Annotated in this window: 57 protein-coding genes (1 of these 57 cut by a window edge); 26 read left to right on the forward strand and 31 right to left on the reverse strand. The window is 63.5% G+C overall.

Annotation, left to right across the window (positions count from 1 at the left end):
* Positions 1 to 104 precede the first annotated feature (104 nt).
* The 6 genes from gcvH (at position 105) to APH30_RS02235 (ending at position 7,185) form a co-directional block, all read left to right on the forward strand.
* On the forward strand, positions 105 to 488 hold the full coding sequence (gene gcvH, locus APH30_RS02210) for a glycine cleavage system protein GcvH (RefSeq protein WP_009687031.1): 384 nt from the start codon (positions 105 to 107) through the stop codon (positions 486 to 488).
* 10 nt (positions 489 to 498) lie between these two features.
* Positions 499 to 3,354, forward strand: a complete 2,856-nt coding sequence (gcvP, locus tag APH30_RS02215; protein ID WP_054911602.1) for an aminomethyl-transferring glycine dehydrogenase — start codon at positions 499 to 501, stop codon at positions 3,352 to 3,354.
* A gap of 156 nt (positions 3,355 to 3,510) precedes the next feature.
* A complete protein-coding gene (locus tag APH30_RS02220; protein WP_054911603.1) occupies positions 3,511 to 4,887 on the forward strand; it encodes an L-serine ammonia-lyase in 1,377 nt (458 codons plus the stop codon).
* 27 nt (positions 4,888 to 4,914) lie between these two features.
* Positions 4,915 to 6,036, forward strand: a complete 1,122-nt coding sequence (gene gcvT, locus APH30_RS02225) for a glycine cleavage system aminomethyltransferase GcvT (RefSeq protein ID WP_054890558.1) — start codon at positions 4,915 to 4,917, stop codon at positions 6,034 to 6,036.
* Positions 6,037 to 6,395: 359 nt separating this feature from the next.
* Entirely contained in the window at positions 6,396 to 6,608 is a 213-nt protein-coding gene (locus APH30_RS02230; RefSeq protein ID WP_003257941.1) for a cold-shock protein, read from the forward strand.
* Between the two features lie 88 nt (positions 6,609 to 6,696).
* Positions 6,697 to 7,185, forward strand: a complete 489-nt coding sequence (locus tag APH30_RS02235) for an RDD family protein (protein WP_054911604.1) — start codon at positions 6,697 to 6,699, stop codon at positions 7,183 to 7,185.
* Positions 7,186 to 7,392: 207 nt separating this feature from the next.
* Here the strand turns inward: APH30_RS02235 and lptG are convergent, their stop codons facing one another.
* Together lptG and lptF are read right to left on the reverse strand one after the other, a co-directional pair.
* The gene (lptG, locus tag APH30_RS02240) at positions 7,393 to 8,454 is read right to left on the reverse strand and encodes an LPS export ABC transporter permease LptG (protein WP_029886777.1); all 1,062 of its coding nucleotides are present in this window, start codon (positions 8,452 to 8,454) and stop codon (positions 7,393 to 7,395) included.
* Entirely contained in the window at positions 8,447 to 9,562 is a 1,116-nt protein-coding gene (gene lptF, locus APH30_RS02245) for an LPS export ABC transporter permease LptF (RefSeq protein WP_029886778.1), read from the reverse strand. The genes lptG and lptF overlap by 8 nt, the downstream gene beginning before the upstream one ends.
* A 301-nt stretch (positions 9,563 to 9,863) precedes the next feature.
* On the opposite strand from lptF, the gene APH30_RS02250 reads away from it, so the two are divergent.
* The 5 genes from APH30_RS02250 (at position 9,864) to rlmF (ending at position 16,326) form a co-directional block, all read left to right on the forward strand.
* Positions 9,864 to 11,357 carry a leucyl aminopeptidase gene (locus APH30_RS02250; RefSeq protein ID WP_054911605.1) on the forward strand — a complete coding sequence of 498 codons (1,494 nt, stop codon included), beginning with the start codon at positions 9,864 to 9,866 and terminating at the stop codon, positions 11,355 to 11,357.
* A 50-nt stretch (positions 11,358 to 11,407) separates the two neighbouring features.
* Positions 11,408 to 11,836, forward strand: coding sequence for a DNA polymerase III subunit chi (locus tag APH30_RS02255; RefSeq protein ID WP_054911606.1), 429 nt, complete (start codon positions 11,408 to 11,410; stop codon positions 11,834 to 11,836).
* Between the two features lie 5 nt (positions 11,837 to 11,841).
* Positions 11,842 to 12,183 (forward strand): hypothetical protein, encoded by a 342-nt coding sequence (locus tag APH30_RS02260; RefSeq protein WP_009687043.1) that lies wholly within the window; start codon positions 11,842 to 11,844, stop codon positions 12,181 to 12,183.
* A 183-nt stretch (positions 12,184 to 12,366) separates the two neighbouring features.
* Positions 12,367 to 15,213: a valine--tRNA ligase gene (locus APH30_RS02265; protein WP_054911607.1), complete on the forward strand. Its 2,847-nt coding sequence runs from the start codon at positions 12,367 to 12,369 to the stop codon at positions 15,211 to 15,213.
* 162 nt (positions 15,214 to 15,375) lie between these two features.
* A complete protein-coding gene (rlmF, locus tag APH30_RS02270; protein ID WP_054911608.1) occupies positions 15,376 to 16,326 on the forward strand; it encodes a 23S rRNA (adenine(1618)-N(6))-methyltransferase RlmF in 951 nt (316 codons plus the stop codon).
* Between the two features lie 50 nt (positions 16,327 to 16,376).
* On the opposite strand, the gene APH30_RS02275 is transcribed toward rlmF, so the two are convergent.
* On the reverse strand, positions 16,377 to 16,658 hold the full coding sequence (locus APH30_RS02275) for an HU family DNA-binding protein (RefSeq protein ID WP_003255106.1): 282 nt from the start codon (positions 16,656 to 16,658) through the stop codon (positions 16,377 to 16,379).
* 370 nt (positions 16,659 to 17,028) lie between these two features.
* On the opposite strand from APH30_RS02275, the gene yejK reads away from it, so the two are divergent.
* Positions 17,029 to 18,036, forward strand: a complete 1,008-nt coding sequence (gene yejK, locus APH30_RS02280; protein WP_009687046.1) for a nucleoid-associated protein YejK — start codon at positions 17,029 to 17,031, stop codon at positions 18,034 to 18,036.
* Positions 18,037 to 18,132: 96 nt separating this feature from the next.
* Here yejK and APH30_RS02285 read toward each other — a convergent pair whose 3' ends face one another.
* The 14 genes from APH30_RS02285 to APH30_RS02350 form a co-directional block, all read right to left on the reverse strand.
* The gene (locus APH30_RS02285) at positions 18,133 to 18,423 is read right to left on the reverse strand and encodes a GIY-YIG nuclease family protein (protein WP_029886781.1); all 291 of its coding nucleotides are present in this window, start codon (positions 18,421 to 18,423) and stop codon (positions 18,133 to 18,135) included.
* On the reverse strand, positions 18,416 to 18,892 hold the full coding sequence (locus APH30_RS02290) for a nuclear transport factor 2 family protein (protein WP_054911609.1): 477 nt from the start codon (positions 18,890 to 18,892) through the stop codon (positions 18,416 to 18,418). The genes APH30_RS02285 and APH30_RS02290 overlap by 8 nt, the downstream gene beginning before the upstream one ends.
* Positions 18,893 to 19,072: 180 nt before the next feature.
* Complete coding sequence (locus APH30_RS02295) at positions 19,073 to 20,353, reverse strand: MFS transporter (protein WP_054911610.1); 1,281 nt, start codon at positions 20,351 to 20,353, stop codon at positions 19,073 to 19,075.
* Positions 20,354 to 20,366: 13 nt separating this feature from the next.
* Complete coding sequence (locus APH30_RS02300) at positions 20,367 to 21,014, reverse strand: FadR/GntR family transcriptional regulator (protein ID WP_054890008.1); 648 nt, start codon at positions 21,012 to 21,014, stop codon at positions 20,367 to 20,369.
* A gap of 143 nt (positions 21,015 to 21,157) precedes the next feature.
* The gene (hisC, locus tag APH30_RS02305; RefSeq protein WP_009683023.1) at positions 21,158 to 22,204 is read right to left on the reverse strand and encodes a histidinol-phosphate transaminase; all 1,047 of its coding nucleotides are present in this window, start codon (positions 22,202 to 22,204) and stop codon (positions 21,158 to 21,160) included.
* A 2-nt stretch (positions 22,205 to 22,206) separates the two neighbouring features.
* Positions 22,207 to 23,532 (reverse strand): histidinol dehydrogenase, encoded by a 1,326-nt coding sequence (gene hisD, locus APH30_RS02310; RefSeq protein ID WP_054911611.1) that lies wholly within the window; start codon positions 23,530 to 23,532, stop codon positions 22,207 to 22,209.
* A gap of 134 nt (positions 23,533 to 23,666) precedes the next feature.
* Entirely contained in the window at positions 23,667 to 24,302 is a 636-nt protein-coding gene (hisG, locus tag APH30_RS02315; protein ID WP_009683026.1) for an ATP phosphoribosyltransferase, read from the reverse strand.
* Between the two features lie 91 nt (positions 24,303 to 24,393).
* Positions 24,394 to 25,659, reverse strand: coding sequence for a UDP-N-acetylglucosamine 1-carboxyvinyltransferase (murA, locus tag APH30_RS02320; protein ID WP_009683027.1), 1,266 nt, complete (start codon positions 25,657 to 25,659; stop codon positions 24,394 to 24,396).
* A gap of 23 nt (positions 25,660 to 25,682) precedes the next feature.
* Positions 25,683 to 25,922, reverse strand: coding sequence for a BolA family protein (locus tag APH30_RS02325; protein ID WP_003255121.1), 240 nt, complete (start codon positions 25,920 to 25,922; stop codon positions 25,683 to 25,685).
* Between the two features lie 117 nt (positions 25,923 to 26,039).
* The gene (locus APH30_RS02330) at positions 26,040 to 26,342 is read right to left on the reverse strand and encodes a lipid asymmetry maintenance protein MlaB (RefSeq protein WP_054911612.1); all 303 of its coding nucleotides are present in this window, start codon (positions 26,340 to 26,342) and stop codon (positions 26,040 to 26,042) included.
* Positions 26,339 to 26,986 (reverse strand): phospholipid-binding protein MlaC, encoded by a 648-nt coding sequence (locus APH30_RS02335; protein ID WP_054911613.1) that lies wholly within the window; start codon positions 26,984 to 26,986, stop codon positions 26,339 to 26,341. Before APH30_RS02335 ends, APH30_RS02330 begins: the two co-directional genes overlap by 4 nt.
* A 9-nt stretch (positions 26,987 to 26,995) precedes the next feature.
* Complete coding sequence (gene mlaD, locus APH30_RS02340; RefSeq protein ID WP_009683030.1) at positions 26,996 to 27,481, reverse strand: outer membrane lipid asymmetry maintenance protein MlaD; 486 nt, start codon at positions 27,479 to 27,481, stop codon at positions 26,996 to 26,998.
* Positions 27,481 to 28,278, reverse strand: coding sequence for a lipid asymmetry maintenance ABC transporter permease subunit MlaE (gene mlaE, locus APH30_RS02345; RefSeq protein ID WP_009683031.1), 798 nt, complete (start codon positions 28,276 to 28,278; stop codon positions 27,481 to 27,483). Before mlaE ends, mlaD begins: the two co-directional genes overlap by 1 nt.
* Positions 28,278 to 29,087 (reverse strand): ATP-binding cassette domain-containing protein, encoded by an 810-nt coding sequence (locus tag APH30_RS02350; protein WP_009683032.1) that lies wholly within the window; start codon positions 29,085 to 29,087, stop codon positions 28,278 to 28,280. Before APH30_RS02350 ends, mlaE begins: the two co-directional genes overlap by 1 nt.
* Positions 29,088 to 29,334: 247 nt before the next feature.
* On the opposite strand from APH30_RS02350, the gene APH30_RS02355 reads away from it, so the two are divergent.
* From APH30_RS02355 to APH30_RS02400, 10 genes are all read left to right on the forward strand, one after another.
* Positions 29,335 to 30,309 (forward strand): KpsF/GutQ family sugar-phosphate isomerase, encoded by a 975-nt coding sequence (locus tag APH30_RS02355; protein WP_054911614.1) that lies wholly within the window; start codon positions 29,335 to 29,337, stop codon positions 30,307 to 30,309.
* On the forward strand, positions 30,309 to 30,833 hold the full coding sequence (locus tag APH30_RS02360) for an HAD family hydrolase (protein WP_009683034.1): 525 nt from the start codon (positions 30,309 to 30,311) through the stop codon (positions 30,831 to 30,833). Before APH30_RS02355 ends, APH30_RS02360 begins: the two co-directional genes overlap by 1 nt.
* Before the next feature lie 8 nt (positions 30,834 to 30,841).
* A complete protein-coding gene (gene lptC, locus APH30_RS02365; protein ID WP_054911615.1) occupies positions 30,842 to 31,414 on the forward strand; it encodes an LPS export ABC transporter periplasmic protein LptC in 573 nt (190 codons plus the stop codon).
* Complete coding sequence (gene lptA / locus APH30_RS02370; RefSeq protein ID WP_029887549.1) at positions 31,401 to 31,925, forward strand: lipopolysaccharide transport periplasmic protein LptA; 525 nt, start codon at positions 31,401 to 31,403, stop codon at positions 31,923 to 31,925. The genes lptC and lptA overlap by 14 nt, the downstream gene beginning before the upstream one ends.
* On the forward strand, positions 31,926 to 32,651 hold the full coding sequence (lptB, locus tag APH30_RS02375; RefSeq protein WP_010952146.1) for an LPS export ABC transporter ATP-binding protein: 726 nt from the start codon (positions 31,926 to 31,928) through the stop codon (positions 32,649 to 32,651).
* Between the two features lie 173 nt (positions 32,652 to 32,824).
* Positions 32,825 to 34,318, forward strand: a complete 1,494-nt coding sequence (locus tag APH30_RS02380; RefSeq protein WP_054911616.1) for an RNA polymerase factor sigma-54 — start codon at positions 32,825 to 32,827, stop codon at positions 34,316 to 34,318.
* Positions 34,319 to 34,397: 79 nt separating this feature from the next.
* Positions 34,398 to 34,706 (forward strand): ribosome hibernation-promoting factor, HPF/YfiA family, encoded by a 309-nt coding sequence (hpf, locus tag APH30_RS02385; RefSeq protein WP_003255135.1) that lies wholly within the window; start codon positions 34,398 to 34,400, stop codon positions 34,704 to 34,706.
* A gap of 12 nt (positions 34,707 to 34,718) precedes the next feature.
* On the forward strand, positions 34,719 to 35,183 hold the full coding sequence (gene ptsN / locus APH30_RS02390) for a PTS IIA-like nitrogen regulatory protein PtsN (RefSeq protein WP_009683041.1): 465 nt from the start codon (positions 34,719 to 34,721) through the stop codon (positions 35,181 to 35,183).
* A 2-nt stretch (positions 35,184 to 35,185) separates the two neighbouring features.
* Positions 35,186 to 36,040 (forward strand): RNase adapter RapZ, encoded by an 855-nt coding sequence (gene rapZ, locus APH30_RS02395; RefSeq protein WP_009683042.1) that lies wholly within the window; start codon positions 35,186 to 35,188, stop codon positions 36,038 to 36,040.
* A gap of 19 nt (positions 36,041 to 36,059) precedes the next feature.
* Positions 36,060 to 36,332, forward strand: a complete 273-nt coding sequence (locus tag APH30_RS02400; protein ID WP_009683043.1) for an HPr family phosphocarrier protein — start codon at positions 36,060 to 36,062, stop codon at positions 36,330 to 36,332.
* 55 nt (positions 36,333 to 36,387) lie between these two features.
* Here the strand turns inward: APH30_RS02400 and APH30_RS02405 are convergent, their stop codons facing one another.
* From APH30_RS02405 to pmbA, 6 genes are all read right to left on the reverse strand, one after another.
* A complete protein-coding gene (locus tag APH30_RS02405) occupies positions 36,388 to 37,281 on the reverse strand; it encodes a ZIP family metal transporter (protein ID WP_054911617.1) in 894 nt (297 codons plus the stop codon).
* 11 nt (positions 37,282 to 37,292) lie between these two features.
* Positions 37,293 to 37,904, reverse strand: coding sequence for a superoxide dismutase (locus tag APH30_RS02410; RefSeq protein ID WP_054911618.1), 612 nt, complete (start codon positions 37,902 to 37,904; stop codon positions 37,293 to 37,295).
* A gap of 1 nt (position 37,905) precedes the next feature.
* Positions 37,906 to 38,367: a hypothetical protein gene (locus tag APH30_RS02415; RefSeq protein ID WP_029887552.1), complete on the reverse strand. Its 462-nt coding sequence runs from the start codon at positions 38,365 to 38,367 to the stop codon at positions 37,906 to 37,908.
* Between the two features lie 27 nt (positions 38,368 to 38,394).
* Complete coding sequence (locus APH30_RS02420; protein ID WP_054911619.1) at positions 38,395 to 39,771, reverse strand: lyase family protein; 1,377 nt, start codon at positions 39,769 to 39,771, stop codon at positions 38,395 to 38,397.
* Positions 39,764 to 40,165, reverse strand: coding sequence for a hypothetical protein (locus APH30_RS02425; RefSeq protein ID WP_054911620.1), 402 nt, complete (start codon positions 40,163 to 40,165; stop codon positions 39,764 to 39,766). Before APH30_RS02425 ends, APH30_RS02420 begins: the two co-directional genes overlap by 8 nt.
* 229 nt (positions 40,166 to 40,394) lie before the next feature.
* On the reverse strand, positions 40,395 to 41,741 hold the full coding sequence (pmbA, locus tag APH30_RS02430; RefSeq protein ID WP_054911621.1) for a metalloprotease PmbA: 1,347 nt from the start codon (positions 41,739 to 41,741) through the stop codon (positions 40,395 to 40,397).
* A gap of 108 nt (positions 41,742 to 41,849) precedes the next feature.
* Between pmbA and yjgA the strand changes: the two genes are divergently transcribed.
* Positions 41,850 to 42,371, forward strand: coding sequence for a ribosome biogenesis factor YjgA (gene yjgA / locus APH30_RS02435; protein ID WP_054911622.1), 522 nt, complete (start codon positions 41,850 to 41,852; stop codon positions 42,369 to 42,371).
* Between the two features lie 114 nt (positions 42,372 to 42,485).
* On the opposite strand, the gene tldD is transcribed toward yjgA, so the two are convergent.
* The 8 genes from tldD to mreB form a co-directional block, all read right to left on the reverse strand.
* Positions 42,486 to 43,925 carry a metalloprotease TldD gene (gene tldD, locus APH30_RS02440; RefSeq protein WP_054911623.1) on the reverse strand — a complete coding sequence of 480 codons (1,440 nt, stop codon included), beginning with the start codon at positions 43,923 to 43,925 and terminating at the stop codon, positions 42,486 to 42,488.
* A 2-nt stretch (positions 43,926 to 43,927) separates the two neighbouring features.
* Complete coding sequence (locus tag APH30_RS02445; RefSeq protein ID WP_054911624.1) at positions 43,928 to 44,779, reverse strand: carbon-nitrogen hydrolase family protein; 852 nt, start codon at positions 44,777 to 44,779, stop codon at positions 43,928 to 43,930.
* 14 nt (positions 44,780 to 44,793) lie between these two features.
* Positions 44,794 to 48,615: a YhdP family protein gene (locus APH30_RS02450; protein WP_054911625.1), complete on the reverse strand. Its 3,822-nt coding sequence runs from the start codon at positions 48,613 to 48,615 to the stop codon at positions 44,794 to 44,796.
* A gap of 88 nt (positions 48,616 to 48,703) precedes the next feature.
* A complete protein-coding gene (gene rng, locus APH30_RS02455) occupies positions 48,704 to 50,161 on the reverse strand; it encodes a ribonuclease G (RefSeq protein ID WP_009683058.1) in 1,458 nt (485 codons plus the stop codon).
* 54 nt (positions 50,162 to 50,215) lie between these two features.
* Positions 50,216 to 50,854 carry a nucleoside triphosphate pyrophosphatase gene (locus tag APH30_RS02460; RefSeq protein WP_054911626.1) on the reverse strand — a complete coding sequence of 213 codons (639 nt, stop codon included), beginning with the start codon at positions 50,852 to 50,854 and terminating at the stop codon, positions 50,216 to 50,218.
* A gap of 32 nt (positions 50,855 to 50,886) precedes the next feature.
* Entirely contained in the window at positions 50,887 to 51,375 is a 489-nt protein-coding gene (gene mreD, locus APH30_RS02465; protein WP_029885529.1) for a rod shape-determining protein MreD, read from the reverse strand.
* On the reverse strand, positions 51,375 to 52,400 hold the full coding sequence (gene mreC, locus APH30_RS02470; protein ID WP_371262765.1) for a rod shape-determining protein MreC: 1,026 nt from the start codon (positions 52,398 to 52,400) through the stop codon (positions 51,375 to 51,377). The genes mreD and mreC overlap by 1 nt, the downstream gene beginning before the upstream one ends.
* A gap of 195 nt (positions 52,401 to 52,595) precedes the next feature.
* Complete coding sequence (mreB, locus tag APH30_RS02475; protein WP_003255163.1) at positions 52,596 to 53,633, reverse strand: rod shape-determining protein MreB; 1,038 nt, start codon at positions 53,631 to 53,633, stop codon at positions 52,596 to 52,598.
* 205 nt (positions 53,634 to 53,838) lie between these two features.
* Between mreB and gatC the strand changes: the two genes are divergently transcribed.
* The 3 genes in view from gatC to gatB are tightly spaced (at most 15 nt apart) and all read left to right on the forward strand, a layout consistent with a single transcriptional unit that may run on beyond the window.
* A complete protein-coding gene (gene gatC, locus APH30_RS02480; protein ID WP_003255165.1) occupies positions 53,839 to 54,126 on the forward strand; it encodes an Asp-tRNA(Asn)/Glu-tRNA(Gln) amidotransferase subunit GatC in 288 nt (95 codons plus the stop codon).
* 15 nt (positions 54,127 to 54,141) lie between these two features.
* Positions 54,142 to 55,593, forward strand: a complete 1,452-nt coding sequence (gene gatA / locus APH30_RS02485) for an Asp-tRNA(Asn)/Glu-tRNA(Gln) amidotransferase subunit GatA (protein ID WP_054890020.1) — start codon at positions 54,142 to 54,144, stop codon at positions 55,591 to 55,593.
* An 11-nt stretch (positions 55,594 to 55,604) separates the two neighbouring features.
* Positions 55,605 to 55,618, forward strand: partial view of an Asp-tRNA(Asn)/Glu-tRNA(Gln) amidotransferase subunit GatB gene (gatB, locus tag APH30_RS02490; protein WP_054911627.1) — the start only. The gene runs 1,432 nt beyond the window's last position; the window shows 14 of its 1,446 coding nt (coding positions 1–14); it begins with the start codon at positions 55,605 to 55,607; its stop codon lies off the right edge, out of view.

A 55,618-nucleotide genomic window follows, 5' to 3' on the forward strand; every position in this document is an offset into this window, starting at 1 on the left:
TAACTTATTGTTTTATAAGCCTTTTTTGAAATTGGCCGCATTATTGCTATGGGAATCCCGACCCAAGAGCGCGGGCACACCGCGCCCAACGCTGAGGATTCCGCATGAGCGAGTTGCGTTTCACCGAAGATCACGAATGGCTGCGCGTCGAAGCCGATGGCAGTGTCACCGTGGGCATCACCGCCTTCGCCCAGAACGCCCTTGGCGATGTGGTGTTCGTGCAACTGCCCGAGTTGCAGCAGTACGAGAAAGGCAGCGAAGCATCCACCGTCGAGTCGGTGAAAGCTGCCAGCGGCGTGTACATGCCCCTGACCGGCGAGGTGGTCGCAGTCAACGCGCAGCTCGACTCAAGCCCGGAACTGGTCAACGAAGACCCCATGGGCGAAGGCTGGTTCTTCCGCTTCACCCCGGCCAACATCAGCGAAGTCAGCGCCCTGCTCGACCAGGACGCCTATGACCGCCTGATCAAAGCCAACGCTGAAGCCTGAGGACTGCGCCATGACCATCAACCTCAGCACCGCCAACGAATTCATCGCCCGACACATCGGCCCGCGCACCGCCGACGAGCAGGCCATGCTCGCCGCACTCGGTTTCGAATCGCTGGACGCCATGACCGCAGCGGTCATCCCCGACAGCATCAAGGGCACCAGCGTGCTCAGCGCGCACGACGGCCAGAGTGAAGCCGACGCGCTGGCATCACTCAAGGCCATCGCCGGCAAGAACCAGCTGTTCAAGAGCTTCATCGGCCAGGGCTACTACAACACCCACACCCCGGCCCCCATCCTGCGCAACCTGCTGGAAAACCCGGCCTGGTACACCGCCTACACGCCCTACCAGCCGGAAATCTCCCAGGGCCGCCTGGAAGCGTTGCTGAACTTCCAGACCCTGATCAGCGACCTTACCGGCCTGCCGATCGCCAACGCTTCGCTTCTCGACGAAGCGACCGCCGCAGCCGAGGCCATGACCTTCTGCAAGCGCCTGTCGAAGAACAAGACCAGCCACAGCTTCTTCGCGTCGGTGCACTGCCACCCGCAAACCCTGGACGTGCTGCGCACCCGCGCCGAGCCGTTGGGCATCGACGTGGTGGTCGGCGACGAACGCGAGCTGGGCGATGCCAGTGCCTTCTTCGGCGCGCTGCTGCAATACCCGGCCAGCAATGGCGAGGTGTTCGACTACCGTGAAGTGGTGCAGCGCTTCCATGCCGCCAACGCGCTGGTCGCCGTGGCAGCCGACCTGCTGGCCCTGACCCTGCTCACCCCACCGGGTGAGTTCGATGCCGACGTGGCCATCGGCAGCGCCCAGCGCTTTGGCGTGCCCCTGGGCTTCGGCGGCCCACACGCGGCCTACTTCGCCACCCGTGACGCCTTCAAGCGCGACATGCCAGGCCGGCTGGTCGGCGTGTCGATCGATCGCTTCGGCAAGACCGCCCTGCGCCTGGCCATGCAAACCCGCGAGCAGCACATCCGCCGCGAGAAGGCCACCAGCAACATTTGCACCGCCCAGGTGCTGCTGGCCAATATCGCCAGCATGTACGCCGTGTACCACGGCCCGGCCGGCCTCAAGCGCATCGCCGAGCGCACCCACGCGCTGACCGCGGTTCTGGCAGCCGGCCTGAACCGCCTGGGTTTGCAAGTGGTCGGTGCAACAGCCTTCGACACCTTGACCCTGGCCACCGGCACCGCCACTGCCAGCCTGCATGAGCAGGCCCGCGCCCAAGGTATCAACCTGCGCCAGGTCGACGCCGCCCACCTGGGCCTGTCGCTGGACGAAACCAGCACCCAGTCTGACGTGCAGGCCCTGTGGCAACTGTTCGCTGGCAACCAGCCCCTGCCTGACTTCGCCGCGCTGGCCGCCAGCACCGGTTCGCTGCTGCCCGCGGCCCTGCTGCGCCAGTCGGCCATCCTCGAACACCCGGTATTCAACCGATACCACAGCGAAACCGAGCTGATGCGCTACCTGCGCCGCCTGGCCGACAAGGACCTGGCGCTGGACCGCAGCATGATCCCGCTGGGCTCCTGCACCATGAAGCTGAACGCAGCCAGCGAAATGATCCCGGTGACCTGGGCCGAGTTCGGCAACCTGCACCCCTTTGCGCCGGCCGAGCAAAGCCAGGGCTACCTGCAGATGACCACCGAGCTGGAAGCAATGTTGTGCGCTGCTACCGGCTATGATGCCGTGTCGCTGCAGCCCAACGCCGGCTCGCAGGGCGAGTACGCCGGGTTGCTGGCCATACGTGCCTACCACCGCAGCCGTGGCGAAAGCCACCGCGACATCTGCCTGATCCCCTCGTCGGCCCACGGCACCAACCCCGCTACCGCCAACATGGCCGGCATGCGTGTGGTGGTTACCGCCTGTGACGCCCGCGGCAACGTCGATGTCGAGGACCTGCGCGCCAAAGCCATCGAACACCGCGAGCGCCTGGCCGCGATCATGATCACCTACCCATCGACCCACGGCGTGTTCGAAGAAGCGATCGGCGAAATCTGCGCGATCATTCACGACAACGGTGGCCAGGTGTACATCGACGGCGCCAACATGAACGCCATGGTCGGCCTGTGCGCGCCGGGCAAGTTCGGCGGCGACGTGTCGCACCTGAACCTGCACAAGACCTTCTGCATTCCGCACGGTGGCGGCGGCCCGGGGGTGGGCCCGATTGGCGTCAAGTCGCACCTGGCGCCGTTCCTGCCCGGCCATGCGCAGTTGCAAAACACCCAGGGTGCGGTGTGCGCCGCGCCGTTCGGCAGCGCCAGCATTCTGCCGATCACCTGGATGTACATCCGTATGATGGGCGGTGCCGGCCTCAAGCGTGCGTCGCAGATGGCGATCCTCAACGCCAACTACATCGCCCGCCGCCTGGAAGAGCACTATCCTGTCCTGTATAGCGGCGGCAATGGCCTGGTAGCACACGAATGCATCCTCGACCTGCGCCCACTGAAGGACACCAGCGGCATCAGCGTCGACGACGTGGCCAAGCGCCTGATCGACTTCGGCTTCCACGCCCCGACCATGTCCTTCCCGGTGGCCGGCACGCTGATGATCGAACCGACCGAAAGCGAGTCCAAGGAAGAACTGGACCGCTTCTGCAACGCCATGATCCAGATCCGCGCAGAAATCCGCGCGGTCGAGGACGGTAGCCTGGACAAAGACGACAACCCGCTGAAAAACGCCCCGCATACCGCGGCCGAGCTGGTTGGCGAATGGGCCCACGGTTACAGCCGCGAGCAGGCGGTGTACCCGCTGCCTGGCCTGGTGGAAGGCAAGTACTGGCCACCGGTCGGCCGCGTCGACAACGTATTCGGCGACCGCAACCTGGTGTGCGCCTGCCCGTCGATCGAGAGCTATCAGGACGCCTGATCCGGCTCGCCGGCTCCCACAAGGGCTCCACTGCCTGCAAGGGTTGTGCTGCACCTGTAAGAAGCCTGCTCTCACGGGAACGTCGTACCTGTGGGCGCTGGCTTGCCGGCGATCGAGTGCGCAGCACTCGCCTTTTCTTTCTGGAGGGAACGAGCAATGGCTCTGAGCGTCTTCGACCTGTTCAAGATCGGCATCGGCCCCTCCAGTTCCCACACCGTCGGCCCGATGCGCGCCGCTGCGCGGTTTGCCGAAGGGCTGCGCCGTGATGGCCTGCTGGCCAAAACGGCCAGCGTCAAGGCCGAGCTGTATGGCTCACTGGGGGCCACCGGCAAAGGCCACGGCAGTGACAAGGCCGTGTTGCTCGGCCTTGAAGGCGAACAGCCGGACACCCTCGATACCGACAGCATCCCCGCCCGCCTGCAGGCCATCCGCAGCAGTGGCAAGCTCAAGCTGCTGGGCGAGCACACCATTGCCTTCAATGAAAAGCAGCACCTGGCAATGATCCGCAAGCCACTGGACTACCACCCCAACGGCATGATCTTCCGCGCATTCGACAACGCCGGCCTTCAAATCCGCAGCCGCGAGTACTACTCGGTGGGCGGCGGCTTCGTGGTTGACGAAGCCGCCGCCGGCCACGACCGCATTGTCGAGGACAGCACCGCCCTGGCCTACCCGTTCACCACCGCCAAACAGCTGCTCGGCCACTGCACCACGCACAACCTGGCGGTCAGCCAGGTAATGCTGGCCAACGAGCAGGCCTGGCGCCCAGAGGCAGAAACCCGCGCCGGGCTGCTGCGCATCTGGCAAGTGATGCAGGACTGCGTCGAAGCCGGCTGCCAGCATGAGGGCATTCTGCCGGGTGGGCTCAAGGTCAGGCGCCGGGCACCGGCACTGTACCGCCAGCTCAGCCGGCACCCGGAGGCCAGCCTGCGCGATGCCCTGTCGGTACTGGACTGGGTGAACCTGTATGCGCTGGCTGTGAACGAGGAAAACGCCTATGGCGGGCGGGTGGTCACCGCGCCCACCAATGGCGCCGCCGGTATCGTCCCCGCGGTGCTGCACTACTACATGCGCTTCGTGCCCGGTGCCAGCGAAGACGGGGTGGTGCGTTTTCTGCTCACGGCTGCGGCCATCGGCATCCTGTACAAGGAAAACGCCTCCATCTCCGGTGCCGAGGTGGGCTGCCAGGGCGAAGTCGGGGTGGCCTGCTCGATGGCTGCCGGGGCGCTGTGCGAGGTGATGGGCGGCAGTGTGCAGCAAGTGGAGAACGCCGCCGAAATCGGCATGGAACACAACCTGGGGCTGACCTGCGACCCCATTGGCGGGCTGGTCCAGGTGCCCTGCATCGAGCGCAACGCCATGGGCTCGGTAAAGGCGATCAATGCGGTGCGCATGGCCTTGCGCGGCGACGGGCAGCACCACGTATCGCTCGACAAGGTCATCCGTACCATGCGCCAGACCGGCGCCGACATGAAAAGCAAATACAAAGAGACCGCCCGTGGCGGCCTGGCCGTCAACATCATCGAGTGTTGACCCACTAACGAAAGCAAGGAGTCACCGATGTCCGAAACACTGCTCAAGACCCCACTGCATGCCTTGCACCTGGAGCTGGGGGCGCGCATGGTGCCGTTCGCGGGCTATGACATGCCGGTGCAGTACCCGCTGGGCGTCCTCAAGGAGCACCTGCATACCCGTGAACAGGCCGGCCTGTTCGATGTGTCGCACATGGGCCAGATCATCCTGCACGGTGCCAACGCTGCCAAAGCCCTTGAAAGCCTGGTGCCGGTAGACATCATCGACCTGCCAGTGGGCATGCAGCGCTATGCCATGTTCACCGATGCGCAAGGCGGCATTCTTGACGATCTGATGGTCGCCAACCTGGGCGACGACAAGCTGTTCCTGGTGGTCAACGCGGCCTGCAAGGCGCAGGACCTGGCTCACCTGCAAGCGCAGATCGGCAACGCCTGCGACGTGCAGCCGCTGTTCGAGGCGCGTGCGCTGCTGGCCCTGCAGGGCCCGGCGGCAGCGCGTGTACTCGCGCGCCTGGCGCCGGAAGTGGCCAACATGACCTTCATGCAGTTGCGGGGGGTAAAACTGCTGGGCGAAGACTGCTTCGTCAGCCGCTCGGGCTACACCGGCGAAGATGGCTACGAGATCTCGGTGCCGGCCGGCGCCGCCGAAGCCTTGGCCCGCCGCCTGCTGGCCGAACCGGAAGTACAGCCGATCGGGCTGGGTGCCCGTGATTCGCTGCGCCTGGAAGCCGGCCTGTGCCTGTATGGCCACGACATGAACGGCGAAACCACCCCGGTCGAGGCCAGCTTGCTGTGGGCGATTTCCAAGGTGCGCCGCGCCGACGGCCAGCGCGCGGGTGGGTTCCCGGGCGCCGAGGCCATCTTCACCCAGCAGCGCGACGGTGTGGCACGCAAACGCGTCGGCCTGTTGCCGCAAGAGCGCACGCCTGTACGCGAAGGCGCGGACATTGTCGATGCCAACGATAAACTGGTCGGCAAAGTGTGCAGCGGCGGTTTTGGCCCGACACTTGGGGCGCCCGTTGCAATGGGTTATATCGATAGTGAACATGCGGCAATCGACACCGCGCTATTTGCCGTGGTCCGTGGCAAGAAGGTGGCCTTGAAAGTCAGCAAAATGCCTTTCGTGGCGCAACGTTACTACCGAGGGTGAATCGGCTTTGTAAAGGTTGCGGGCAGGCGTGGCATATTCGTTTCCGAACCCTGCCCGGTAACTTTTGAACATGGCGCCAGGCCAGCCACCATGCCGTTTGCACGACGGTGATCGGTGCGTGAAAAAAGGCCCGTTTTTCTGCATGGCCGAGGGCTTGTTTTTCGCTCGGGAGTTGGCGTAGAGTCATTCCACTGTGTTTGCATGGGTCGCAATAGTTCGTGACCTGGGCCAGTAGCCAAGCGTTGCTACAACCCGTTCGACGTCTCTTACTTTCCTGCAACCCAGCCCAGTAATCTTTCGCTTACACAACGTGCGAAAGTAACTGTCATCAAAATTCGAGCTCCATAGGAAATAAGACAATGGCTGAACGTCAGAACGGTACCGTCAAGTGGTTCAATGACGAAAAAGGTTACGGTTTCATCACCCCAGAAAGCGGTCCGGATCTGTTCGTGCACTTCCGCGCAATCGAAGGCAACGGCTTCAAGAGCCTGAAAGAAGGCCAAAAGGTCACTTTCGAGGCCGTGCAGGGCCAGAAAGGCATGCAAGCGGACAAAGTCCAGGTTGCAGGCTAAGCCGAACCCGACTGCAAAAGCCCCTGCCAAGTGCAGGGGCTTTTTTTTGCCCGTAGAATAGCGGCTTCATCTTCTGGAGCCGTTTTGCATGTCCAAACCTTTGCTCATACCCCAGGGTGATTTTCCGCCGGTCGGCCTGGGCCGACGCCTGGCGGCGATGTTCTACGACTTCCTGTTGTGCACCGCGCTGCTGATCGTGACGGCTGGGGCCTACAAGATGATCCAGATGGCGATCATTGGCGAAGCCCGCATGCGCGAGCTGACCGAGGCAGGCGCACTGGACGGCGACCCGTTGCTGTCCACGGTGCTGCTGTTCGCCTTGTTCGGCTTTTTCGCCAAGTTCTGGACCCACGGCGGGCAGACGCTGGGCATGCAGGTGTGGGGCGTGCGGGTACAGAACGCAGATGGTTCGGCGATCAGCCTGTGGCAGGCACTGCTGCGCTTTGTGGTGTCGATCGCGTCGTGGTTGTGCCTGGGGCTAGGTTTCTTCTGGGCGCTGATCGACAAACGCAAGCGGGGCTGGCATGACATCTATTCCGAAAGCCAGCTGGTGCGTGTGCCGAAACAGAAGAAATAGAAAGGCCAGGCCCCGATGAAAAAGCCGACCTAGGGTTAATGCCTGTCAGTTAAGTAATTTGGGGCCGCTTTGCGACCCTTCGCGGGCACGCCCGCTCCCACAGGGGATCGCGCAGCGCCAAGCGTGTAGGAGCGGGCGTGCCCGCGAAGGGCTGCAAAGCAGCCCCAGTAACGCTTAACAGACAAGCATTATCTCCAGCTCAGGCCATTACCCCGCCCGGCGCAGCAACCACACACCAGCCAGGGCACAAATGCCCGCCGGGATGACCACCGCCAGCAAGGGCGGGAAACCGAACACCTGGCTCGAAGGCCCGAGCAGGTCCTGGCCGATGCGGAATACGAAGCCCACCAGCACGCCGGTGAACACCCGCTGGCCCAAGGTCACCGAGCGCAGCGGGCCGAAGATGAACGAAATGGCCATCAACACCAGTGCCGCAGTCACCATCGGCTGCAGGACCTTGGTCCAGAACGCCAGCCAGTAACGGGCGTTGTTCAGGCCCTGGTCGGACAGGTAGTGGATGTAGTCCCACAGGCCGGTGATCGACAGCGACTCCGGCGCCAGGATCACGGTGTTCAGCAATTGCGGGGTCAGCGACACGTCCCAGCGCTCGGTGGGGGCCTTCACCACCTCGGTGTGGTCCCCGCGGAAGAAGGTCGTGCTGACGTCGCTGAGCAACCAGTGATCGTCGGTGTATTGGGCACGCCGGGCAAAGCTCGACGTCTGGATCTTGCGCTCGCTGTCGAAGCGGTAGCGGGTCACGCCGAGCAACAAGCCGTTGGGCTGTACGGCGTTGATGTGCACGAACTCCTCGCCCTGGCGATGCCACATGCCACGCTTGGAGCTCTGCGCCTCGCCCCCACCCTGGGCCAGCGAGCGGTCAGCCTGGGCCTTGTTCTCGGTGACCGGCGCCACGTATTCGCCAATCAGCAGGCCGACCAGCATCAGCACCAGCATGGGCTTCATCACCGCCCAGACGATACGCCCGATGGACACACCGGCCGCACGCATGATGGTCAGTTCGCTGCTGCTGGCCAGGCTACCCAGGCCAATCAGGCAGCCGATCAGCGCAGCCATGGGCAGCATTTCGTACAGCCGCCGTGGCGCGGTGAGCAAGACGTAGTAACCGGCTTGCATCACCGTGTAGGTGTCGCTCAGGTCGCCCATCTCATCGATGAACGCGAACAACGAGGCCAGGCCGAGGATGATCCCCAGCACTGCCAGGATGGCCAGCAGCACGCTCTGGCCGATGTAGCGGTCGAGCTTAGCCATGGGCCACCTCCGCACGGCGGGCGGCACGCTTGAGGCGCAATGGCTCCCAGTACATCAGGCCAAGGCCGATGAGCAGGAACAGCCCGTGGACCCACCACATGCCCAGGGCAATCGGCAACTTGCCCTTCTCCAGGGCGCCACGTACGGAAATCAGCATTGTCAGGTAGGCCATGTACAGAAGAATTGCCGGCAGCAACTTGAGGAAGCGGCCCTGGCGCGGGTTGACCCGCGACAGCGGCACCGCCAGCAGGGTCACCACGAAGACCAGGATCGGCAATGACAGCCGCCATTGCAGTTCGGCGCGTTCGCGCAGGTCGGTCTTGCCGAACAGGTCGAGGGTCGGAATGGCCTCGCGCTCGGTCACTTCCTCGGCCACTTCCGGCTTGGGCAGCAACACGCCATAGGTGTCGTACTTGATGGCCCGGTAGTCGGCCTGGCCGGGGTTACCGTCGTAGCGGTAGCCGTTTTCCAGCACCAGGTAACGGTTGCCATCGGCCTGGATCTCCTGGTGGCCCTTTTCCGCCACCAGCACCGACGGCGCACGGTCCTTGGTCTTGTCCTGATTGAAGCGTTTCTCGGAGATGAACACGCCACCGAGCTTGACGCGGTCGTCCGACAGTTGCTCGGTGTAGGTGACCCGCGAGCCGTCACGCAGCATCTGGAAACGGCCTGGCACCAAGGTGTCGAACTCGGTCAGGGTGTCCTGCTGGGCGATGATCTGCTGCACCTGGGCCACGCCCAGTGGCGCCAGGCTCAGGCTCAGCCAGGCCACCAGCAGCGCCACCAGTGCGGCCGGCGCCATGGTCATGCCCAGCAGGCGCTGCTGGCTCATGCCAGTGGCCGAGAGCACGGTCATTTCGCTTTCCAGGTACAGGCGGCCGTACGCCAGCAGAATGCCGAGGAACAGCCCCAAGGGCAGGATCAGCTGCAGGAAACCCGGCAGGCGGAAACCCATGATCAGGAACAATACGCCCGGGTCGAGCACGCCCTGGGCGGCCTGGGCCAGGTACTTGATGAAGCGCCCACTCATGATGATCACCAGCAGCACGGCGCTGACGGCGCTCAAGGTCACCAGGACCTCGCGGGACAGATAACGAAAGACGATCAAACCAGACACTCCTGGGTTGTCAGGGCGGACTGCCATGCAATGGCGCCAAACAATGACTTAGTACATCCAAGACCAATGCCGGTTCGCCAAAGGCGAACCTCCATGTAAAGTGCGCGCATTATCCTGTGATTGGCTGCGCCTGTCACTTGGCGGCGCGTGAAGGCGCACAACGGGGTTGTCAGCACGCGGGCCGCAGGCTCAAACTGGCAGCTTTTCCGCTGGCGCGCGACGACGCGGCCAGGCCCGTCCAGAGCGCTGCAATGTACAGCGCCATTTGTATCGATCATTCGGGGACCCTGACATGGAACTGGTTGTAAAAAGCGTAGCTGCTGCATCGGTAAAAACCGCCACCCTGGTCATTGCAGTCGGTGAAAATCGCAAACTTGGCGCGGTGGCCAAGGCCGTCGACCAGGCCACCGAGGGTGCCATCAGCGCGGTACTCAAGCGCGGTGACCTGGCCGGCAAACCGGGCCAGACCTTGCTGCTGCACAACCTCCCGGGCCTCAAGGCCGAACGCGTCCTGCTGGTCGGCAGTGGCAAGGACGAAGCCCTGGGTGACCGCGCCTGGCGCAAGCTGGTCGCCAGCGTCGCCGGTGTGCTCAAGGGGCTCAACGGCGCCGATGCCGTGCTGGCCCTGGACGATATCGCCGTCAGCAACCGCGATGCCCATTACGGCAAGTACCGACTGCTGGCCGAAACCCTGCAGGACGGCGAATACGTGTTCGACCGTTTCAAGAGCCAGAAGGTCGAGCCGCGCGCACTGAAAAAAGTCACCCTGCTGGCAGACAAGGCCGGCCAGGCCGACGTCGAGCGCGCGGTGAAGCACGCCAGCGCCATCGCCACCGGCATGGCGTTCACCCGCGACCTGGGCAACCTGCCACCGAACCTGTGCCACCCGAGCTTCCTTGCCGAGCAGGCCAAGGACCTGGGCAAGGCGCACAAGGCACTGAAGGTCGAAGTGCTCGACGAGAAGAAGATCAAGGACCTGGGCATGGGCGCCTTCTACGCCGTGGGCCAGGGCAGCGACCAGCCGCCACGCCTGATCGTGCTCAACTACCAGGGCGGCAAGAAGGCCGACAAGCCCTTCGTGCTGGTAGGTAAAGGCATCACCTTCGACACCGGCGGCATCAGCCTGAAACCCGGCGCCGGCATGGACGAAATGAAGTACGACATGTGCGGTGCCGCCAGCGTCATGGGCACCCTGCGTGCGGTGCTGGAACTGCAACTGCCCATCAACCTGGTCTGCCTGCTGGCCTGCGCCGAGAACATGCCAAGTGGCGGCGCCACCCGCCCAGGTGACATCGTCACCACCATGAGCGGCCAGACCGTGGAAATCCTCAACACCGACGCCGAAGGCCGCCTAGTGCTGTGCGATACCCTGACCTACGCCGAGCGTTTCAAGCCACAGGCGGTGATCGACGTCGCTACCCTGACAGGCGCCTGCATCGTTGCCCTGGGCAGCCACACCTCCGGCCTGATGGGCAACGACGACGACCTGGTCGGGCAATTGCTCGACGCCGGCAAGCGCGCAGACGACCGCGCCTGGCAACTGCCGCTGTTCGACGAGTACCAGGAACAACTGGACAGCCCGTTCGCCGACATGGGCAACATCGGCGGGCCGAAGGCCGGCACCATCACCGCAGGTTGCTTCCTGTCGCGTTTCGCCAAGGCCTACAACTGGGCGCACATGGACATCGCTGGTACGGCGTGGGTCAGCGGCGGCAAGGACAAGGGCGCCACGGGTCGCCCGGTGCCGCTGCTGACCCAGTACCTGCTGGACCGCGCTGGCGCCTGAGGCCATGACGCCGGTGGTGCCTGGCGCGCCACCGGCCGGCCATACCGACCATGAGCAAAGTCGACTTCTATATCCTGCCTACCGACTCGCTGTCGGCGCGGCTCGATTTCGCCTGCAAACTGTGTGAAAAGGCCTGGCGCCTTGGCCACCGGGTCTACCTGCATTGCCAGGATGCCGAGCAACGCGACGAACTGGACCTGCGCCTGTGGCGCTTCAAAGGCGAAGCCTTCGTGCCCCACGACCTGGCCGAGGTGCATGCCGATGCCGGCGTGGCCCTGGGCCTGGCGGAACACGCCGGTGACCATAACGACCTGCTGATCAACCTGGGCGCCAGCGTGCCGGGCTTTGTCGGCCAGTTCGAGCGGGTGGCGGAAATCGTCGTCGAGGCGCCCGACATTCGCCAATCGGCGCGAGAGCGATTCCGTTTCTACCGTGAACAGGGCTATGCTCTGCAAGACCACCGCTTACAGCGACTTTGACGACGATGGACAAGCACTCCCCCCTGCCCGACTCGGCTCATCTACTCGACGACCTTGAGTCGATCCGCCAGTTGCTCGGCGATGCCGACCTGCAACCTCCCCTGCTGACCGAAACGGTCGAGCAACTTCCGTTGTTGCCGGACGCGCCGGTTACCGAAGCGGCTGCGCCCGAAGAAGATCCGCAGACGCGCCGCCAGGACACCCTGCTGCACCTGGAGAGTGAGCTGCGCGCCGCGGCGCAGATGATCATGCAGGACGTGATCAACGACTTTACCCCGCATATCGAGAACGAAATCAAGCGCCGGCTGGATGCGCGCATCGAGCGGTTGATCAAGCGTTCCGAGTAAAACCGCACATCGGTGTGCCTGCTTCGCGGGCATGCCCGCTCCTACAGGGACCTCAACGCCTGTGGTGGGCTTGTTGCAGCAGGCAACACAGTTCCGACAGTTGTCAGCAGCTTGTCGCCTGCGGCCCCCAGCTTGGTTATACTTCCCGGCTTTCCCGAATAAATGCACAGGGTCCCGCCGCGCATGGATAAGACCTACCAGCCGCACGCCATCGAAACTTCCTGGTACAACACCTGGGAGTCCGAGAACTATTTCGCTCCACAAGGTGCAGGCGAGTCCTACACCATCATGATCCCGCCGCCGAACGTCACCGGCAGCCTGCACATGGGCCACGGCTTCAACAACGCGATCATGGATGCCCTGATCCGTTTCCGCCGCATGCAAGGCCGCGACACCCTGTGGCAGCCAGGCACCGACCACGCCGGTATCGCCACCCAGATGCTGGTCGAGCGCCAACTCGAGGCCAAGGGCCAGAACCGGCATGATCTGGGCCGCGAGAAGTTCCTGGAGAAGGTCTGGGAATGGAAGGATCAGTCCGGCGGCAATATCAGCCGGCAAATCCGCCGCCTGGGCTCGTCGGTGGACTGGAGCCGCGAGCGCTTCACCATGGACGACGGCCTGTCCGAAGCGGTCAAGGAAGCCTTCGTGCGCCTGCACGAAGATGGCCTGATCTACCGCGGCAAGCGCCTGGTCAACTGGGACACCAAGCTGCACACGGCCATCTCCGACCTCGAAGTGGAAAACCACGACGAAAAAGGCCACCTGTGGAACCTACGCTACCCGCTGGCCGATGGCGCCAAGACCGCCGAAGGCCAGGATTACCTGGTGGTTGCCACTACCCGCCCGGAAACCCTGCTGGGCGACGCCGCCGTGGCGGTCAACCCGAATGACGAACGCTACCAGGCACTGATCGGCAAGTACGTCGAGCTGCCGCTGGTGGGCCGCCGCATTCCGATCATCGCCGACGACTACTGCGACCCGGCGTTCGGCACCGGCTGCGTGAAGATCACCCCAGCCCACGACTTCAACGACTATGAAGTCGGCAAGCGGCACAACCTGCCGCTGCTGAACATCTTCGACAAGAATGCCGTCGTGCTGGCCAACGCCCAGGCCTTCAACCTCGACGGCAGCGTCAACGAGCAGGTCGACACCCAGTTGCCGGCGCAGTACGCCAACCTCGACCGCTTCGTGGCGCGCAAACAGATCGTGGCCGACCTGGACGCCCAGGGCCTGCTGGTCAGCATCGACGACCACGCCCTGAAAGTGCCGAAAGGCGACCGTTCCGGTACCGTGATCGAGCCCTGGCTGACCGACCAGTGGTACGTGTCCACCAAGCCGCTGGCAGAGCCTGCCATTGCTGCCGTGGAAGACGGTCGCATCCAGTTCGTGCCCAAGCAGTACGAGAACATGTACTTCTCGTGGATGCGCGACATCCAGGACTGGTGCATCAGCCGCCAGCTGTGGTGGGGCCATCGCATTCCGGCGTGGTACGACGAGGCCGGCCAGGTCTACGTTGGCCGCAACGAGCAGGAAGTGCGCGCCAAGCACCAACTGGGCGCCGATGTGGTGTTGCGCCAGGACGACGACGTGCTCGACACCTGGTTCAGCTCGGGCCTGTGGACCTTCTCTACCCTGGGCTGGCCGGAGCAGACCGAATTCCTCAAGAAGTTCCACTCCACCGACGTGCTGGTGACGGGCTTCGACATCATCTTCTTCTGGGTTGCGCGCATGATCATGCTGACCATGCACCTGATCAAGAACGAGGATGGCACCCCGCAGGTTCCGTTCAAGACCGTGTACGTGCACGGCCTGGTGCGTGATGGCCAGGGCCAGAAGATGTCCAAGTCCAAGGGCAACGTGCTGGACCCGCTGGACATCGTCGACGGCATCACCCTCGACGCCCTGCTGGAAAAACGTACCAGCGGCATGATGCAGCCCAAGCTGGCCGAGAAAATCGCCAAGCAGACCAAGGCCGAATTCCCCGAAGGCATCGCCAGCTACGGCACCGACGCCTTGCGCTTCACCTTCTGCTCGCTGGCTTCCACAGGCCGCGACATCAAGTTCGACATGGGCCGCGTCGAAGGCTATCGCAACTTCTGCAACAAGATCTGGAACGCTGCCCGCTACGTGCTGGACAAGGGTGAGGATTGTGGCCAGAACGGCGAGGCCTATGAGCTGTCCCTGGCTGACCGCTGGATCATCTCGCAGCTGCAGCGCACCGAAGCCGAAGTGACCCGCCAGCTGGAGCAGTTCCGCTTCGACCTGGCCAGCCAGGCGCTGTACGAGTTCATCTGGAACCAGTACTGCGACTGGTACCTGGAGCTGTCCAAGCCTGTGCTGTGGGACGAAAATGCCCCGGTCGAGCGCGCCCGCGGCACCCGCCGCACCCTGGTGCGCGTGCTGGAAGTGGCGCTGCGCCTGGCACACCCGTTCATGCCCTTCATCACCGAGGAAATCTGGCAGCGCATCGCACCGCTGGCCGGTATCGAAGGCAAGACCATCATGCTGCAGCCATGGCCGGTGGCCAATGAAAGCCGCATCGATGCTGCCGCCGAAGGTGATATCGAATGGCTGAAAGAGCTGATGGTCGGCCTGCGCAACATCCGCGCCGAAATGAACATTGGCCCGGGCAAGCCGCTGCCGCTGTTCCTGAAGAACGCCAACGCCGACGACCAGCGCCGCCTGCATGAGAACGAAGCCTTGCTGAAGAAGCTGGCCAAGGTCGAATCGTTCACCGTGCTGAGCGATGCCGAAGAAGCACCGCTTTCGGCTACTGCGCTGGTGGGTGACCTGCAAGTGCTGGTACCGATGGCCGGGCTGATCGACAAGGATGCCGAGCTGGCGCGCCTGAACAAGGAAATTCAGCGCCTGCAGGGCGAAGTGGCACGCGTGGGTGGCAAGCTGTCCAACGCTGCCTTCGTCGACAAGGCCCCGCCTGCGGTGATCGAGAAGGAGCGCGCCAAGCTGGCCGAGTCCGAACAGGCCCTGGCCAACTTCACCGAGCAGCACGCGCGCATTGCAGCGCTGTGACAACCTGATAGACCGCTGGGGCCGCTGTGCGGCCCTTTCGCGACACAAGGCCGCCCCTACAGGACGGTGCCGGTTTCACAGGCGCCGCTATCCTTTAGGGGCGGCCTTGTGTCGCGATAGGGCTGCAGAGCAGCCCCAAGGCCTGCAACACCGGACCCCGCCATGACCGACAAACCTACCCTGCACCCGCGCAACCTGCACCAGGGGCGCTACGACTTCCCCAGCCTGATCAAGGCCCACCCTGACCTGGCCCGCTTTACCATTACCAACCCCCACGGCAAACCCAGCATCGACTTCGCCAACCCCGAAGCCGTAAGGGTATTCAACCGTGCCCTGCTCAAGGCCCAATACGGCATCCAGCACTGGGATATCCCCGCCGACTACCTGTGCCCGCCCATTCCCGGCCGCGCCGACTACATCCACGTAGCCGCGGATCTGCTGGCCACGGACAACGCGGGGGAAATTCCCAAGGGCGCCCAGGTACGCGCGCTGGACATCGGCGTGGGTGCCAACTGCATTTACCCGCTGCTGGGTCACAGCGACTACCGCTGGCGCTTTCTCGGCTCGGATATCGACCCGGTAGCCCTGGCCTCGGCCAAGGCCATCGTCCAGGCCAACGGCCTGGGCAAGGCCATTGCCCTGCGCCAGCAGGCGAACCGGGGCCATATCCTCAGCGGTCTGTTGCAGCCAGAGGAGCGTTTCGACCTGACCCTGTGCAACCCACCCTTCCACGCCTCCCGCGACGAAGCCACCCGCGGTAGCCAACGCAAGTGGAAGAACCTGGGCAAGCAGGACCCCAAACGCAAGCTGCCGCTGTTGAACTTTGGTGGCCAGAACAATGAATTGTGGTGCGAGGGTGGCGAAATCCGCTTTGTCACCCAACTGGTGAGCGAAAGCGTGCAGTACGCCGGCAGCGTGTTGTGGTTCACCAGCCTGGTGTCAAAGGCCAGCAACCTGCCGGGCATAGAGGCTGCACTGAAGAAGGCCGGTGCCAAGGCCGTACGTGTCGTCGAAATGGGCCAGGGCCAGAAGCAGAGCCGCATGGTTGCCTGGAGCTTCCACGACGAAGCGGCACGCCAGGGCTGGTACGCCCAGGGCCGATCACAGGCATGAAAAAACCGCGCCCGGGCAAGCCGGGCGCGGTTTCGTCAAAGCAGCAACAATTACTTGTTGATAGCGTCGGTCAGCACTTTGGCTGGCACGAACTTGACGACTTTCTTGGCAGCGATTTCGATGGCAGCGCCAGTCGAAGGGTTGCGGCCAGTGCGGGCAGGACGCTCCGAGACTTTCAGCTTGCCGATACCTGGCAGGGTGATTTCAGCGCCGTTTTCCAGCTGGTCAGCAACGATCTGGCCCAGTTGCTCCAGTGCGTTCTTGGCGGTGGCTTTCGGCGCGGCGATCGACTCGGCGATGTCGGCAATCAGTTGGTCTTTGGTCAATGCCATGGTGGTGTTCCTTCCCTATCAAATTCGATGGTTATGCAGCGAACGACGACGTTATCGGGCCAGCCCCTTGTAGTGGAGGGCCGCGCCAATTGGGTATGTAGATACTCAAATCGGCGTTTGGTTCGACACGACGGCAGCGCGCTGCCAGCAATGCGCCACGCGTGGGGCGCAAGACCGCGCAAAGCTACCACAGGAGTGGATAAATATCCGCAGCGTACTTCGATTAAATGCAGGTTTTTCAGGGGTTTTGGCTTAAAACGTACAAAAATGAACAAAAAACGAACAACCGGCATTTCGGCCAACATCCGGCCACTGCACCACTGGGTGTCTGGGTTAAACTTGGCGACTTTTGCAGCTCGCCGAGAATTTCATGCCTATCCGTCATTGCATCGTTCACCTGATCGACAAGAAGCCTGATGGCAGCCCCGCCGTGCTGCACGCCCGCGATAGCGAACTGGCGGCTTCCGACGCCATCGAAAACCTGCTGGCAGACCTCAACGACAGCTACAACGCCAAGCAAGGCAAGGCCTGGGGCTTCTTCCACGGCGAGTCGGGGGCCTACCCGCTCAGCGGCTGGCTGAAGCAGTACCTGGAAGGCGACACAGACTTTACCGCCTTCAGCCGCCAGGCCGTGGAACACCTGCAGAAGCTGATGGAGGAGTCCAACCTGTCCACCGGCGGTCACGTGCTGTTTGCCCATTACCAACAGGGCATGACCGAATACCTGGCCATCGCCCTGCTGCACCACAGTGAAGGCGTGGCGGTGAATGCCGAACTCGACGTCACCCCATCCCGTCACCTTGACCTGGGCCAGTTGCACCTGGCGGCGCGCATCAACCTGTCCGAGTGGAAGAACAACCAGAACTCCAAGCAGTACATCTCGTTCATCAAGGGCAAGAACGGCAAGAAAGTCTCGGACTATTTCCGCGACTTCATTGGCTGCCAGGAAGGTGTCGACGGCCCGGGTGAAACCCGCACCCTGCTCAAGGCTTTCAGCGACTTCGTCGAGAGCGAAGACTTGCCGGAAGCATCCGCCCGCGAAAAGACCCAGACGCTGGTCGAGTACGCCACTACCCAGACCAAACTGGGTGAACCGGTGACGCTGGAAGAGCTGTCCAGCCTGATAGACGAAGACCGGCCCAAGGCGTTCTACGACCATATCCGCAACAAGGACTACGGCTTGTCGCCGGAGATTCCGGCGGATAAACGCACCCTCAACCAGTTCCGTCGCTTTACCGGGCGTGCCGAGGGGCTGTCGATCAGCTTCGAGGCGCACCTGCTGGGCGACAAGGTGGAGTATGACGAGGCCGCCGGCACCCTGATCATCAAGGGACTGCCGACCACCCTGGTGGACCAGCTGAAGCGACGCAAGGACTGACGGCCCATGGGCCGCGCGACCCGCTCCTGCACGCATCGCGACCTCTTGTAGGAGCGGCCTTGCGTCGCGATGGGCCGCAAAGCGGCCCCAGCACCCTCAAGCCGAACCCATCAGATAAGCCGCCACCAAAGCCTCTTTCGCCGACTTGCGCAGCCGTTTCACCAACCGCTCCTGGCGCAATGCCTCGCCCTTGTCCGGCCATTGCTCGACATACACCAGCGCCTGTGCCGGGCTGGTCTTGAAGTACCGTGCCCCCCGCCCTTTCTGATGGGCCAGAAAACGCCGCTGCGGGTCATCGCTGACCCCGCAATACAACGAGCCGTTGGCCGCCCTGACCAGGTAAACATACCAAGGCTTGCCAACGCCTGCGGGGGCGGCTTCACACACCCTGGGCCTGCTGGAATGCGCGCAAACCCTTGAAGGCCTGTGCGCGAACCTTGTTCTGCAGCAGCGGCGACCACCCCAGCAATACCCCTGGCATGCCCAACGCCTGCCGCGACCAGCGCCACAGGTCGAACGTATCGTCGTGCTGGCAGATCAAGCCATCGCGGATGATGAAGCGTGCCTGGATATCATTGACCACCACCCGCCCCGTCTGGCTGAACAGGTAGGTCGCCACCCAGTGTGCGGCACCGCTGCGCTCGTCGGCGCGTACGCTGTCGAAGGTCAGGGTGAAGTCTTTGGCGCGCGTGGTCAGCATGCGCCACATGTCGCCCGCGTCCTTGCCACGCAGCGTACCGAAAACCGGGTCGCTGAAAACGATATCGTCGCTGTAGCAGGCGATCATTGCCTCGGCGTCCAGGCGCTGGAAGGCCTGGTAGAAGCGCGTAATCAAATCGCGGTGGGCGTCACTCATGGGGGCTGGTCCATCCTGGGGTCGAAAGCAGCACGATAATCTGACCCGGTTGCTTATGCCAGCTTCCGCCGCAGCATCTCACAGGCGCTGCATATCTTCTGACAAACACCTGTCAGCCCTGATGCGATCCCTGTGGGAGCTGGCTTGCCGGCGACAGGGCCGGTGCTGCCCAGCACAGATTCAGACTTTTTCGCTGGTCACCTGCACATGCAAAGCCCGCCCGGCCCCCAACCCGAAGACGATGGCGCCGACCCCAAGCACAGCGAAGATCCAGCCCACGGCCGCCCAGCCGCCCGTCAGGTCATGCACCAACCCCACCGCGAACGGCCCCATCGACGCCAGGGTATACCCCACGCCTTGGGCCATGCTCGACAGGTTGGCCGCCACGTGGGCGTCCTTCGAGCGCAACACGATCAAGGTCAGCGCCAGGGCAAAGGTACCTCCCTGCCCCAGGCCCAGCACCACGGCCCAGCCCCACAGCCCGGAAAGCGGGGCATACAGGCAACCGAACAGGCCCGCCAGAGTGGTCAGCATGACCACCACGATTGCCAGCCGCTGGTCCTTGCCGCGAGTGGCCAGCCACGGCGCGCTCAGCGAACTCAGCAACTGCACGATGACCGACCCGGAAAGGACCAGGCCGGCCTGGGTCGGGCTCAGGCCACGACCGATCAGGATCGACGGCAGCCAGCCAAACACGATGTAGGCCAGCGACGACTGCAGCCCCATGTACAGGGTCACCTGCCAGGCCAACGGGTCACGCCAGAGGCCACGTACGCGGTATGCCACCTTGTGCAGGCCGTGCCCCTGGCGGGCTTGTGGCAGCCAGACCAGCATGGCCAGCAGCGCCGGGAGCACCCAGAAGCCCAGGCCCAACGCCCAGCTGCCACCGAAATGGCTGGCCAAGGGCACGGTGGCACCCGCCGCCATGGCCGCGCCCAGGCACAAGGCCATGGTGTACACCCCGGTCAGCGTGCCTGCGTGCTGGGGGAAGTCGCGCTTGACGATACCGGGCAACAACACCCCGATGATGCCGATGCTGGCGCCAGCCATCAGGCTGCCCAGAAACACCCCCGCCACGCCCAAACTGCTGCGCACGACAATGCCCAACGCCAGGGTGAGCAGAATGCCGACGATCACCCGCTCACTGCCAAAGCGCCTTGCCAGCATCGGTGCCAGCGGCGCAAACAGCCCAAGGCACAACACCGGCAAGGTGGTCAGCAAACCAGCTTGCGAAGCGTTCAGCCCCAGGCCTTCGGACACCTGGCCCAACACGGGCGCCATGCTCGACAGCGCCGGGCGCAGGTTCAGCGCCACCAGCACCAGGCCGAGCAACAGCAGCCACGGCCGACGCAATTGCACCGGCTGCTGCTGGACTTGCTCGTCGTCGGCCTCGGCGTCGATCAGCAGCTCATCGAGGTCGCGTGCGTGCGGTGGGGTGTTGCGGGGTAGGGATTCAGCCATGGTGTTCTCGGGGTCAGGATTCGATAAGGGTGCGGCTCAGGTGCTTGGCCCGGTCCGCATCACGCTGTTCGATGGCGTCGAGGATCTGCCCATGCAGATCGAACGTGGCCTGGCAGCGCGGCACGGTCGCCATGCTGTGCTGCAGCGCCGCCGCGACCACGCCGGAGAAATAGCGGTAAAGCTCGCTGAGGGCGGGGTTGTGGGCGGCATCGACCAGCCGCTGGTGAAACACCAGGTCGCACCTTATGTAGTGATCGACATCACCATGAAAATGCCCGGCGCTGCCGGCCAGCGCTTCGCGCAGCCCTTGCAGGTCTGCATCGGTGCGCCGCAGCGCGGCCAGGCCAATCGCCTCCGCCTCGAGAATGTGGCGGGTTTCACGGGCCTGCTCGGCGGTACAGCGGGCCATGGCCTGCATCGCCAGCAACGGGTCCTGCGCGGTACGCAGGTAGCTGCCGTCGCCTTGGCGTACTTCGACCAGGCCGCTGAAGGCCAGCACGCGCATGGCTTCGCGCACGGTGTTACGGCTGATGCCCAGTTGCAGGGCCAGTTCCGGCTCGGTCGGCAGGCGCTGGCCGATCTGCCAGTCACCCTGGGCGATGCGCTCACGCAGTTGCTCAACGGCCTGCTCGACGAGGGAGCGCTTGATCAATAACGACATCGATACATCCAGTCATCGGACGAATTAGGGCTAACCATAAGCGCTGAATCAACAGGCTGCAACGCTTTACAGAATTGTTTTTGAGTAGGCACCAAGCGCCGCGCGGGCGGCGCTCGGTGTGACAGGCGCTAAAAAGGGCCCGGTCAGTTCAAGGCATCCAGCAGCGCCTGGTTCATCTCCGGCGTGCCAATGGTGATCCGCAGGAACTGGGCGATACGTGCCTGCTTGAAGTGGCGCACGATGACACCCTGCTCGCGCAAGCGCGCTGCCAACTCGGCGGCATCCTGTTGCGGGTGGCGCGCGAAAATGAAGTTGGCCGCCGACGGCAGCACTTCGAAGCCCTTGGCCTGTAGCTGGCCAACCAACGCCTCGCGGCTGTCGATCACCTTGCGGCAGGTTTGCTCGAAGTACTCTCGGTCCTCGAAAGCCGCGGCAGCGCCAACAATGGCCGCACGGTCCAGCGGGTAGGAGTTGAAGCTGTTCTTGATGCGCTCCAATGCCTCGATCAGGTCCGGGTGCCCCACGGCCAAGCCAACACGCAGCCCCGCCAACGAGCGCGATTTGGACAAGGTCTGGGTCACCAGCAGGTTGTCGTAGCGATCGACCAGGCTGATGGCGGTTTCGCCGCCGAAGTCGATGTACGCTTCATCCACCACCACCACCGAGTCACGGTTGGCCTGCAGCAGTTGCTCTACCGCCTGCAGTGGCATCAGGCAACCCGTAGGCGCGTTGGGGTTGGGGAAGATGATCCCGGCATTGGGCTTGTTGTAGTCCTCGATACGGATCTGGAACTGCTCGTCCAGGGCCACCTGCTCGAACGCGATGCCGTAGAGACCACAGTACACCGGGTAGAAGCTGTAGCTGATATCAGGGAACAACAACGGTGCATCGTGCTGGAACAGGCCGTGGAAGATGTGCGCCAGCACCTCGTCCGAACCATTGCCGACAAACACTTGCGCCGGGGTAACGCCGTAATACTCGGCCACCGCCTGCTTCAGGCGGTCACCGTTAGGATCGGGGTACAGGCGCAGGTTGTCGTTCAGCTCCGCGCGCATGGCCTCCAGCGCCTTGGGCGACGGGCCGTAGGGGTTCTCGTTGGTGTTCAGCTTGACCAGCCGCGCCAGTTTGGGCTGCTCGCCCGGCACGTAAGGCACCAGGTCCTTGACGAAGGGGCTCCAGAATCGGCTCATGTTCAGTTCCCCTTCTGTTGGGTCAGGATGCGGTATTCAGCGCTTCGGGCGTGCGCGGTCAGCGATTCGCCACGGGCCAGCACGGAGGCAGTCTGGCCTAGTTCGGACGCGCCTTGCTCGGAGCAGAAGATGATCGACGAGCGCTTCTGGAAGTCGTACACACCCAACGGCGACGAGAAGCGTGCAGTGCCGGAGGTTGGCAACACGTGGTTGGGGCCGGCGCAGTAATCACCCAGTGCTTCGCTGGTGTGGCGGCCCATGAAGATCGCCCCGGCGTGGCGAATGTGCGGCAGCCAGGCCTGCGGGTCGGCCACCGACAGCTCCAGGTGCTCGGGGGCGATGCGGTTGGCCACGTCCATGGCCTGCTGCATGTCTTCTACCTGGATCAATGCACCACGGCCGTTGACCGACTTCTGGATGATTTGCGCACGCTCCATGGTCGGCAGCAGCTTGTCGATACTGGCAGCGACACGGTCCAGGAAGGCGGCATCCGGGCTGACCAGAATGGCCTGTGCGTCTTCGTCGTGTTCAGCCTGGGAGAACAGGTCCATGGCGATCCAGTCCGGGTCGGTCTGGCCGTCGCACACCACCAGGATTTCCGAAGGCCCGGCGATCATGTCGATGCCCACCTGGCCAAATACATGGCGCTTGGCAGTGGCGACATAGATATTGCCCGGGCCGACGATCTTGTCGACCTGTGGCACGCTTTCGGTGCCATAGGCCAGTGCCGCGACCGCCTGGGCGCCACCGACAGTGAACACGCGGTCGACACCGGCGATGCAGGCAGCGGCCAGCACCAGCTCGTTGACCTCACCGCGCGGGGTCGGCACCACCATCACCACTTCGGCCACGCCGGCCACCTTGGCCGGGATGGCGTTCATCAGCACCGACGAGGGGTACGAGGCCTTGCCGCCGGGCACATACAGGCCGGCCCGATCCAGCGGGGTAACCTTCTGCCCCAGTACGGTGCCGTCGGCTTCGGTGTACTGCCAGGAATCCTGCTTCTGCCGCTCATGGTAGATGCGCACACGGTCGGCGGCCTTTTCCAGGGCCTGGCGCTGTACGGGGGTGATACGGGTCAGCGCCAGCTCCAGGCGCTCGCGATCGAGGATCAGGTCATCGATCGATGTGGCCTGAACGCCATCGAAACGCTGGGTGAACTCCACCAGCGCCGCGTCGCCACGCTCGCGCACGGCCTTGATGATGTCCAGCACGCGCTGGTTGACCGCGTCATCGGACACACTTTCCCAGCTCAGCAGATGATCCAGATGACGGGCGAAATCCGGATCAGCAGCGTTGAGACGGGCAATTGCAGTGGACACGGTCATGGCGAGGGCCTCGATGATTAGCGAATGCTCAGGCGCCCTAGGCTACCAGTCCATCCGCGCGGGCACCCGAGAAAAGTGGCTATGACGCGGATAGATGGGCGCGGCAGCAACGGCCGCGCGCAATCGGTAGGGAATTAACCGCGGTGTCGCGATTCGACCGCCGCGCGCAGCGTGTCGATAAGGCTCTGGATGCGGGCGTGCTGCATCTTCATGGAAGCCTTGTTGACCACCAGGCGCGAGCTGATCGTGGCGATCATTTCCTGGGGCTCCAGGCCATTGGCCCGCAGGGTGTTGCCGGTATCTACCACGTCGATGATCTTGTCGGCGAGGTTGATCAGCGGTGCCAGCTCCATCGAGCCGTACAGCTTGATGATGTCGACCTGGCGGCCCTGTTCGGCGTAGTAACGCTTGGCGACGTTGACGAACTTGGTGGCCACGCGCAGGCGGCCCTTGGGCTCAGGGGCGCCGACCACGCCAGCGGTCATCAGCTTGCAGCGGGCAATCTGCAGGTCCAGTGGCTCGTACAGGCCCTGGCCGCCGTACTCCATCAGCACGTCCTTGCCGGCCACACCCAGGTCGGCAGCACCATGCTCGACATAGGTCGGCACGTCGGTAGCACGCACGATCAGCAGGCGTACGTCGTCCTGCGTGGTAGGGATGATCAGTTTGCGGCTCTTGTCCGGGTTCTCGGTCGGCACGATGCCGGCCTCGGCCAGCAACGGCAAGGTATCGTCGAGAATACGGCCTTTGGAAAGCGCGATGGTCAACATTGGAACGTCAGTCCTTAAGCGGCTACTGCTGGCCAGGTCATGGACCTGGCCGCTTTCAATTCGAACGGTGCGTCCTTGCACCAGAGGGCGATCAGCCCGGTACGCGGCGGATTTTCGCGCCGAGCATCTGCAGTTTTTCTTCGATGCACTCGTAGCCACGGTCAATGTGGTAGATGCGGTCGATCAGCGTGTCACCTTCGGCCACCAGCGCCGAGAGCACCAGGCTGGCCGACGCGCGCAGGTCGGTGGCCATGACCGGGGCGCCTTTGAGGGCCGGCACACCGGTGACGATCGCGGTGTTGCCTTCGACCTGGATCTGCGCCCCCATGCGGTGCATTTCGTACACGTGCATGAAGCGGTTTTCGAAGATGGTTTCGATGACGGCACCGGTGCCTTCGGCAATGGCGTTCAGCGAGATGAACTGCGCCTGCATGTCGGTCGGGAACGCCGGGTACGGCGCAGTACGCAGGTTCACGGCTTTCGGCCGCTTGCCCTGCATGTCGAGCTCGATCCAGTCTTCACCGGTGGTGATCTCGGCGCCGGCTTCCTTGAGCTTTTCCAGCACGGCCTCAAGGATGGTCGGGTCGGTATCCTTGACCTTGACGCGGCCACCGGTCACGGCAGCGGCAACCAGGTAGGTACCGGTCTCGATCCGGTCCGGCATCACGCGGTAGCTGGCCGACGCCAGGCGCTCGACGCCATCGATGGTGATGGTGTCGGTACCGGCACCTTGCACCTTGCCGCCCATGGCGTTGATGAAGTTGGCCAGGTCGACCACCTCCGGCTCACGCGCAGCGTTCTGCAATACACTGCGGCCTTTGGCCAGCGCTGCGGCCATCATGATGTTTTCGGTACCGGTCACGCTGACGGTGTCGAAGAAGAAATGCGCACCGCGCAGGCCGCCCTCAGGCGCCTTGGCCTTGATGTAGCCAGCTTCGACCTCGATCTTCGCACCCATGGCCTCGAGGCCACGGATGTGCAGATCGACCGGGCGCGAACCGATCGCGCAACCGCCGGGCAGCGCCACCTCGGCCTCGCCGAAGCGGGCGACCATCGGGCCCAGCACCAGGATCGAGGCGCGCATGGTCTTGACCAGTTCGTAAGGCGCGACCAGGGTCTTGATGGTGCGGGGGTCGATTTCCACCGCCAGCTTTTCGTCGATCACTGGCTCGATGCCCATGCGGCCGAACAGCTCGATCATGGTGGTGATGTCGTGCAGGTGTGGCAGGTTACCTACGGTGACCGGGCCATCGGCCAGCAGGGTCGCCGCCAGAATAGGCAGGGCTGCGTTCTTCGCACCCGAAATACGGATCTCGCCGTCAAGACGAGCGCCGCCAGTAATAATCAGTTTGTCCATTGGAATCTCGCCGCCAAGTTGGCTCAGGTGCGCTCAGCCCAGGCTGCGCTGCTGAAAAATTTCATGGTTACCGCATGGATGCTGCCATTGGCGATCCACGGATTCAGATGAGCATAGATAGCCTGCTGGCGTTTGACCGGGCTCAGGCCAGCCAACTCGTCGCTGATCACGTTCAACTGGAAGTTGCAGCCTTCGCCTTCAACTTCTACCCGGGAACCCGGCAATTTCTCTTCAAGGAAGCTTTTAACTTCTACGGCCTGCATGCTCAACCTCAATCGGCGCCCGATGCGCACGGGTCGGCCATCATACAAAAAAGCCCCTCGCCTGCGAAGCCCAACGAGGGCTTCGCTGACCGAGGGGCCGTCATCCGTGCCGGGCCATCAGGTCGCCAGCACTTGATCGAGGTCGTAGACCTCGGCAATTTCCCGCATGTCGTCGGGCATGCCCCGCACCCGGCAGGCCTTGCCTGTGGCCTGGGCATCGCGCATGAACGACAGCAGCAACGACAGGCCGACACTGGTGGAGCGCAGCACGCCCGTGCAATCGAGCACCAATTGCGCATCCCGGCTGGCAGTGATCAGCGCCTTGCCTTGCTTGCGCAGCTGCGGCCCGCTGCGATAGTCCAGCACGCCGGACAGGCTCAGCACGCCCGGCTCAGCCATGCTTACCGCGGCCTCACTCATTTCACCGCCTTTTCTGGCGAGTTGTCGGCGGCCTGCTTGGCCTTGGCCACTTCGCCGGCCCAGCCGTCGATGGTCTTGTCCAGGTTGTTGCCATTGCGCTGCATGGCGTCGGCGAACTGGTCACGGAACAGCTTGCCAATGTTGATGCCGTTGACGATGACGTTACGCACTTTCCACTCGCCACCCAGGTTTTCCAGGGTGTACTGCACCGGGTACACGGCGCCATTGTTGCCGGTAACCTTCATGCCCACCGAAGCGCGCTTGCCATCATCGGCCTTGGCCGGGTCAACGACGATCCCCTGGTTGTTGTACTCCAGCAACGCATTGCCGTAGAACTGGAACAGGCTGCGCTTGAAGTTTTCCTGGAAGCGCTGCATCTGCTCGGGGGTGGCCTTGCGCGAGTACTTGACGGTCATGATGCTGCGGGAAATACCGTCGGCATCGACCACCGGCGCGAGAATCCGGTCAAGGGTGTCGTAGAACGCTTGTGGGTTGGCCTTGTACTGCTCTTTGTTGGCCTTGAGTTCACCCAGCAGCTCGGTGGTGGTGCTTTGAACCACGTCATGCGGGGACTGCGCGGCCAAGGTCATCAGGGGGAAAGCCGCCAGCAATACCAGCAGGCCACGTCGCAAGATCGAAATCATGGAAACTCCTCAATTAGCCGGTTGCGCTTCTTTCGGTTCCTTGCCAACGGAGTTGAGCAGGAACTTGCCTATCAGGTCTTCCAGCACCAGGGCAGACTGGGTGTCGTGAATGGTCGAGCCATCCTTGAGCACGTCTTCCTCACCGCCCACGCTGATACCGATGTACTTCTCGCCGAGCAGACCGGCGGTCAGGATCGAGGCAGTGGAGTCGGTCGGCAGGTTGTCCACCGACTTGTCCAGCTGCAGGGTCACCCGACCGGTATAGGAATCACGGTCCAGATCGATGGCGGTGACCTTGCCGATGGTCACGCCCGCCATGGTCACCTTGGCTCTGACCGTCAAACCGGCGATATTGTCGAAATAGGCATAAACTTTATAGGTATCGCTGCTCGGGCTGGCCGACAGCCCGCTGACACGCAGGGCCAGCAGCAGCAGCGCCAGGATCCCGGCCAGCAGGAACAGGCCGACACCGATTTCCAGGGTGCGGTTTTGCATCAGAAATCTCCAAACATCAAGGCGGTCAGAATAAAGTCCAGACCCAGCACTGCCAACGAGGCATAGACCACGGTCTTGGTGGTTGCACGGCTGATCCCTTCTGAAGTGGGCTCACAGTCGTACCCCTGGAATACGGCGATCCAGGTCGCGACGAATGCGAACACCAGGCTCTTGATCAACCCGTTGAGCACGTCGTCGGTGAACGAAACACTGTTCTGCATGTTGGCCCAGAACGAGCCCTCGTATACGCCCAGCCAGTCCACGGCGACCCACGAGCCCCCCCAGATACCGACCACACTGAAGATCAGCGCCAGCAGCGGCAACGAGATGAAACCGGCCCACAAGCGTGGCGCCACGATGTACTTGAGCGGGTCGACGCCGATCATCTCCAGGCTGGACAACTGCTCGGTGGACTTCATGTTGCCGATTTCGGCAGTCAGTGCAGAACCGGCACGGCCCGCGAACAGCAACGCCGTGACCACCGGCCCAAGCTCGCGCAACAGGGTCAGGGCCACCATCTGGCCCACGGCCTGCTCGGAGCCGTACTTGGTGAGGATGCTGTAGCCCTGCAGCGCCAGCACCATACCGATGAACACCCCGGACACGACGACGATCGCCAGCGACAGCACGCCCACCGAGTACAGCTGCCTGATCAGCAGCTGGAAGCCACCGCCAATGCCGCCGCGCCCAACCAGGGCATGGAACAGGAACAGGCAGGAACGCCCGAGTACCGCCACCACGTCGATGGCCGAGCGGCCCAGCAGCCGGACACGTTCGAGTAAGGATTTTCTGCGCATCAACGCGCCCCCAGCAGGTCGGCGCTGTAGTCAGGCGCAGGGAAATGGAACGGCACCGGGCCATCCGGGTCGCCTTTCATGAACTGGCGGATCCGCGGGTTGTCCGAGCCCATCAGCTCGTCGGGGGTACCCTGCCCCAGCACCTGGCCGTCGCCCACCACATAGATGTAGTCGGCGATGCTGGCGGTTTCTGCGAGGTCATGGGACACCACGATGCTGGTAATGCCCAAGGCATCGTTGAGCAGGCGGATCAAGCGCACCAGCACCCCCATGGCAATCGGGTCCTGCCCGACGAACGGCTCGTCGTACATGAGGATCTGCGGGTCCAGGGCGATTGCCCGGGCCAGCGCCACACGGCGCTTCATGCCACCGGACAGCTCATCGGGCATCAGGTCGATGGCCCCACGAAGCCCTACGGCCTGCAGTTTCATCAAGACAATGTCACGAATCATGTCGTCGGCAAGCTGGGTATGCACGCGCAGCGGAAATGCGACGTTCTCGAACACATCGAGGTCGGTGAACAGCGCGCCGCTCTGAAACAGCACGCCCATCTGCTTGCGGGCGTCGAACAGGTCGCTGCGCGACAGCGTTGGCAGGTTCTGCCCGGCGACCCATACCTCACCACTGGCGGGGCGCAGCTGCGCGCCCATCAGGCGAAGCAACGTGGTCTTGCCGCAACCCGATGGCCCCATGATGCCGGTGACCTTGCCGCGCGGGATGCGAATATCGACGTTGCTGAAAATGCTACGCGAACCGCGCTTGAAGGTAACACCCTTCAATTCCACCGCGTAGGCGCTATCCACACTCATCTAGACTCCTTGCTGATGCAGCCTCGTCCTTATGGACGCCAGCCTCCCTGCAGAAGGCACACGCGCCCTTGGCAGGCCGAATAGCGGCGAACTATAGCACCGCTGCCCGCGCGCCCCCAAGGTCATGCATGCCCCGTTCAGCTACGAGACAGGCTGGCGCGCCCGGGACCAGGCAGATGGAAAAGGTGAGGGTTTCGTCGATTGCGGCTATAATCGCCGACTTTTCATCAGGCAGTGCTTTATCGACATGAGCCAATCCAGCGAGCTGATTCAATCCGCACAGCGCACCGTGCGCCTGGAACTCGAGGCCGTAGAGGGCCTGCTGGCGCGCATCGACGAGCATTTCGTCAAAGCCTGCGAACTGATCCTGGCCAGCCAGGGCCGCGTCGTGGTGCTTGGCATGGGCAAGTCCGGGCATATCGGCAACAAAATTGCCGCGACCCTCGCCAGCACCGGCACCCCCGCGTTTTTCGTGCACCCGGCCGAAGCCAGCCATGGCGACATGGGCATGATCACCGGCAACGATATCATCCTGGCGCTGTCCAACTCAGGCAGTACGGCCGAGATTGTCACGTTGCTGCCGCTGGTCAAGCGCCTGGGCATCACCCTCATCAGCCTTACCGGCAACCCAGATTCCACCCTGGCCCAGGCAGCAGAGGTGAACCTGGATGCCCGGGTCGCACAGGAGGCTTGCCCGCTGAACCTTGCCCCTACCTCCTCGACCACTGCGGCACTGGTGTTGGGTGACGCGCTGGCCATTGCCCTGCTCGAAGCGCGCGGGTTCACGGCCGAGGACTTCGCCTTTTCGCACCCTGGCGGCGCCTTGGGGCGGCGGCTGCTGCTGAAGGTCGAGCATGTGATGCACAGCGGTGACCAGCTGCCCAAGGTGCTGCGTGGCACGTTGCTCAAGGATGCCCTGCTGGAAATGTCGCGCAAAGGGCTGGGCATGACCGCTGTGCTCGAGCCAGACGGCAAGCTGGCCGGTATCTTCACCGATGGCGACCTGCGCCGCAGCCTGGACCGCAATATCGACGTGCATACCACGTTGATCGACCACGTCATGACCGTGCATGGCAAAACTGCACGGGCCGAAATGCTCGCCGCCGAGGCCCTTAAAATCATGGAAGACAACAAAATCAACGCACTGGTGGTCGTCGACCAGGACGACCGGCCGACAGGTGCCCTGAACATGCACGACCTGTTGCGTGCAGGAGTTATGTGATGAGCCAGAATCTCATGCAACGTGGCCAGGCCATCAAGCTGGCCGTGTTCGATGTCGACGGCGTACTGACCGATGGGCGACTGTACTTTCTCGAAGACGGCAGCGAATTCAAGACCTTCAATACCCTCGACGGCCAGGGCATCAAGATGCTCATGGCGTCGGGCGTGACCACGGCCATCATCAGCGGGCGCAAGACCCCGGTGGTCGAGCGGCGGGCTGCGAACCTGGGTATCGCGCACCTGTTTCAGGGCCGCGAAGACAAATTGGTGGTTCTTGACGGGCTGCTTGCCGAACTCGGCCTAAGCTATGAACAGGTCGCCTACCTGGGCGACGACCTGCCCGACCTGCCGGTGATTCGCCGCGTCGGTCTGGGTATGGCAGTGGCCAACGCCGCGCCCTTCGTTCGCCAGCATGCCCACGGCGTGACCCAGGCGCGCGGCGGCGAAGGCGCTGCCCGCGAGTTCTGCGAACTGATCATGCAGGCCCAGGGCACCCTGGACGCTGCCAACGCCAATTACTTGTAAGGCCGCCCATGTTCAGCAAGAAGGTCCGCAATATTGCGCTGCTGGCGGTGATTGCTGCCGTGCTCGCTGCCATTGGCTACTGGAATGTCAGCCCTGAAAGCTTCCTCGACCAGCCTGTGGCCCAGGTCGACGAGAGCGCCATCGACTACTATGCGATCAACGCCCATAGTGTGCAGTTCTTGCCGGACGGCAAATTGCAGTACGAAATGACCGCCGACAAGGTCGAGCACGTCAAGGCGACCGAAGTTACCCTGGTGACCACGCCCGACCTGCGCCTTTACCGCGGCACCGAATACCCGTGGCATGTTCAGAGCGAGCGCGGCGAGGTCAGCCCGGACGGCAACGAGGTCGAACTGATCAACAAGGTCCGCGTTGCCCGCACCGACGAAAAGCAACGCGACACCATCATCACCAGCTCACGCATGACCGTATTCCCGCAGAAGCAATATGCGCAGACCGAGCAAGCCGTTAGAATCGACGGCGCCGGTGGCACAACCACGGGCAAGGGCATGAAAGCGTATTTGAAAGAAGGCAAGATGGACTTGCTCTCTAACGTAAGAGGACAGTATGAGGCTCGTTAAAACCCTCCCCCTTTTGCTCAGCCTGAGCGCAGCACTGGGAAGCGCGAGCGCCTTCGCCCTGCCGAATGACCGTGACCAGCCAATCCGTATCCAGGCCGACAACGCGCATCTGGACGACAAGCAGGGTGTCGCGACGTACACCGGTGACGTGATCATCACTCAAGGCTCGATGATGATCAAAGGCAATACCGTGACCATGACCCGCGCCGCCAACGGCGACATCGACGTGGTCACTTCGGTTGGCAACCTGGCCTACTTCGAGCAGCAGCAGAGCGCCGCCAAGCCCGACAAGATGAAGGGCTGGGCAGTGACCATCCAGTACCAGGCGCAAAAAGACACCGTGATCCTCACCGACCGCGCCAAGGTCGAGAACGAAGGCAACACCACCGAGGGCGAGAAGATCGTCTACAACACCAAGTCGCAGGTGGCTACCGCCGGCCGTGGCGGTAACGTGACCCAGCCACGTCAGCGCATCGACATGGTGATCCAGCCCAAGAAGAAGGCCGAGTAGATGGCAACCCTAAAAGCCCAGCACCTGGCCAAAAGCTACAAGGGGCGCCAGGTCGTACGTGATGTCAGCCTGTCGATCGACAGCGGCCAGATCGTCGGATTGCTCGGCCCGAACGGTGCCGGCAAGACCACCTGCTTCTACATGATCGTCGGCCTGGTCCAGGCCGAGCAGGGTCGTGTCCTGATCGACAACCTCGATGTCAGCCACCAGCCCATGCACGGCCGCGCGCGCGCCGGCATCGGCTACCTGCCGCAGGAAGCCTCGATCTTCCGCAAGCTTTCGGTGGCCGACAACATCATGGCCATCCTCGAGACCCGCAAGGACCTCGACCGCGATGGCCGGCGCAAGGAGCTGGAAAGCCTGCTGCAGGAGTTCCACATAAGCCACATCCGCGACAACCTCGGCATGAGCCTGTCCGGTGGCGAACGCCGCCGTGTCGAGATCGCCCGCGCCCTGGCGACCGCGCCCAAGTTCATCCTGCTGGACGAACCCTTCGCCGGCGTGGACCCGATCTCGGTCGGTGACATCAAGCAGATCATCCACCACCTCAAGGCCAAGGGTATCGGTGTGCTGATCACGGACCACAACGTGCGCGAAACGCTGGATATCTGCGAGACCGCCTACATCGTCAACGATGGCCGGCTGATCGCCGAAGGCGACGCCGAAACCATCCTGGCCAACGAACTGGTCAAAGAGGTTTACCTGGGCCACGAGTTCCGGCTCTGACCCACCCCTGCCTGGGGTACTGGCAACCTGCCCTGAAGCCGGGGTTAAAATTGTTACGTACTCTAGGCAAACGCTACAATTTAAGGCATAAAACTTGCTTGATCTGGCGCCCCGGCGCCCTCGTGTAGTGGATGGCGCATGCGCGCCGGCGAACAAGGTATTAAGCCCCAGCCATGAAACCATCGCTCGTCCTAAAAATGGGCCAGCAACTGACGATGACACCGCAGTTGCAACAGGCCATCCGCCTGCTCCAGCTTTCCACCCTGGACCTCCAACAGGAAATCCAGGAGGCGCTGGAGTCGAACCCGATGCTCGAACGCCAGGAAGACGGCGACGACTTCGACAACAGCGATCCGATGGCCGACAACGCCGAGAACAAGCCGGCCGCCGACGTTCAGGACAACAGCTTCCAGGAAAGCACGGTCAGTGCCGACAACCTCGAAGACGGTGAATGGAGCGAGCGCATCCCCAACGAGCTGCCGGTCGACACCGCCTGGGAAGACATCTACCAGACCAGCGCCAGCAGCCTGCCGAGCAACGATGACGACGAGTGGGACTTCACCACGCGGACATCGGCCGGCGAAAGCCTGCAAAGCCACCTGCTGTGGCAACTGAACCTGGCGCCGATGTCGGATACCGACCGCCTGATCGCCGTGACCCTGATCGACAGCATCAACGGCCAAGGCTACCTGGAAGACACCCTCGAAGAAATCTGCGCTGGCTTCGACCCGGAGCTGGATATCGAGCTGGACGAAGTCGAAGCGGTGCTGCACCGCATTCAGCAGTTCGAACCGGCAGGCGTCGCGGCACGCACCCTTGGCGAGTGCCTGTTGCTGCAACTGCGCCAACTGCCTGCCAGCACGCCGTGGCTGAACGAGGCGAAACGGCTGGTCAGCGATTTCATCGACTTGCTCGGCAGCCGCGACTACAGCCAGCTCATGCGGCGCATGAAAATCAAGGAAGACGAACTGCGCCAGGTGATCGAACTGGTGCAAAGCCTCAACCCGCGCCCGGGTTCGCAGATCGAGTCCAGCGAGCCCGAGTACGTGGTCCCGGACGTGATCGTGCGCAAGGACAGCGACCGCTGGCTGGTGGAACTGAACCAGGAAGCCATCCCGCGCCTGCGCGTGAACGCTCAATACGCCGGCTTCGTGCGCCGCGCCGACACCAGTGCCGACAACACCTTCATGCGCAACCAGCTGCAGGAGGCGCGCTGGTTCATCAAGAGCCTGCAAAGCCGCAACGAGACCCTGATGAAAGTCGCCACGCAGATCGTCGAGCATCAGCGCGGCTTCCTCGATCATGGCGACGAAGCGATGAAACCGCTGGTGCTGCATGACATTGCCGAAGCGGTGGGCATGCACGAGTCGACCATTTCCCGGGTGACCACGCAGAAATACATGCACACGCCCCGCGGCATCTACGAACTGAAATACTTTTTCTCCAGCCACGTCAGCACCTCCGAAGGCGGAGAATGCTCGTCTACAGCGATCCGCGCGATCATCAAGAAACTGGTTGCAGCGGAAAATCAGAAAAAGCCATTGAGTGACAGCAAGATCGCTGGTTTACTGGAGGCACAAGGCATCCAGGTGGCCCGTCGCACCGTCGCCAAGTACCGCGAGTCTCTCGGCATCGCACCGTCGAGTGAGCGCAAGCGACTGATGTAGCCCCTGAGATCTGCCATAGCGTTTGCGGGGCAGGTGCAAGACCTGCCTCTTTATGCACGGGCAACACAGGAGAAGCTGTATGCAAGTCAATATCAGTGGACAGCATGTAGAAGTCACCCAGCCACTGCGCGATTACGTGCTTGAAAAGCTCGCCCGCGTGGAAAGTCACTTCGACAAGATCACCAACGTGCAGGTCATCATGAAGGTCGAGAAGCTGCAGCAGAAGGTCGAGGCGACCCTGCAGATTCCCGGCGGCGAAGTGGTAGCAAACGCCGAACACGAAGATATGTATGCAGCGATCGATGCCTTGGCCGACAAGCTCGACCGCCAACTGAAAAAACACAAGGAAAAACAGCAAAGCCTGCTGCAAGGTGCAGCTGCCCGCTGATCCCCCTCATCCATGATCCGACTTGAAACCATCCTGACCCCCGGCCGTTCCCTCGTGAACGTGCCGGGCGGCAGTAAGAAGCGCGCCCTGGAAAAGGTCGCCACCATCATCGCCGAACAAGTGCCGGAACTGGAGATGCAAGTCGTCTTCGAAAAGCTGGTCGCCCGGGAAAAACTCGGTTCAACCGGTTTCGGCAATGGCATCGCCATTCCGCACTGCCGGCTTGAAGGCTGCTCCGCGCCAGTTAGCGCCCTGCTGCACCTGGAAGCACCCATCGATTACGATGCCATCGATGGCGCGCCGGTAGACTTGCTGTTCGTCCTGCTGGTCCCTGAAGCCGCCACCGATGCCCACCTGGAACTGCTGCGCCAGATCGCCAGCATGCTCGACCGCAAGGACGTGCGTGATCGCTTGCGTTCGGCCACCAGCAACGAGGCCTTGTACCAGGTTGTCCTGGACGTACAGAACGAGCACTGAACATGCGCCTGATCATCGTCAGCGGCCGGTCTGGCTCCGGCAAGAGCACCGCCCTCGATGTCCTGGAAGACAACGGTTTCTATTGCATTGACAACCTGCCCGCCGGGCTGCTGCCGCAGCTCGCGGAAAATGCACTGATCAACACCGAACTGCTGCAGCCGAAAGTGGCAGTGTCGATCGACGCCCGCAACCTGCCCAGCCACCTGTCGCGCTTCCCCGAGCTGCTAGCCGACGCCCGTGCCCGCCACATCCAGTGCGATGTGCTGTACCTGGATGCCGATGAAGATACCCTGCTCAAGCGGTTTTCAGAAACCCGCCGCCGCCACCCGCTGACCAACGCCGACCGCTCGCTGGCAGAGGCCATCCGCGTGGAGAGCGAACTGCTGGGGCCGATTGCCGACCTGGCCGACCTGAAGATCGACACCACCAGCCTGAACCTCTACCAGTTGCGTGACACGATCAAGTTGCGCCTGCTCAACAAGCCCGAGCCTGGTACCGCATTCCTGGTCGAGTCATTCGGCTTCAAACGCGGCATGCCGGTCGATGCCGATCTGGTGTTCGACGTACGCTGCCTGCCCAACCCCTACTGGAAGCCCGAATTGCGTGAGCACTCCGGCCTGGAACAGCCGGTGATCGACTACCTGGCCGCGCAGCCAGACGTCGAGGACATGTTCAACGATATTTCCAGCTACCTGCTCAAGTGGCTACCCCGCTTCGCAGCCAGTAACCGTGCCTACGTGACCATTGCCATTGGCTGCACCGGCGGCCACCATCGTTCGGTGTACATCACCGAACGCCTCGGCCAGTTGCTGCAACAGTCCCTGAAAAACGTCCAGGTCCGCCACCGCGACCTCTAGCCCAAGGATCCGCCCCACGATGCCCGCCCGCGAAATCACCATCATCAACAAGCTGGGCCTGCATGCCCGGGCGGCAGCGAAGTTCGTCGGCGTGGCCGGCCGCTTTCCCTGCCAGGTGCGGGTCGGCCGCGCGCCGGACAAACTGGTAGACGGCAAAAGCATCATGGCCGTGATGATGCTGGCGGCTGGCAAGGGTACCCAGGTGCACCTGCATACCGAGGGTGAGCAGGACAACGATGCCATGGACGCGCTGGTCGAGTTGATCAACAACTACTTCGACGAAGGCGAGTAAGCCTCCAAGCCCTGCACCGCGCCCACAGTGTGCACCCCTTCAACCTGACCAAAGATCAGGACAGCGCGGTATCCATCACCATCATCAGGCAGAAGCCGATGCACAGCCCCAGGCTGGCCAGGCGGTGATGGCCGTTGCTGCGCGATTCGGGGATGACTTCCTGGGTTACCACCAGCAGCATTGCGCCGGCTGCGCAGGCGAGCCCCAGGGGCAGCAGCAATTCGGCGACATTCACCAGCCAGGCACAGATCACCGCAGCCACAGGCTCGACCAACCCCGAAGCCGCGCCGATCAAGAACGCCTTGAAGCGCGGCATGCCCGCCCCTGCCAACACCAGGGCAATCACCAGCCCTTCGGGCACATCCTGCAACGCGATGCCCATGGCTAGGCTGTCTGCGTCGGCCATGCCACCCCCGGCTGACACACCAATCGCCATGCCTTCGGGAATGTTGTGGGCAATGATGGCAATGACGAAAAGCCAGATCCGCGCGGCGATCACCGGCTGCTGCGCACTGCCAACCAGCGCTTGCGGCGAGGCGTTGGAGACCTTGAGGTCGATAAGGAACAGGCACAACGCGCCGAACATCAAGCCGAAGCTGATCAAGCCACCCGCACCCCATGGGCTGAAGCCGATGGCCTGGGCCGCATCCAGCCCGGGCATGATCAATGAAAATGCCGTAGCCGCCAGCATGACCCCGGCGCCGAAGCCCAGCATGGTGTCGGCCAACGCCACCGGCATGTTACGGATGACCAGCACCGGTACTGCGCCCAGCGCCGTGCCCAGCGCACACAAAGCGCCGCCCTCCAGGGCTCGCAGCATGCGCGGCGCCAAGTCCAGCCAGGCAAGACCGCGCGCCGCCAGCAGCGCGGTACCCGCCAGCAACAGCAAGGCACCCAGCGCCTGGCGAAACAGGCGCACACTGCTGACCGACATGACCTCTGAGCGCATACCGGTCCGACTCACTTCAGGGCTTCGAGATAGCGGTGTTGCACTTGCGCCCAGTCGATGACGTTGTAGAAGGCACCAATGTATTCCGGGCGGCGGTTCTGGTATTTCAGGTAATACGCATGCTCCCACACGTCCAACCCGAGAATTGGCGTGTTGCCATGCATCAGTGGGCTGTCCTGGTTGCCGCTGCTTTCCACGACCAGGGTTTTCTGCGGCGTTACGCTGAGCCAGGCCCAGCCGCTGCCGAAGCGGGTCAGGGCGGCCTTGGTGAAGGCTTCCTTGAACGCGTCGAAACCGCCCAGTTGCGTGGTGATGGCTTGTGCCAGCTCGCCCGTGGGCTCACCGCCGCCCTGCGGCGACATCACGGTCCAGAACAGGCTGTGGTTGGCGTGACCGCCACCGTGGTTGGTCACGGCGCCACGTAGGTGCTCCGGCAAGTCCCCGACCGCAGCGACCAGTTTTTCGACTGGCCACTCAGCCCACTCGGTGCCTTCGACGGCGGCGTTGAGGCCATTGACATAAGTCTGGTGGTGCCTGGTGTGGTGGATCTCCATGGTCTGCGCGTCGATGTGCGGCTCCAGCGCGTCGTAGGCGTAAGGCAAAGCAGGCAAGGTATGGGGCATGTCAGTGAATTCCGTAGGCTTGAGTACTGGGTACCACGCCGGCCGGGGCAGCGAGTTCGCTGGCCCCGATGTTGTGGCGGTTGAGCAGGCGTTCGGTACGCGGGTACTGGCCGTACTCCGCAATGAAACCGAGCAGTTCGGTGTAGGTACGCCCACTGTGGCGCAGGGCTGCGTCCCGCAGCGCCTGTGGCAAGCGGGCTTGCTGGCTGGCCTGTAGCAGCCACTGGTGCGCGGCACAGAGGTAATCGGCACTTTCATGCGGCTGGTTCAGGCGCAGGTGCAGGTCGGCCAGGTTATGGTGAGCGACGACCAGGGCAGCCACCGCTTCGTCGACGTCATGCCAGCGCTCGAACAGCACCTGGGCCAGGGCCAGGGCTTGCAGGTAATGTTCCCGGGCATCGACCAGCTCGCCTTGTTCGAACAGGCGGTTGGCCAGTTCCATGGTGCGTTTCCAGTGCTGCATGTCTGTTTCCTCGGCGGTAAGGCAGTGTCAGATGCCGCCAGCGGTGAGTTTTTCCGGGTCCAGCAGCGTTTCCAGCTGGTCCCGCGACAGGTCGGTATGCTCCAGGGCGACATCAATGATCGGGCGACCTTGCTGGTAGGCGGTCTTGGCAATTTCAGCGGCCTTCAGGTAGCCGATGATCGGGTTCAGTGCAGTGACCAGGATCGGGTTGCGCGCCAGCGCCTCCTTCAGCTTGGCCTCGTTGACCTTGAAGCTGGCAATGGCTTTGTCGGCCAGCAGGCGGCTGACGTTGGCCATCAACTCGATGCTCTCCAGCAGGTTGCGTGCGATCAGCGGCAACATCACGTTCAGTTCGAAGTTGCCCGACTGCCCAGCCACGGCGATAGTGGCGTCGTTGCCGATGACCTGCGCGGCGACCATGGCCGTAGCCTCCGGGATGACCGGGTTGACCTTGCCTGGCATGATCGAAGAGCCCGGCTGCAGACCCTGCAGTTCGATTTCCCCAAGGCCGGCCAGAGGGCCCGAGTTCATCCAGCGCAGGTCGTTGGCAATCTTCATCAATGCCACCGCTGTGGTCTTGAGCTGGCCGGACAGGGCTACCGCGGTATCCTGCGAACCGATCAGGGCAAACAGGTTGTGCCCCGGCGTGAACTGGACCTGGGTCAGGCCGCTGAGCTGGCGCGCGAAAGCGGCAGCGAATTGCGGGTGGGCATTGATGCCGGTGCCCACTGCGGTGCCGCCCTGGGCCAGCGCCTGCAGGCTTGGCAGGGTGGCTTCAATGTGCGCCTTGGCACCTTCGATCTGCGCTGCCCAACCGTCCAGCACCTGGCTCAGGCGCACGGGCATTGCATCCATCAGGTGGGTACGGCCGGTTTTCACGTACTGATGCACCTGCCTGGACTTGGCCTCGATCACCTGCACCAGGTGCGCCAGGGCAGGCAACAGCTGCTCATGCACGGCGAGGGCAGCGCTGACGTGAATGGTGGTGGGAATGATGTCATTGCTGCTCTGGCCGCAATTGACGTGGTCGTTGGCATTGACCGGCTCGCTGAGCACACGGCTGGCCAGGGTGGCGATCACCTCGTTCGCGTTCATGTTCGAGCTGGTGCCCGAGCCTGTCTGAAACACGTCGACCGGGAAGTGCTGGATGTAGTCCTGCGCCAGCAGCTGTTCCACCGCCTTGACGATGGCCTGCCCCTGGCCGGCGGACAGCTGCTCCAGCTCTACGTTGGCCTTGGCCGCAGCCGCTTTGGCCAGCAGCAAGGCACGAATGAACTGGGCCGGCATGCGCTGGCCGCTGATCGGGAAATTGTCGACCGCGCGCTGGGTCTGGGCGCCATACAGGGCTTGGGCCGGCACCTGCAATTCACCCATGCTGTCGCGCTCGATACGGGTATCACTCATCATCAAATCCTTGCATCAGTTCATCGGGAGAAATCGACGGCAGCAGGCTGCAGTTGGCCAACTGAATGGCGTAGGCCTGCCAACGCTGGTTCTGGGCCTGGCGGTCGAGGTTGCGCAGGTCCAGCAACGGCCGCCAGGCCTGGTCCAGGCACAGGCAGCGCCAGTGCCAGGGCAACATGCGGTCGCAGGCGGTGTCGAGCAGCAGGCGGAAGGAGGTCAACGCCACCGTCCATGGCGAGGTTTCGGTACAGCACACCAGGTAACGGCCTTCGGCCAGGTAGTGCTCGATCAGGCGCGGCTCGTCAGGTTCGAGCGCGCAGCGGATCCGGCGGCTGAGCCAGCGCCAGTTTTCCAGGTAGGGCAGTTCGCGGAGGACGGAATTCATGAACATCATCGCCGAGTTACTGGATAATGATATTCATTATTAATTGATAAATAGAATCACTTCAAGGGGAGCTGATGAAAGAAAAAACCCGGCGCGAGGGCCGGGTCTTGTATTCCACTGGAAATTCTTTATTGCCTGTACCGGCCTCTTCGCGGGCTTGCCCGCTCCTACAGGGGGTTGCATAGGCTTCACACTGTGGGAGCGGGCGAGCCCGCGAATGGGCCGTACAGGCAATGAATCAGCTACCTGCCACAGTCATCCGCTCGATCAGCACCGACCCAGTGTGGATATTGCTGCGTGTTTCAAGATCGCTGCCAATCGCGACAATCTGCTGGAACATATCCTTCATGTTGCCGGCAATCGTCACTTCCTGCACCGCATGCTGGATTTCACCATTCTCGACCCAGAAACCCGCTGCCCCTCGGGAGTAATCACCCGTCACCATGTTCAGGCCCTGGCCCATCAGCTCGGTCACCAAAAGCCCACGCCCCATACGCCGGATCAGGGCAGCCTGGTCCTCGACGCCGTGGCTGACGAACAGGTTGTGTACACCCCCCGCGTTGGCCGTGCTGGGCAAGCCCAGCTTGCGCCCCGAATAGGTACCCAGCAGATACGACACCAGCTCGCCTTTGTCGACGAACGGTTTGGCGTAGGTCGCCAGGCCGTCGGCGTCGAACGCTGCACTGGCCAGCGCGCGCGGAATGTGCGGGCGCTCGTCGAGGGTCAGCCAGGACGGGAACAGGCGCTGGCCGATGCTGCCTTCGAGGAACGACGACTTGCGGTACAGATTGCCGCCGGAAATCGCCGACAGAAAGCTGCCGAACAAACCGCCTGCCAGTTCTGCGGAAAACAGCACCGGCACTTCGCAGGTTGGCACCGGGCGCGCGCCGAGGCGGCTAGCGGCCCGCTGCGCGGCACGCACACCAATGCTGCGCGGGTCGGCCAACAGGTTGCCCTGGCGGTTGACGTCATACCAGTAATCGCGCTGCATCTGCCCGTCGCCTTCAGCGATCATCACGCAGCTGAGGCTGTGCCGGGTCGAGGCGTAAGCACCGATGAACCCGTGGCTGTTGCCATACACGCGGCAGCCCTGGTGGGTGTTGAGGGTGGTGCCATCGGCATTGAGGATGCGCGGGTCGGCATCGAACGCCGCCGCTTCGCACGCCAAGGCCATCTCGATGGCTTTCTCGGGCTCGAGAGCCCAGTCGTGATACAGGTCCAGGTCCGGAATTTCCCGGGCCATCAACGCCGCGTCCGCCAGGCCCGAACAGTCGTCCTCGGAGGTGTGCCTGGCAATGGCCAGCGCTGCCGCGACGGTTTCCCGGATCGCCTCCGGGCCACTGGCCGAGGTACTGGCCGAGCCTTTGCGCTGGCCAACATAGAGGGTGATGCCAAAGCCCTGGTCGCGGTTGAATTCAACCGTTTCGACCTCGCGCTGACGTACCGTGGTGGACAGGCCCTGCTCCAGCGACACGGCCACTTCGCAGGCACTGGCCCCTTGGCGGCGCGCTTCGGCGATGATCGCCTCGACCTGCTCTTGCAATGCTGGCAGGTCTTTCGGACCTACGCTCTGGACTGCACTCATGGTTCTCTCCACTCAAATTCTGCGTTCGGCGAGGGTCATTCTACGACCGGGCCGGACAAGCGGCCCCCGACTGGTTATCATGGCGGCGATTTCTAGCGGACTGCCACCATGGTTGATTCAAACGACGACGCCTTCGACGGCGAAAAAAGCAAAACCCAGATCAAGCGCGAGCTGCATGCGCTGGTCGAACTCGGCGAGCGCCTGACTACGCTCAAGGCCGATACCCTGGCCCGCCTGCCGTTGACCGACGAGCTGCGCAAGGCCCTTGCCGAGGCCAGCAAGCACACTGCTCATGGTGCGCGTAAACGCCACATGTCGTTCGTCGGCAAGCTGATGCGCGTGCAGGACCTGGATGCCATCCATGCCCTGCTCGAGCAGATGGACAGCTCGACTCGCCAGTACAACGAACGCTTCCACGGCCTGGAGCGCTGGCGCGACCGGTTGGTCGACGGTAACGACGAAGACCTTGAACGCTTCGTCAACGAATACCCCGACACCGATCGCCAGCAACTGCGTTCGCTGGTGCGCCATGCCCAGCACGAGAAGGCGCGGAACAAACCGCCGGCCGCCGCGCGCAAGGTGTTCAAGTACATCCGCGACCTCGACGAGTTGCAGCGCGGGTTGCGCTGACAGGCTGGGACCCTGTGGGAGCGGGCGTGCCCGCGAAGCAGGCGACGCGGTGCCCGGCACCGGCTTCGCCGGTGCTGGCGGACAAGCCCGCTCCCACAACGGCCCCAAAGGCCATCACGCGCCGGTACCGCCCACGGTGATCGCATCCAGCTTCAGGGTCGGCTGCCCAACCCCGACCGGCACCGATTGCCCGTCCTTGCCGCACGTCCCTACCCCGCTGTCCAGCGCCAGGTCGTTGCCGACCATCGACACCCGGCTCATCGCCTCCGGACCATTGCCAATCAAGGTCGCGCCCTTCACCGGTGCGGTAATCTTGCCGTCTTCGATCAGGTAGGCCTCGCTGGTCGAAAACACGAACTTGCCGCTGGTGATGTCCACCTGGCCACCCCCGAGGTTGGCGCAGTAGATGCCCTTCTTCACCGAGGCGATAATTTCCTGCGGGTCGCTTTCGCCGGCACGCATGTAGGTGTTGGTCATGCGTGGCATCGGCAGGTGAGCGTAGGATTCGCGGCGACCATTGCCGGTCACTGCCATGCCCATCAGCCGCGCGTTCAGCTTGTCCTGCATGTAGCCCTTGAGCACACCGTTCTCGATCAGGGTGGTGCACTCGGTCGGCGTACCTTCGTCATCCACGCTCAGCGAACCGCGGCGGCCTTCCAGGGTGCCGTCATCGACGATGGTGCACAGGCTCGACGCCACTTTCTCGCCAACCCGGCCACTGAAGGCCGAGCTGCCCTTGCGGTTGAAGTCACCTTCCAGGCCATGGCCGACCGCCTCGTGCAGCAGCACGCCCGACCATCCCGAGCCCAGCACCACTGGCAAGGTACCGGCCGGCGCGGGGATAGCTTCGAGGTTCACCAGCGCCTGGCGCAGCGCCTCACGGGCATAGCCCATGACCCGCTCTTCGGTGAAGAAACGGTAGTCGGTACGCCCGCCACCCCCCTGCCCGCCGCGCTCGCGACGGCCGTTCTGCTCAACGATGACGCTCACATTGAAACGCACCAGCGGCCGCACATCTGCAGCCAGGCTGCCGTCCGCTGCAGCGATGAGGATGCGCTCCCAGACCCCGGCCATGCTCACGCTGACCTGCTGGATACGCGGGTCAAGCGCGCGGGTCGCGGCATCGACACGCTTCAGCAACTCGACCTTTTCGGCACGGCTGAGTACATCGAGCGGGTTGTCCGCCGCATACAGCGCGGTCACTGACGGGCTGCGGAAGGCCTGCACGGTGCCGTTCTGCCCGGCGCGGGAAATCGAACGGGCGGCGCGCGCGGCCGACGTCAGCGCTTCAAGGTTGATGGCATTGCTGTAGGCGAAGCCGGTCTTTTCACCGGACAGGGCACGCACGCCCACGCCTTGGTCCAGGTTGAAGCTGCCCTCTTTGACGATGCCGTCTTCCAGCGGCCAGGTTTCTGAAATCTGGCCCTGGAAATACAGGTCGGCAGCGTCGATGCCGGGGCCGGCCAATTCACCGAGCACGCTTTGCAGGCTGTCCAGGGTCAAGCCGCCTGGGGCCAGGAGCTGCTCACTGACGGTGGATAACATCTGGCTCATAGTCACTCCAAGGTGGGCGCAGGCCGCAATGCGTCCTGCGAAAAAAAGCGCCGGTGGGCTACCACCGGCATGCGCGCCCGGATGGACGCCTGTTCTTCAATGTCGCGCTCGGCAAGCAATACCGCTTCGCCTTGCGCCTGTTGTGCCACGATCCGCCCCCAAGGGTCGACGATCGCCGCATGGCCATGGGTTTCCCGTGGGCCTGGGTGGGTGCCGCCCTGCGCTGCCGCCAACAGGTAGCACTGGGTCTCGATGGCCCGGGCGCGCACCAGCACGTCCCAGTGAGCTGCGCCGGTTACCGCAGTGAAGGCCGCCGGTGCGCTGATCAGTTCAGCGCCAGCGGCACGCAGCGCGCTGTACAACTCTGGGAAGCGCAAGTCGTAACATACGCTCAACCCCAGCCGCCCGACCGGCGTGTCCGCCACCACCACGCGTGCGCCAGGGGCAAAGTCATCCGATTCACGGTAGCGGCCGCGGTTATCGGCAACGTCCACGTCGAACAAGTGCAGCTTGTCATAGCGCGCAGCCACTTCACCGTGCTCATCGATCAGCAGCGAGCAGGCGTGTGCCTTTGCGTCGGGCTGGCCGACCGGTGGCAAGGGCAAGGTACCGGCGACTATCCATAACCTGAGGTCGCGGGCGGTACGTTTCAACCATGGCAGGATAGGCCCGTTCCCCGATGCCTCGGCTCGGCCGATGGCTGCGGCGTCCTTGCGGCCCATGGCAGCGAAGTTTTCCGGCAGCACCGCCAGCCGCGCACCACCCTGTGCAGCCTGCTCCAGCAAGGCACCGGCACGCTGCAGGTTGGCCAGCACGTCGTCCTGGCTGACCATCTGGATCACCGCTGCCTTCATGGGCACTCCTGGCACTATTTCTCGAAGGGTTTCACAAAGGTGATTCTAGGCTCTTTCCACGGCCCTTCGACACGGTAATGCACGCTGGCAAAACGCGAGACGCGGTCACCGATCAGCCGGTCGACCAGGAACAACGCCCCGCCCACGGCTGGCGCCCCCACGATCAACGCGGCCAGCGGCAGATTGTTGGTCACCGGCAGGCTCACCTGCAGGTTGGCATTGACCTGGTCACGTACCAGGTCCAACGTGCCCTCCAGCTCGAAGCTGCTCGACGGGCCGGTCATGGTGATCGGTTCGCGGGTCACGTACACGCCATTGCTGGCCGCCAGCAGGCCTTTGACCCGGTCATAGGCCAGGCCTTTGTCGAACAGGTCGGAGAAGTCCAACCGCAGGCGTCGGCCAATCGAATTGAAGTTGAGCAGGCCAAAGACCCGCAACGCCTGGGCACTGCCATCGACCTCGACGAACTGGCCAGACCGCAACGCCGCGTCCATGCTGCCCGAGAAGCGCGTCAGGCTGACGGCAGCCGGCGAGCCTGGCCAGCGGCCGTCCACGTCCAGGCGGAAGTCGCGGCTGGTGACGGTCGGGGCAAAGCCCCAGGCCTTGAGCACGTCGCCCAGGTTCTTGCCTTGCAGGCGGCCTTTGTACCAGCTGCTGGTCTTGCCCGTTTCGCCCTCCCAGCCACCGCCACCGCCAATGCGCAGGCCCTTGAAGTCAAGAGCGATATCGCTGGCGGCAACCCCGCGTGCAGTAGGCCGCAGCTTGATCGAGGCGCTGCCGAACAGGTCGTCACCGCGGTACAGCTTGTCGATGCTCAGGTCCAGCGCCGGGACTTTGCGCGGGTCGAAGGTGGCAAGCGGGTCCGGCCCATCTTCGGCGCGCTCCTGGGCTTGTTTTTCCGCGGGGCTGGGCGCTGGCAGCCGCAGCGTCTGCAGGCGCACGACCATCGGCGCACCCTTGGCATCCGGCACGCGGGCATTGCCGATGACTTCCTGGCTGTCGAGGCGCAGGTCCCAGGCGGGGCCGCCTCGGCTCAACCGTACCAGGGCCTGGTTCAGCTCGGTGCCAAACGCCTTGAGCTGGCCAATGCTCAGGTCCACGCTTTGCAGCACCTGCCGCGCACTGCCACCTGGGTCGTCTCCGGCCAGCCGTGAGGCCTGCTCTTGCCAAGGGGCCAGGTCCAGCGTTTCCAGGCGCCCACGCACGCGCAGGCCCTGTGCAGCGGGCAACTGGGCATCACCGGTGCCCAGCAACAACTCGCCCCGGCCTTGGCCGAGCTTGTCGGCCGGCGCGGCGTAGGCAGCACGGGCAAGGTCACCGTAGCCGGCGTCGAAACGCCGCTCCGGGCCCTGTAGCGTCATGCTGAAACGGCTGTCACGGGTTTCCCCCGCCGCCTTGCCGAATGGCGCTGGCAAATCGACCGCCAGCCCCTTGAGGTTGGAGTTGACGCTCAAACGATTGTCACGGCTGCCCAGGCTCAGTTGCAACTGGTAAGGCAGGTCGCCGGAAGCCGGCAGGGCTTGCTTGAACTGCAGCCAGTCGGTCAATGCCTTGAGCGCTACCTGGCCATTGGCATCGATGCGGGTCTGCATCTGCCCGGGTTGGCCCTCGGCCGTTATCTGCGCCGTGACGGGCTTGCCGAAGGCCTGCAGGCTGATGCCCTTGCCGCTGAGGCCTTTGTCGAAATCGAAGCTGAAGTCACCTTTCAAGCGGCTCAGCTCAAGGGTGGGCGGGGCGACCTTCAGGCGCGCGTCATGGGTGGCGAAGTCTACCTGCACTTTGGGCCGCTGCCCGTGAGCCAGCGGGATATCGAGCTTGAGCTTACCCTTCAGCGGCCCTTCACCCTCCCAATCGGCGAAGATCTCACCGGTGCCGATAGGCGCTTGCTTGAGGATCTTCAGGCCATCACCCAGGCTGCCATCGAAATTGCCCGTCAGGAACAGGTGGCTCTGCTGGCCCTCGTCGACATGCGGGATGTCGACGTCGACGTCACTGACCTTGGTGTCCAGCAGCACCCCGCGCCGGGCCTTGACCCTCACGCCGCTGTCCTCGATGAAGACGTCGCCATCCACATGCTGGACTTGCGGCCAGCCCGGCTGGAAGTCCAGTGCGGCGTCATGCACCTTGAAGAACAGGCTGATACTGCGGGCCTCTGGCGCCGCGCCATGGTTCAGCGAGCCCTGGTACTGGAAATAGCCTTCGTCCACCGCGCCCTTGACGATGGCGCTGCGCAGCCACTCGTCGAGGGCCGGGCTGAGCACTTCGGGCAGATACTTGGCGGTATAACGGCCATCGCCGTCGGTCAAGCCGACGCGCAGGTCCATGTAGTCCTCGCGGCCTTCCTCGAACAGCAGGCGAATCAGGAAATCGCCGGCAATCTTGCCTTCTTCGCCCAGCACCTTCAGGTAGGGCGCGACAAGGGTGAAGCCCTGCTTGTCCAGCACCCAGGTCAAGCGCGCGTTGGCCTTCTGGTAGTGCCAGGGTTTGGCGAAGATCGGGTACAAGTGCAGCATGAAGGCTTCAGTGTCCAGGCGCAGCTCGCCGTGGCCCAGGTCGCCACTGATACTGCCGCTGACGTTACCCGCAGCCGGGGCACTGTGATAAGCATTGAAACCGACCTTGTCCAGGTTGGCTTCGAACTGCAGGCGCTGGTCGCCTTCGGCCTTGGGCCGGGCCTGCAGCCGCACGTTGCGCAGACCACCGGTCACCTTCAGGCCAGTGACCGCCGCCATGGCCGCGTCGGGTAGCGGTGCCAGGGCCTCGATCAGCGGGGTCAGGGGCGTGAGGTCGAGCCGATCGGCCTGCACCTGCCAGCTCTCATCGGCCGCCTGCTCACCGGGGCGCTGCTGCACCTGCAGGTGCGTCTCCCAACGGCTTTTAACGAGGTCCATGGCCAGCGAGTCGACCACAACGTCGAAGCCCTGGTCGCGGCGCTGGAACCAGGCGCCCATGGCCAGGTTGCTCAACATGGCGGCCTTGCGCCCGCTGTAGGCGCCTTTCAGCTCAGGGGCATTGAGCCGCACCACGGCATTCTGCAACTGCCCCTTGCCCCAATCGACCCAGAACTCGCCGCCTGCACGCAGTGCGTCGGCATGCCATTGGCCCAGCAGGCTGGGCGGCAACCACTGCGACCAGTCGCTTTGCGGCAGGCTCAGGTAGGCCTCGACCTGGCCGTCACGCCAAGCCTCGGCAGAAACACGACTGCGCAGGTTCATCGCCAGGGGCTGGCCATCGGGCAGCGTCGCCCGCAGGTCCAGGGCCTGCCGCGAGGGGCCGGCCTGCAAGCCGGCACTCACATACGTCAGGGTCAGCGGGTCACGCTGCCACGGGTGCAAGGTGACCTGGCTGTCGAACACATCGACGCGGCCCAGTTGGCGCAGGCGCTGCAGCAACTCGGCAGGGTTCAGCGGCGTATCGTCCTGCTGCGGCAGGCCCTCGAGGTTCCAGGCGCCCTGCCCGTTCTCGCGCACGATCAATTGCAGGCCACCGAGCTGGATACGCGACAGGCGTACCTCACGCGCCAGCAGGCTGGCCCATACATCAGGCACGACCATGACCTCATCCAGGCGCAACGCCTTGGCACCTTCGCCCAGTTGCAGGTCGCGCACCCGCAATACCGGCGCCAGGCCGCTCCAGCGCCCCTCCAGGGCGCCCACATGTACCGGCATGCCAAGCGCTTGCTCGGCCTTGCTCTGCACGTCGGCACGGTACTCGGCTACCAGGGGTATCAATGCACGGCCGAGGCTGACATACAGCGCCACCAATACCGCCAACAAGGCGCATATGCCCAGCCCCCAGCGGGTCAAGGCAACAAGAACGCGGGTCAGACGTCCCATGGCCGTGGCCCTCCAAGTCGTTTATCCATGATGGCCCGTCGCACGGGTTTCGCCAGCGCGACGAGGCAGCGACGTGTTGCTGAGGGCCTCAGAGCAGCACCACGTCGTATTGTTCCTGCGAATACATCGACTCGACCTGGAAGCGAATGGTTCTACCGATGAAGGCTTCCAGTTCGGCAACGTTGCCCGACTCTTCGTCCAGCAGGCGGTCAACCACCTTCTGGTTGGCCAGCACACGGTAGCCTTCGGCCTGGTAAGCACGGGCCTCACGCAGGATCTCGCGGAAAATTTCGTAACAGATGGTCTCGGGGGTTTTCAGCTTGCCACGCCCCTGGCAAGCCAGGCAGGGCTCGCACAGCACCTGCTCCAGGCTTTCGCGCGTGCGCTTGCGGGTCATCTGCACCAGGCCCAGCTCAGTGATGCCGATGATGTTGGTCTTGGCATGGTCGCGTTCCAGCTGTTTTTCCAGGGTGCGCAGAACCTGGCGCTGGTGCTCTTCATCTTCCATATCGATGAAGTCGATGATGATGATGCCGCCGATGTTGCGCAGGCGCAGCTGCCGGGCGATGGCGGTAGCGGCCTCGAGGTTGGTCTTGAAGATGGTTTCTTCAAGGTTGCGATGCCCGACGAAAGCCCCCGTGTTGACGTCGATGGTGGTCATCGCCTCGGCCGGGTCGACCACCAGATAGCCACCCGACTTGAGCGGCACCTTGCGCTCCAGCGCGCGCTGTATTTCGTCCTCGACGCCATACAGATCGAAGATCGGCCGCTCGCCAGGGTAGTGCTCGAGGCGGTCGGCGATTTCCGGCATGAGTTCGCTCACGAACTGCATGGTTTTCTGGAAGGTTTCCCGCGAGTCGATGCGGATCTTCTCGATCTTCGGGTTGACCAGGTCCCGCAGGGTTCGCAGGGCCAGGCCCAGGTCTTCGTAGATGACCGTCGGTGCACCGCAGGTCTTGATCTGGCTGCCGATCTGCTCCCACAGGCGGCGCAGGTAGCGGATGTCCTGCAGGATTTCCTCGGCCCGTGCGCCTTCGGCGGCAGTGCGCAGGATGAACCCGCCGGCATCCTTGATGTTCTCGCTCTCCATGCAGTTGCTGACCACCTGCTTGAGGCGCTCACGTTCGGCTTCGTCTTCGATCTTCAGGGAAATGCCAACGTGGCTGCTGCGCGGCATGTACACCAGATAACGCGAAGGGATCGACAACTGCGTGGTCAGGCGCGCGCCTTTGGTGCCAATCGGGTCCTTGGTCACTTGTACCACCAGCGCCTGGCCCTCGTGCACCAGCGCCGTGATGTTCTCGACCGCCGAGCCTTCGCGCTGGGAAATTTCCGAAGCATGGATGAACGCCGCGCGTTCCAGGCCAATGTCGACGAAGGCGGCCTGCATGCCTGGCAGCACACGCACCACCTTGCCCTTGTAGATATTGCCGACGATGCCACGGCGCTGAGTGCGCTCGACGTGCACTTCCTGCAGCACCCCGTTTTCCACCACCGCCACGCGTGACTCCATCGGGGTGATGTTGATCAGGATCTCTTCACTCATGGCAGGCTCTCGTCAAAAGTTTCTTGTAATGATGGATGGCGAAGGCAGAGCTGGCTACCGCGGGTTTGTCACCTCTGCTGCAGGCACGAGCGGCTGCCAGCAGGCAATGCCGAACTGGCCGAGCAATTCTGCGGTTTCACACAGCGGCAAACCGACCACTGCCGAATAGCTGCCGGCCAGACCGGTGACGAACACCGCACCCAGGCCCTGGATGGCGTAACCGCCTGCCTTGTCCGCCGGCTCGCCGCTGGCCCAGTAACGTTGCGCTTCGTCGGCACTGATCGGGCGAAAATGCACGCTGCTGGCCACGCACAGGCTGCGCACGCGCAGGCCATCGGTCAAAGCGACGGCGGTCAGCACCTGGTGCTCGCGGCCAGCCAGATCAGCCAGCATGGCCAAGGCATCGTCGCGGCTTTGCGGTTTACCTAGAATACGCCCTTCGAGCACCACTGCCGTGTCTGCACCAAGCACCACAGCACGGCGCTCGGGGGCCGTGGCGTTGTCGGGGTGGGCGAGGCAGGCTAGGCCAGCGGCAGCCTTGGCCCGGGCCAGACGCTCGACGTAAGCCTGGGCGCTTTCATCGGCCAGCGGGGTTTCGTCGATGGGGGCGCTGATGACGCTGAACGGCACGCCGATCTGGGTCAGCAATTCACGGCGGCGAGGCGAGCCGGAGGCCAGGTAAAGCGGGTTCATGCAGACATCTCCCTGTCAGCGGCGCATCGCCGTCAGTTGATACGCAAGCGGCGACGCAGGTCGCGCAGGGCGAAACTGATCCACGGCCAGAGCAAGGCGCTGATCACCGCCGACCAGACCAATGCCAGGGTGGGCAGACGGTTGCCGGTCAGGGCGCTAAGCCACAGCTGGATCAGCTGGGCAATGCCGAAGATCACCAGAATGACCAGGCTTTGCTGCCACATGGGGAACATGCGCAGGCGCTGCTGCAAGGACAGCACCAGGAAGGTGATCAGGGTAAGGATCAGTGCGTTCTGCCCGAGCAAGGTGCCGTACAGCACATCCTCGGCCAGGCCCAGCACGAACGCTGTGGTCATGCCCACCTTGTGCGGCATGGCCAGGGTCCAGAACGAAACCAGCAAGGCCAGCCACATGGGCCGGAACACTTCCATGAACTGCGGCATGGGCGAGACGCTGAGCAGCAGGCCGATGGCGAAAGTCAGCCAGATCACCCAGCCGTTGTTGCGGCGCGATGCAGCCATCATTGTCTCCGGGTGTGGGCGGGGGCAGCCGGCGCTGCCGCCGGGGCAGCACTTGGGGCCGCAGGCTGCGCGGCCGGGGCCGTTGGCGTGGCCGGGCTGGCCGGCGCTGCAGGGGCACCCGTGGCCGGTGCGGCCTGCTCGCTGGTTGTGGCTGGCTGGCCGGCGGGCGCGGTGCCCTTGCGGTCGGCTTCTTCCTGGGCCATGGCAGCATCGGTGGCACGCTGCTCTGGGGTGCGCCGGTCACTGAACACCAGCAGCATGTAGCGGCTGCGGTTGAGCGCGGCGGTGGGGATGGCACGCACGATAGCGAACGGCTGCCCGGAGTCGTGGATCACTTCATTGACGGTGGCCACCGGGTAGCCGGCCGGGAAGCGCTGGCCCATGCCGGAACTGACCAGCAAGTCGCCTTCCTTGATGTCGGCAGTATCGGCCACATGGCGCAATTCCAGGCGTTCGGGGTTACCGGTACCGCTGGCGATCGCGCGCAAGCCATTGCGGTTGACCTGCACCGGAATGCTGTGGGTGGTGTCGGTCAGCAGCAGCACCCGCGAGGTATAGGGCATCAACTCGACCACCTGCCCCATCAGGCCGCGGGCATCGAGCACCGGCTGGCCAAGGAACACGCCGTCACGCTCGCCCTTGTTGATCAGGATACGGTGCGTGAAGGGGTTGGGGTCGACCCCGATCAGCTCGGCCACTTCGACCTTTTCGTTGACCAGCGCCGAGGAGTTGAGCAGTTCGCGCAGGCGCACGTTCTGCTCAGTCAGGGCCGCCAGCTTCTGCAGGCGCCCCTGCAGCAGCAGGGCCTCGGTCTTGAGCTTCTCATTTTCGGCAATCAGTTCGGTGCGGCTACCGAACTGGCCCGCCACGCCCTGCCAGGCACGCTGCGGCAAGTCGGTGATCCAGTACGACTCCATCAGCACCAGGCCCATCTGGCTGCGCACCGGTTTGAGCACGTCGAAGCGCGCGTCGACAACCATCAACGCGACTGACAGCACCACCAGAACGAGCAGGCGAACGCCCAGCGAAGGGCCCTTGGAGAAAAGCGGTTTAATGGGCCGTTCCTCGTGGACGACTCAGGAGGTCATTGGACATGGGACAACGCACCAGCCTGGTTGCGGGTTGACGGATACGGCGCCCGTGTGGGCGCCAGCCCAGCACATACAGGTAGCACTGTGCGTACTACCTGTAAACCGGGCGCTCATGAACCGCGAGCAGGATCACTCGCTGGAGAGCAGGTCCATCGCGTGCTTGTCCATCATCTCCAGGGCGCGACCACCGCCACGGGCGACACAGGTCAGCGGGTCTTCGGCGACGATCACCGGCAGGCCGGTTTCCTGGGCCAGCAGCTTGTCGAGGTCACGCAGCAGTGCACCACCACCGGTCAACACCAGGCCACGCTCGGCGATGTCGGAGGCCAGCTCGGGCGGCGATTGCTCGAGGGCGCTCTTCACTGCCTGAACGATGGTCGCCAGCGACTCCTGCAGCGCTTCGAGCACTTCGTTGGAGTTCAGGGTGAAGGCACGCGGCACGCCTTCGGCCAGGTTACGGCCACGCACGTCGACTTCGCGCACTTCACCGCCCGGGTAGGCAGTGCCGATTTCCTGCTTGATGCGCTCGGCGGTGGACTCGCCGATCAGGCTGCCGTAGTTACGGCGTACGTAGGTCACGATGGCTTCGTCGAAGCGGTCACCGCCAACACGCACTGACTCGGCGTAGACCACACCGTTGAGCGAGATCAGGGCGATTTCGGTGGTGCCGCCACCAATATCGACGACCATCGAACCGCGGGCCTCTTCTACCGGCAGGCCGGCACCGATGGCGGCAGCCATTGGCTCTTCGATCAGGAACACTTCACGGGCACCGGCACCCAGGGCCGACTCGCGAATGGCGCGGCGCTCTACCTGGGTCGATTTGCACGGTACGCAGATCAGCACGCGCGGGCTTGGCTGCAGGAAGCTGTTCTCGTGAACCTTGTTGATGAAATATTGCAACATTTTTTCGCAAACGCTGAAGTCGGCGATCACGCCGTCCTTCATCGGACGAATGGCTGCAATGTTGCCAGGCGTACGGCCCAGCATGCGTTTGGCTTCGGTACCGACGGCGACGACGCTTTTCTGGTTGCCATGGGTACGGATGGCAACAACCGAGGGCTCATTCAGGACGATACCGCGCTCACGCACGTAAATAAGGGTGTTGGCAGTACCCAGGTCGATGGAAAGATCGCTGGAAAACATGCCACGCAGTTTCTTGAACATGGGAAAGTGACCCTGGGGAAAGCGTGGGTAAAAAAGTGCGGCAAACTCTAACAATGGCAGGGATTTTGGGCAAGGAGCCAATATGTTAAATTGGCTGTTTTTCCGAGCACGCCAGCAGAAATTCGCGGCTGTTAGACCGCCAAAAAGCTGACATGTTCCTCACTGCGGACCTAAATTCCGTTCTTTGTTTCCCTTGGAGATCCCCATGGCGCTTGAACGCTGCGACGTGGAAAAGATCGCCCATCTGGCCCGCCTGGGCCTGAATGATGGCGAACTGCCACGCATTACCGACGCCCTCAACAGCATTCTTGGGCTGGTCGACCAGATGCAAGCTGTCGACACCACTGGCATCGAGCCTCTGGCTCACCCGCTGGAGGCCAGCCAGCGCCTGCGTCCCGACCAGGTCACCGAAAGCAACCAGCGCGACGCCTACCAGGCCATCGCGCCATCGACCGAAAGCGGTCTGTACCTGGTTCCCAAAGTCATCGAGTAAGGGATAGAGCCTGCCATGCACCAATTGACCCTGGCCGAGATCGCCCGCGGACTCGCCGACAAGTCGTTTTCTTCCGAAGAGCTGACCGGCGCGCTGCTGGCGCGCATCAAGCAGCTCGACCCACAGCTCAACAGCTTCATCAGCGTCACCGACGAACTGGCCCTGGGCCAGGCGCGTGCCGCCGACGCCCGTCGCGCCGCTGGCGAGACCGGCGCGCTGCTGGGTGCGCCCATCGCCCACAAGGACCTGTTCTGCACCAACGGCGTGCGCACCAGTTGCGGCTCGAAGATGCTCGACAACTTCAAGGCGCCGTATGACGCCACCGTGGTCGCCAAGCTGGCCGAAGCCGGCATGGTCACCCTGGGCAAGACCAACATGGACGAGTTCGCCATGGGTTCGGCCAACGAATCCAGCCACTACGGCGCGGTGAAGAACCCGTGGAACCTGGAACACGTGCCAGGCGGCTCGTCCGGCGGTTCTGCCGCGGCCGTTGCAGCGCGCCTGCTGCCAGCCACCACCGGCACCGACACCGGCGGGTCGATCCGCCAGCCGGCGGCGCTGACCAACCTCACCGGCCTGAAACCGACGTACGGTCGTGTTTCGCGCTGGGGCATGATCGCCTACGCTTCCAGCCTCGACCAGGGTGGCCCACTGGCGCGCACCGCCGAAGACTGCGCCTTGCTGCTGCAAGGCATGGCCGGCTTCGACGCCAAGGACTCCACCAGCATCGAGGAGCCGGTGCCGGACTACAGCGCCAACCTCGGCGCTTCCTTGCAGGGCCTGCGCATCGGCCTGCCCAAGGAGTACTTCGGTGCAGGCCTGGACCCACGCATTGCCGACCTGGTCCAGGCCAGCGTCAAGGAGCTGGAAAAGCTCGGTGCCGTGGTCAAGGAAATCAGCCTGCCGAACATGCAGCACGCCATTGCCGCGTACTACGTGATCGCACCTGCCGAGGCCTCGTCCAACCTGTCGCGTTTCGACGGTGTGCGCTTCGGCTACCGCTGCGAGGCGCCCAAAGACCTGACCGACCTGTACAAGCGTTCGCGTGGCGAAGGTTTCGGCGTTGAAGTCCAGCGCCGCATCATGGTCGGCACCTACGCCCTGTCGGCCGGCTACTACGACGCGTACTACGTGAAGGCGCAACAGATCCGCCGCCTGATCAAGAACGACTTCATGGCCGCTTTCAACGAGGTCGACCTGATCCTTGGCCCGACCACGCCTAACCCGGCCTGGAAGCTGGGCGCCAAGAGCAGCGACCCGGTCGCCGCCTACCTCGAAGACATCTACACCATCACCGCCAACCTGGCGGGTCTGCCGGGCCTGTCGATGCCCGCGGGCTTCGTCGACGGCCTGCCGGTCGGCGTACAGCTGCTGGCGCCGTACTTCCAGGAAGGCCGGTTGCTCAACGTCGCGCACCGCTACCAGCAAGTGACCGACTGGCACACCCGTGCCCCCAACGGCTTCTGAGGAGTTCACACATGCAATGGGAAGT

Source organism: Pseudomonas sp. NBRC 111127 (assembly GCF_001320345.1).
Taxonomy (GTDB): domain Bacteria; phylum Pseudomonadota; class Gammaproteobacteria; order Pseudomonadales; family Pseudomonadaceae; genus Aquipseudomonas; species Aquipseudomonas juntendi.

What these genes read in the sequence shown, in the direction of transcription:
- gcvH (WP_009687031.1), top strand. Translation starts at nt 105, where the DNA reads ATGAGCGAGTTGCGTTTCACCGAAGATCACGAATGGCTGCGCGTCGAA.
- mreD (WP_029885529.1), bottom strand. Translation starts at nt 51,375, where the DNA reads ATGGCTGCATCGCGCCGCAACAACGGCTGGGTGATCTGGCTGACTTTC.
- APH30_RS02415 (WP_029887552.1), bottom strand. Translation starts at nt 38,367, where the DNA reads ATGCAGCACTGGAAACGCACCATGGAACTGGCCAACCGCCTGTTCGAA.
- APH30_RS02355 (WP_054911614.1), top strand. Translation starts at nt 29,335, where the DNA reads ATGAGCCAATCCAGCGAGCTGATTCAATCCGCACAGCGCACCGTGCGC.
- pmbA (WP_054911621.1), bottom strand. Translation starts at nt 41,741, where the DNA reads ATGAGTGCAGTCCAGAGCGTAGGTCCGAAAGACCTGCCAGCATTGCAA.
- rlmF (WP_054911608.1), top strand. Translation starts at nt 15,376, where the DNA reads ATGACCGACAAACCTACCCTGCACCCGCGCAACCTGCACCAGGGGCGC.
- APH30_RS02290 (WP_054911609.1), bottom strand. Translation starts at nt 18,892, where the DNA reads ATGAGTGACGCCCACCGCGATTTGATTACGCGCTTCTACCAGGCCTTC.
- gatC (WP_003255165.1), top strand. Translation starts at nt 53,839, where the DNA reads ATGGCGCTTGAACGCTGCGACGTGGAAAAGATCGCCCATCTGGCCCGC.
- lptG (WP_029886777.1), bottom strand. Translation starts at nt 8,454, where the DNA reads ATGGCTAAGCTCGACCGCTACATCGGCCAGAGCGTGCTGCTGGCCATC.
- APH30_RS02265 (WP_054911607.1), top strand. Translation starts at nt 12,367, where the DNA reads ATGGATAAGACCTACCAGCCGCACGCCATCGAAACTTCCTGGTACAAC.
- APH30_RS02335 (WP_054911613.1), bottom strand. Translation starts at nt 26,986, where the DNA reads ATGATTTCGATCTTGCGACGTGGCCTGCTGGTATTGCTGGCGGCTTTC.
- rng (WP_009683058.1), bottom strand. Translation starts at nt 50,161, where the DNA reads ATGAGTGAAGAGATCCTGATCAACATCACCCCGATGGAGTCACGCGTG.
- APH30_RS02460 (WP_054911626.1), bottom strand. Translation starts at nt 50,854, where the DNA reads ATGAACCCGCTTTACCTGGCCTCCGGCTCGCCTCGCCGCCGTGAATTG.
- APH30_RS02295 (WP_054911610.1), bottom strand. Translation starts at nt 20,353, where the DNA reads ATGGCTGAATCCCTACCCCGCAACACCCCACCGCACGCACGCGACCTC.
- APH30_RS02400 (WP_009683043.1), top strand. Translation starts at nt 36,060, where the DNA reads ATGCCCGCCCGCGAAATCACCATCATCAACAAGCTGGGCCTGCATGCC.
- hpf (WP_003255135.1), top strand. Translation starts at nt 34,398, where the DNA reads ATGCAAGTCAATATCAGTGGACAGCATGTAGAAGTCACCCAGCCACTG.
- APH30_RS02255 (WP_054911606.1), top strand. Translation starts at nt 11,408, where the DNA reads ATGAGCAAAGTCGACTTCTATATCCTGCCTACCGACTCGCTGTCGGCG.
- APH30_RS02220 (WP_054911603.1), top strand. Translation starts at nt 3,511, where the DNA reads ATGGCTCTGAGCGTCTTCGACCTGTTCAAGATCGGCATCGGCCCCTCC.
- murA (WP_009683027.1), bottom strand. Translation starts at nt 25,659, where the DNA reads ATGGACAAACTGATTATTACTGGCGGCGCTCGTCTTGACGGCGAGATC.
- mreB (WP_003255163.1), bottom strand. Translation starts at nt 53,633, where the DNA reads ATGTTCAAGAAACTGCGTGGCATGTTTTCCAGCGATCTTTCCATCGAC.
- lptC (WP_054911615.1), top strand. Translation starts at nt 30,842, where the DNA reads ATGTTCAGCAAGAAGGTCCGCAATATTGCGCTGCTGGCGGTGATTGCT.
- rapZ (WP_009683042.1), top strand. Translation starts at nt 35,186, where the DNA reads ATGCGCCTGATCATCGTCAGCGGCCGGTCTGGCTCCGGCAAGAGCACC.
- mlaD (WP_009683030.1), bottom strand. Translation starts at nt 27,481, where the DNA reads ATGCAAAACCGCACCCTGGAAATCGGTGTCGGCCTGTTCCTGCTGGCC.
- APH30_RS02420 (WP_054911619.1), bottom strand. Translation starts at nt 39,771, where the DNA reads ATGAGTGATACCCGTATCGAGCGCGACAGCATGGGTGAATTGCAGGTG.
- yjgA (WP_054911622.1), top strand. Translation starts at nt 41,850, where the DNA reads ATGGTTGATTCAAACGACGACGCCTTCGACGGCGAAAAAAGCAAAACC.
- APH30_RS02425 (WP_054911620.1), bottom strand. Translation starts at nt 40,165, where the DNA reads ATGATGTTCATGAATTCCGTCCTCCGCGAACTGCCCTACCTGGAAAAC.
- tldD (WP_054911623.1), bottom strand. Translation starts at nt 43,925, where the DNA reads ATGAGCCAGATGTTATCCACCGTCAGTGAGCAGCTCCTGGCCCCAGGC.
- APH30_RS02325 (WP_003255121.1), bottom strand. Translation starts at nt 25,922, where the DNA reads ATGCAGGCCGTAGAAGTTAAAAGCTTCCTTGAAGAGAAATTGCCGGGT.
- APH30_RS02445 (WP_054911624.1), bottom strand. Translation starts at nt 44,779, where the DNA reads ATGAAGGCAGCGGTGATCCAGATGGTCAGCCAGGACGACGTGCTGGCC.
- APH30_RS02330 (WP_054911612.1), bottom strand. Translation starts at nt 26,342, where the DNA reads ATGAGTGAGGCCGCGGTAAGCATGGCTGAGCCGGGCGTGCTGAGCCTG.
- gcvT (WP_054890558.1), top strand. Translation starts at nt 4,915, where the DNA reads ATGTCCGAAACACTGCTCAAGACCCCACTGCATGCCTTGCACCTGGAG.
- APH30_RS02250 (WP_054911605.1), top strand. Translation starts at nt 9,864, where the DNA reads ATGGAACTGGTTGTAAAAAGCGTAGCTGCTGCATCGGTAAAAACCGCC.
- APH30_RS02235 (WP_054911604.1), top strand. Translation starts at nt 6,697, where the DNA reads ATGTCCAAACCTTTGCTCATACCCCAGGGTGATTTTCCGCCGGTCGGC.
- mlaE (WP_009683031.1), bottom strand. Translation starts at nt 28,278, where the DNA reads ATGCGCAGAAAATCCTTACTCGAACGTGTCCGGCTGCTGGGCCGCTCG.
- hisC (WP_009683023.1), bottom strand. Translation starts at nt 22,204, where the DNA reads ATGAGCCGATTCTGGAGCCCCTTCGTCAAGGACCTGGTGCCTTACGTG.
- APH30_RS02360 (WP_009683034.1), top strand. Translation starts at nt 30,309, where the DNA reads ATGAGCCAGAATCTCATGCAACGTGGCCAGGCCATCAAGCTGGCCGTG.
- hisG (WP_009683026.1), bottom strand. Translation starts at nt 24,302, where the DNA reads ATGTTGACCATCGCGCTTTCCAAAGGCCGTATTCTCGACGATACCTTG.
- APH30_RS02260 (WP_009687043.1), top strand. Translation starts at nt 11,842, where the DNA reads ATGGACAAGCACTCCCCCCTGCCCGACTCGGCTCATCTACTCGACGAC.
- gatA (WP_054890020.1), top strand. Translation starts at nt 54,142, where the DNA reads ATGCACCAATTGACCCTGGCCGAGATCGCCCGCGGACTCGCCGACAAG.
- APH30_RS02380 (WP_054911616.1), top strand. Translation starts at nt 32,825, where the DNA reads ATGAAACCATCGCTCGTCCTAAAAATGGGCCAGCAACTGACGATGACA.
- APH30_RS02350 (WP_009683032.1), bottom strand. Translation starts at nt 29,087, where the DNA reads ATGAGTGTGGATAGCGCCTACGCGGTGGAATTGAAGGGTGTTACCTTC.
- gcvP (WP_054911602.1), top strand. Translation starts at nt 499, where the DNA reads ATGACCATCAACCTCAGCACCGCCAACGAATTCATCGCCCGACACATC.
- APH30_RS02230 (WP_003257941.1), top strand. Translation starts at nt 6,396, where the DNA reads ATGGCTGAACGTCAGAACGGTACCGTCAAGTGGTTCAATGACGAAAAA.
- hisD (WP_054911611.1), bottom strand. Translation starts at nt 23,532, where the DNA reads ATGACCGTGTCCACTGCAATTGCCCGTCTCAACGCTGCTGATCCGGAT.
- APH30_RS02275 (WP_003255106.1), bottom strand. Translation starts at nt 16,658, where the DNA reads ATGGCATTGACCAAAGACCAACTGATTGCCGACATCGCCGAGTCGATC.
- lptA (WP_029887549.1), top strand. Translation starts at nt 31,401, where the DNA reads ATGAGGCTCGTTAAAACCCTCCCCCTTTTGCTCAGCCTGAGCGCAGCA.
- APH30_RS02300 (WP_054890008.1), bottom strand. Translation starts at nt 21,014, where the DNA reads ATGTCGTTATTGATCAAGCGCTCCCTCGTCGAGCAGGCCGTTGAGCAA.
- lptB (WP_010952146.1), top strand. Translation starts at nt 31,926, where the DNA reads ATGGCAACCCTAAAAGCCCAGCACCTGGCCAAAAGCTACAAGGGGCGC.
- APH30_RS02405 (WP_054911617.1), bottom strand. Translation starts at nt 37,281, where the DNA reads ATGCGCTCAGAGGTCATGTCGGTCAGCAGTGTGCGCCTGTTTCGCCAG.
- APH30_RS02410 (WP_054911618.1), bottom strand. Translation starts at nt 37,904, where the DNA reads ATGCCCCATACCTTGCCTGCTTTGCCTTACGCCTACGACGCGCTGGAG.
- ptsN (WP_009683041.1), top strand. Translation starts at nt 34,719, where the DNA reads ATGATCCGACTTGAAACCATCCTGACCCCCGGCCGTTCCCTCGTGAAC.
- yejK (WP_009687046.1), top strand. Translation starts at nt 17,029, where the DNA reads ATGCCTATCCGTCATTGCATCGTTCACCTGATCGACAAGAAGCCTGAT.
- APH30_RS02450 (WP_054911625.1), bottom strand. Translation starts at nt 48,615, where the DNA reads ATGGGACGTCTGACCCGCGTTCTTGTTGCCTTGACCCGCTGGGGGCTG.